Below are 54,599 nucleotides of genomic sequence, written 5' to 3' on the forward strand. Positions count from 1 at the left end.
ACCGGGTGGAAGCCGGGCCGGGCGGCGATGGTGGTGATCGGAAACGTCATCGCCCTGCTGATGATCGCCGCCGGCATCCTGGAGCAGTTCGCCGCCTACCTGGCGTACCTGGGCTCCATGACGCTCGGCATGTGCGGCGTGATGATCGCGGACTACTACCTGGTCCGGCGCGCACGGTACGACCGGGACACGCACCGGGTGGAGAAGTGGAACTGGGCCGGTGTCATCACGCTGGCGCTGTCCGCCGCGGTCGGCACGGTGCTGATGGCCACCGAAGTCTTCGCCCTCGGCTTCCTGGTGTCGTTCGTACTGGCCCTGGCCGCCTACCCGGTCCTGCGGTCCTGGCTGCCCGAAGGCACCGGCACCACGTTCGTCGCGGGTGAGGAAGCCGTCGAAGAGGCCGTCTGACCCCGCCGGCGGCCACGGCCCCACAGCCGTGGCCGCCGGCCCACCCCGGCCCGCACGGGCCGGACCCACGATTTCCAGGAGGTTCGGGATGACCGACATCATGTGGGACTCCGAGATCTACGAGAAAGCCGCCGACGCGAAGACCCTCGCGTCGAGCGTCGCGACCCCCTCGCTCGCCGATCCCCGCCTGCTTCGCAACACCCTGGGCAACTTCGCCACGGGCGTCGTCGTGCTCACCTACCGGTCCGGCGACAGCTACTACGGCGTCACCGTGAACTCCTTCACCTCGGTGTCCCTGGATCCACCGTTGCTGCTGGTCTCGATGCAGCGGACCTCGCGGGCCCTGACCTACCTGCTCGAGCGGCCCTTCGCGGTCAACGTGCTCGGCGACAACCAGCTCGGCACCGCCCTCCACTTCGCGGGCAAGCCGCAGGACGCCCACCTCATCGAGTGGGTCGACGACGGCATCGCTCCGCGGATCAACGGTTCGCTGGCGTACTTCCAGTGCACCCCGTGGGCGGGTTACGACGGCGGGGACCACGTCCTGGTCCTCGGGCGCGTGATGTCCTACGGCCAGCAGGACGACACCAATCCCCTGCTCTTCTACCGCGGTCAGTGGAGCGCCCTGGCCCAGGAGACCGAGGCCGAGAGCGCCGCCGCCGGCGGTGCGCAGTCGGAGAGGAGCCGGTCATGACGGTCCGGACCCAGGTGAACGAGGACTTCTCCGGGCTGCTGAAGCAGCTGGACGAGATCTACCCCCTGTTGCAGAGCGAGGCCGCGGACAGCGAGCGTCTGCGGCGTCCGACTCCGGCGGTGCAGGACGCGCTCCGCGACAGCGGAGTCTTCGGGTTGATGGTGCCGGCCGGACTCGGCGGTATGGAGGCGTCCCCCCTGCAGATCCTGCAGGTGATGGAGAAGCTGTCGCACGCCGACGCCTCGCTGGGGTGGCTGGTGCGCGCCGTGGTGAGCGAGACGGCGGCCGCGGCCACGTACCTGGGCGACGAGGCGGTGGCCGAACTCTTCACCCAGAACACGTTTCCCCTGGTGGCGGGGCAGTCCACCGCGTTCACCGGCCAGGCCGTACGGGAGGACGGCGGCTACCGGGTGAGCGGACTCTGGCAGTTCGCGGCCGGGGTGTCCATGGCCACGCACCTCAATCTCGCGGTCACCGTCCAGGAAACGGGTGAGCGGCTGGTCTGCCTGGTTCCCCGCGCCGCCCTGCGGATCAGCGACAACTGGGACATGCTCGGGCTGCGGGCGACGGCGAGCCTCGACTACCAGGCCGAGAACCTGCTGGTCAAGGACGCCTACGTCTTCCGCCCCGGCCCGCAGCACGCCCGGCGGAGCCGTTCCCTGCACGGCCTGAGTCCCGCTCTGCTGGCCGGTCTGCATCAGGCGGCCTGGTCCCAGGGGGTCGGACGCCGCATGCTCGACGAACTGCGCGAGCTGACGCAGCGCAAGGACCCCGCAGCGGGGTCCCCGGTCACCAGTGACGAGTTCTTCGCGGAGTACGCACGGCACTTCTCGCACGTCCGGGGCACCATGGCACTGCTGCGCGAGACCTGGCGCGACAACGAGTCGACGCTCGCGGCCGAGGCCCAGCTGGACGACGAGCAGGAGACGATGTCGCGGCTCGCCTGCAGCCTCGCCTCCCGGACCGCGGTGGAGATCAGCCAACTCGTGCACCGTTTCGCGGGCGCGCAGGTCATGCGGGACGGCACGTTGCAGCGCTTCTTCCGCGACAGTCACGCCGGAAGCCAGCACCGGGGCTCCTCGCACATCGTGACGCAGAAGTGCGGCCGGATGCTGTCGGGCACCCTGCCCGCCGGGTCGCACTGGGGCTTCTTCGACCTCGTGGTCCCCGAGCAGGCGACGGCGTGAGGGAGACGCGGGGAACCCGGAGGACGCGGGGGACGCACAGTACGAGGGAGGAGAAAACCCGGCCCTCATCCCGGCCGTGAACCCAGGTGCACCGACCAGTCCTGGGCCGCCTGCGGCTTGCCGTGCAGGTCGGGGACGCGCTTGAGCCAGTCCGGGCGGCCCTGCCGGGTCCGGGCCGCGCGGCGCGCGTTCTCCTCGGCCAGTTCCGCCGCGGCGGGGAAGTCGGTCGGCAGCCACGCCGCGGAGGCCCGCACGCGTGCGTGGAGGTACGCCACGTACGCCTCGCGGGCCGCGTCGGGCGTCGCGGAGTCCGGGTCGTCGGCCAGCCAGGCGTCGGGCACCTCGGCGGTGACGGCCCGCAGCAGTTCCCCGGTCACCCGGGGAGCCAGTTCGGCGTCGGCGGCGCGGACGTCGGGCGCGTGGCGGCCGAGGGCGTGGTGACGGAAGTCGTACGCCCTCGCCGGGTCGGAGGCGGCCCAGCGGTGGTGGAAGACGAGCGCGGCCCCGTGATCGATGAGCCACAGGCGCGGCGGGGCGACGCCGAGCGTGGGCCAGACCATCAGGTTGGAGCTGTGCGTGGTCCGGTCCACGTTCACCGTGAGCGCGTCGAGCCAGACGATCCGCCCGGCCTCCACCGGATCGACGGGGAAGACCTCGGCGACCTCGGGCGTGAAGTCCCGCGCGCCCGGCAGGTAGTCCATGCCGAGGTTGATCCCGGCGCTGCCGGAGTGCAGCTCCCGCACCTCCTGGTGGGGCTCGCCGTCGGCGATCGCCGGATCGAAGTGGACCAGGACCAGCTCCGGGAAACGCAGTCCCAGGGCGCGGGCCAGCTCCCCGACGATCACCTCGGCGACCAACGCCTTGCGCCCCTGCGCGGACCCCGTGAACTTGACTACGTACGTGCCGAGGTCGTCGGCCTCGACGATCCCGGGCACGGAGCCACCGGAGTGCAGGGGGGCGATGTAACGGGTGGCGGTGACCTCGGACAGCATCTCCCCAGGCTATACGGGGCCCATGCCCAGGGTTTCGAGCGCCGGTGGCGGTCGGTGTCAGGTGCGGGGTGCTCGGTCGAGGCCGGTGAGCGCGCGTCCCATGCGGGCGAGTGCCTGGCGCAGGATCACCGGTGAGGTGGCGAAGTTGAGGCGTACGTGTCCCGCGCCGCCGGTGCCGAAGACGTGTCCGGAGCTGAGGGCGACGCGGGCCTCGTCCAGGAACATCCTCGCCGGTCCGGCCAGGTCGGTGACGACGCCCGGGCCGTCGCCCGGGCCGCCGGCCGGACGGTCCTCGTGCAGTGCGAGCCCGGTGCAGTCCAGCCAGGCGAGGTAGGTGCCCTGGGGCGGGGTGTACCCCACGCCGGGGAGGTGTTCGTCGATCAGCCTGCCCAGCAGGCTCCGGTTGGCGTCGAGTCCGAGCAGGAGTTCGTCGAGCCAGTCGGTGCCGTCGCGGAACGCCGCGGTGTGGGCGAGGACGCCCAGGTGGCTGGGGCCGTGGCCGACCTCTTCGGGCATGCGCCGCAGGTCGTCCGCGGCTTCGGTGCCGGCGATGGCCACGGCGGCCTTGAGACCGGCCAGGTTCCACGCCTTGGAGGCGGAGGTCAGGGCGAACCCGTCCTCGGAGCCGGGGACGCCGAGGAACGGGGTGAAGACAGCTCCCGGCAGCACCAGCGGGGCGTGGATCTCGTCGGAGACCACCCGGACACCGTGCCTTCGGGCGAGTGCGGCGATCGCCTCGAGTTCCGCGCGGGTGTGGACGACACCGGTCGGGTTGTGCGGGTTGCTCATCAGGAAGGCCGCGCGGCGGCCGTGGCGCCGTGCGCGGGTGAACGCCTCCTCGAGTGCGGCGAGGTCGACCCGCAGGTCGGGGCCGAGGCGGGCCTCGACGACCTCCCGGCCGTCGTGCGCGAGGAACGCGTAGAACGGCGGGTAGACGGGTGAGCAGACGACGACCGCGTCGCCGGGGCCGGTGACGAGGCGGAGGATCTCGACGATGCCCAGCATGACGTCGGGCACGATCGCGGTGTTCTCCACCCGCAGGCCGTCCCACTTCCAGCGCTCGGCGGCGAAGCCGGCGAGGGCCTCGGCGTAGGCGGTGCCGTACGGGTATCCGGTGTCTCCCAGGTCGACGGCCCGGTGCAGCGCGTCGGCGACGGCGGGTGCCAGGGGGACGTCCATCTCCGCCACCCAGAGCGGGAGGACGTCCGCGGGGTGCGTGCGCCACTTCATGCTGGTGCGCTGCCGCAACTGCTCCAGGGACAGCCGGACCAGCGGATCGGTGCGGCCGCCTTCACCGGCCTCGGGCTCGGAGGGCGAGTGGTGCGTGGCCTCACTCATACGTGACTCCCCTCGCCCGGGAGAACCGGGCCTGCATGGTGCCGGTGTGATCATCCTGCTGGACGGTACCCCGTTTCCACCAGATACCGGCCAGAAGATCGAACGACCGCATCGGAATCGAGCCAGTGGGTCCGGGCTCGGTCACCACCGACAGGTGCCACCGACACAGCCGGACGGTGCCGCATGGGGGCGAGCCACATGGTGGCGTCCGGTTCGTCGTCGCCGACGTCGGCTGCCCCGGTCACCTCACCGCCACCGACCGTGCCGTCGACGGGCGCCACCGGTGGGCGCCACAGACATAGCCGGACGGCGCCACATGGGTGTGAGCCACATTGTGGCGTCCAGGTGGCGTGAAACACACTGCCCGGACGTCGCTCAGGAACCGAATCCGTGAGGGACCCCTGGGGCGTATCCGTCGTCGCATCGAGGAGCCGTACGGCCATGCGTAGATCCGTTTTCCTTCCCGCCACCGCGGCCGCGATCGCCGTCGCGTTCACCGCTTCCTGCTCCAGCCCGGGCAGCAACGCCGCCTCCGGGTCGAAGGAGGTGCAGGTAGCCCTCGTCACCTCCACCAGCGGGCCGCTGGCCTCCTACGGCGAGCAGTACCTGCAAGGCTTCGAAGCCGGCCTCGACCACGCCACCGAAGGCACCGGCGCCGTCGACGGCATCAAGATCACCGTGCTGAAGGACGACGACGCCGGTGATCCGGCCAAGGGCGTCTCCCTGGCCAAGAAGCGCATCGGCCAGGGAGTGCCGATCATCGCCGGCACCGCCGCCTCCGGGGTGGCCACCCAGATCGCCCCGGTGGCGGCACAGAACAAGACGCTGTACATCAGCGGGCCCGCGGCCACCGACGCGCTCACCGGCGTCAACCGCCACACCTTCCGCTCCGGACGCCAGACCTACCAGGACGTGACGACCGCCAAGAACATCCTGGGCGACTCCCCGGGCAAGAAGGTCGTCGTCCTGGCCCAGGACAGCGCCTTCGGGCAGGCCAACGCCGAGGCCGTCAAGGCCGTGCTGGGCACCGACGGCACCACGGTGACCTCGGTGCTGGCGCCGCCCAGCGCCACCGATCTGACCCCCGTGGCGAGCAAGGTCAAGGCGGCCCAGCCGGACATGGTCTTCGTCGCCTGGGCGGGAGACACCGCCCAGTCGATGTGGTCCACCCTGGACCAGCAGGGCGTGCTGGACGCCGCCACCGTCGTCACCGGCCTGGACATCCGGGCCAGTTACCCGGTCTTCGGCAAGGCCCGCGAGAAGGTCACCCTGCTGGCCCACTACGTGCCCGAGGCCACCAGCACGCCGGAGGCCGAGGCCATGCGGGCGTACTTCGCGAAGAAGAAGTGGGACGAGGACCTGTTCTCGCCGGACGGCTTCAACGCCGCCCAGATGGTCGTCGAGGCCGTCAAGGCCGGTGGAGCGGACGGGGACACCGACGCCATGATCAAGGCCCTGGAGGGCTTCACCTTCTCCGGCGTCAAGGGGGAGAACACCGTACGGGCGGGCGACCACGCACTGCTGCAGCCCACCTTCCAGGCGAAGTTCACCTCGGCCGACCACCCGGAGGTGTCGAAGACCTTCCCCGCCGAGCAGGTCGCGCCCGCCGAGAAGAAGATCGGCTGACGCATGACGCCCGTGCTGCAACTGGACCGGCTCAGCTGGTCGGTCGGCGGAGCCACCATCATCAACGAGGTGTCCCTCGACGTGGGCGAGGGGGAACTGCTGGCCGTCATCGGCCCCAACGGGGCCGGAAAGACCTCCCTGTTCAATCTGATCTCCGGCCTGACCTCCCCGACCGGCGGCACCATCCGCCTCGACGGTCACGCCGTCACCTCCCTGCCGCCGCACCGACGCTCCCGCCGGGGTGTCGGGCGGACCTTCCAGTCGTCCTCGGTCTTCTCGACCATGACGGTGGCCGAACACGTGGAGCTGGCCGCCCGGTCCGCCGGGGTGCGCCGCGTGAGCGAGGCCGACGTGAGGGGGGTGCTGGCCCGGGTGCGCCTGGCCGACCGCGGCGCCGGTCTCGCGGCCGGCCTGTCCCACGGCGACAAGCGCAAACTCGAGCTGGCGATGCTTCTCGCGCCCACCCTCGCCGGCGGATCGGCCGGAGCGCGGCTGATGCTGCTCGACGAGCCGATGGCGGGTGTGGCCGCGGAGGAGACCGGCGAACTCACCGACCTCATCCGCTCCCTGCACCGCGACGAGGGCCGGACCGTGCTGCTCGTCGAGCATCACATGGAAGTGGTGCTCGGCCTGGCCGACCGGGTCGCCGTCATGCACCACGGGCAGCTGCTCGCCGCCGCGGCACCGGCCGAGGTCATGGCGAACGCGACCGTCCAGCAGGCCTACCTGGGAGACGAGCTCTGATGTCCTCTCCACCGATACTCACCGTCAGCGGCCTCGAGGTGGACATCGCCGGGTCGCACATCCTCAAGGGCATCGGTTTCGACGTCCCGGCCTCCGGGGTGACCGCCCTGCTGGGGCGCAACGGCGTCGGCAAGACCACCACGATCCGCGCGGTCCTCGGACTGCTGCCCGACGGCGGACGGGTGACCGCGGGCCGCGTCACCTTCGACGGCCACGACATCACCGCCGAGCCCACCCACCGCACGATCCGCCGCGGCATCGGCTACGCCCCCGAGGACCGCGGGATCTTCGCCGGCCTGACCGTCGCCGAGAACCTCGCCCTGGCCGAACGCCCGGGCAGCGCCCACCACTACGACCTCGTGCACGACCTGTTCCCCGAACTCGCCACCCGCAGCGGCCAGCGCGCCGGCACCCTGTCCGGCGGCCAGCAGCAGATGGTCGCCCTCGCCCGGACCCTGCTCAACGACAACGCCCTGGTCGTCGTCGACGAGCCCACCAAGGGCCTGGCTCCCCGCGTGGTCACCGAGGCCACCGAGGTCCTGGAGCGCGCCGCGGAGCGGGTGCCGCTCCTGCTCGTCGAACAGAACCTCGCCGTCGTCCGCCGACTGGCCCGCAGCGCCGTCGTGCTGGACGCCGGACAGGTGGTGCACACCGGGGACGCGCGCGAACTGCTCGCCGACGCGGAGCGGACGACCGCGCTGCTGGGTGTCGGCAGTCACTCGAGCAACGGAGCCGCCTGATGGACACCCTCGTCCTGCTCACCCTGACCGGTCTCGGTCTGGGAGCCCTGTACTTCCTCATCGCCTCCGGTCTGGCCCTGATCTTCGGGCTGATGGACGTGCTGAACTTCGCGCACGGCGCGTTCCTCACCGTCGCCGGCTACACCGCCTGGCGCACCGCCGAGACGGTCGGCGGGGTCCCGGGGCTGCTGCTGGCGGCCGTGGTGGGCACGGTCACCGGCCTCGCCCTGGCGGTGGTGGTGGAGCTGGTCCTCATCCGGCGGCTGTACGGCCGGGTCAGGGAGCAGATCCTGGTCACCGTCGGGCTCTCACTGGCCATTCCCGCGGCGGTACAGACCGTCTGGGGCGCCGACGCCCGCACCTTCCCGGTGCCGGACGCGCTGAGCGGCACCGTCGGGGTGCTCGGCGCCCGGGTGCCCGTCAACCGCTTCCTGCTGATCGCGGTGGCGGTGCTCGTTCTCTTCGGCGTCCAGCTGTTCCTGACCCGTACCCGCTACGGGCTCATCGTCCGCGCCGGGGTCGAGGACCGGGCGATGGTGACGGCGCTGGGCATCGACGTCACCCGGGCCTTCACCCTCGTCTTCGCGCTCGGCGGTGCCCTGGCGGGGCTCGCCGGCGTGCTGGGCGGCATCTACTTCGGCTCGCTCTCCCCTCATCAGGGGACCTCACTGCTCATCTTCGCCTTCGTCGTCGTGATCATCGGCGGTCTCGGCTCGATCCCCGGCGTCGCGCTGTCCGCACTCAGCGTGGGCCTGGTGCAGCAGTACGCCAACTACTACGCGGGCGGTTACGGCGACCTCGCCGTCATCATCCTGCTCGCCGCCGTGGTGCTGGCCCGGCCGAAGGCCGGCACCGACTCGCCGCTGCTGCGGCTGCGGCGCGCGCTCACCGCACCCCGGGCACAGTCCGCAGGAGGCACGGCATGACCGACACCCGTACCCCGCGGGCGATGCCCGCCGCCGCACCGGTGAAGCAGTCCGCACCACCGCGGGCCGGGCGACTGCGGCGGGCCCGGTCGGTGACCGTCCCGGCCGCCGTGCTGCTGGTGCTCGCACTGCTGCCGTACTCGGCGGTGGAGATCCCCGTCCTCCTCGACGGCCCGGTCAACTCCCCGGGATCACTGCAGCTGTTCGCGCTCTGCCTGGTCTTCGGCGCGCTCGCGCTCGGCTACGACCTGATGTTCGGCCGCACCGGGCTGCTGTCCTTCGGCCACGCCCTGTACATCGCCGGCGGCGCCTACGGCACACAGCTGGCGATGGCCGAACTCGGCCTCGGTCTGCTGCCCGCAGCCCTGCTCACCCTGGTTCTCGGCACGGTGGCCGCCCTCGTCCTCGGCGCCATCTCGTTGCGCACGCTCGCCCTCGGCGGCGTCGGCTTCGCCATGGTCACCCTGGCCTTCGCCCAGGCGGGGGCGATCTGGGTGGAACGCAACCCCGGTGGTCTCACCGGCGGCGAGGAGGGCCTGCCGCTGTACACCGACGGGGTGCCGGCAGCGCTGGTCGGCGTGCAGAACACCGTCCACATCTACTGGCTCGCCCTCGCCTACCTGGCCCTGGTCGCCACCGTCGTGTGGATCGCCACCGCCCGCCCGGTCGGCCGCGTCTGGCAGGGGATCCGCGACAACGAACAGCGCGTCGCGGTCCTCGGCCGCAGCCCGTTCGCCTACAAGCTCGGTGCCTTCACCCTCGCTTCCGCGCTCGCCCTGCTCGGCGGCGTGCTGCACCTCCTGGTCACCGCGGGCGCCACTCCGCACACCTCCACCTCGGAGTTCACGCTCACCCTGCTGGTCATGGCGGTGCTGGGCGGCAGCGGCACCCGCTGGGGGCCGATCGTCGGCGGGGTGCTCTTCACCTACCTCGACCAGCGGCTCGGTGGCTGGAACCTCGGCGTGGAGCCCATGCTGATCCTGGGTGCGCTCTTCGTCATCGCCGTCTACGCGGCCCCCGGCGGCATCACCGCCCTGGGCCGGAGGAGGAGTTCATGACCGCGTCCGTCCGAGGCGTCGTGCAGAGTCTCACCGTCCCGGTGGACGGCGGCGAACTCGCCGTCACCCGGTGGCCGGGCGACGGCCCGCCGGTCATCGCGCTGCACGGCATCACCGCCAACTCCCTGGCCTTCACCGCCGTGGCCGAAGCGCTGCCCGACGCCGATTTCCACGCTCCCGACCTGCGGGGCCGGGCCGCCAGCGCGGCTCTGCCCGGCCCGTACGGCCTGACCGCCCACGTCCGCGACGTCCTCGCGCTGCTCGACCACCTCGGCCGGCGGCAGGCGGTGCTCCTCGGCCACTCCATGGGCGCTTTCGTCGCCGCCCTGGCCGCCGCCCGGCACCCGGAGCGCTTCCCGCGCGTGGTCCTGGTCGACGGCGGCCTGGGCTTCCCCGCTCCCCCGGGCACCGACATCGACACACTGCTGCAGGCCGTCATCGGCCCGGCGATGGACCGGCTGTCGATGACCTTCGAAGACCGGGAGGCCTACCTCGAGTTCTTCCGGGCCCACCCCGCGCTCGGCCCGCACTGGAGCCCGCAGCTGGCCGCCTACGTCGACCGCGACCTCACGGGCCGCTCACCCGAGCTGCGCAGCAGCTGCGTGCTCGACGCGGTACGCGCGGACGGCGCCGGTGTGCTCGGTGACCCCGAAGTCCTGGCCGCCGTCCATCAGCCGCAGGTGCACGGCACCCTGCTGTGGGCCGAACGCGGCCTGCTCGACGAACCGCAGGGCCTCTACGATCCGGCCCGTGTCGCCGCGGCCGCCCTCGACCCCGACCGGATGCCCACCCGGTGCATCGGCGACACCAACCACTACTCGATCCTGTACCCGCCGGCCGCCGGCGAAGTCGCGGACGCCGTGCGGGCCTCGACACCCGCTTCGGGCGGGTGGTGAGACGCGCCGGACGCGGGAGTCCGGCCGGCACCGGCCCGGTCCCGGTGTCGACGCCTTCGGTTCCGCCCCCGCGGCCCGGAGCGTGAACACGACGGTCACCGCCTCGGGTTCACGCTCCGGGCTCCGCTTCTTCAGAGCTTCTTCAGGCCCACCGCCCCGGCGACGTGGCCCTGCTCGCGGGTGACGGCCGCGGAGTCGGGGAAGTTCCGGGGGGATCGGTTCGCCGGCCCGGCCGTCCACCGGACAGTGGTTCTCGCCGCCGGGCAGGTGGTCCCGCACACGCGCCGAGTGGGCTCGATCGGCCTGCGGCCCGCTGTCCCGGGCTTCTCGGTCAGCCATGATCGAGGCATGGCACAAGGCGGCCCTTGGATCTCTCGACTCCCGCTTTCGATCTGGAGATCGGACCCACGGCGCCGATCGCCGGATCCGGCTCAGTGGCCGGGATTCCGGTTCCGGGCGAGGTGGTGCAGGCTCAGCGCGACCTGGATCTCCAGGGCCCTGCCGGGTGTGTTCCAGTCGGGGCCGAGGAGTTGGGCGACCCGGTCGAGGCGCTGGACCACGGTGTTGACGTGGACGTGCAGGGCGTCCTTGGCCTTGGCGAGGCTGGCGCCGTGGTCGTAGTAGGCGCCGAGGGTGCGGGCGAGTTCGGTGCCGCGCTGGGCGTCGTAGGCGAGGACGGGGCCCAGGACGCGGTCCACGTATCCGTGGATGTCCGCCCGGTCGCCGAGGAGCACCCCGAGGAAGCCGAGGTCGGCCAGACCGGCGCCGGTGCCGGTGCGGCCGAGTGCTTCGAGGGCTTCCAGGCAGCGGCGTGCCTCGTCGTAGGTGCCGGGGAGGTGTTCGGGGGCCGTGCCGGGGCCGGCTGCCCCGACGGTGACGGGGGTGCCCAGGCCCCGGGAGAGGCCTTGGGCGAGTTCCTGGGCGAGGGGACCCGGGGTCGGGGTGGGGGCGAGCAGGACGGTGTGCCCGTTGCGGGTGCCGGCCAGGCCGCCGAGCGTGCGGGCACGGCGTGCCGCCTCGGTCAGCAGGCGTGAGCGCAGGTCCGGGTCGCAGTTGAGGACGAGTACCGCGTGCGGCTGGGCGAGGTTGATGTCCAGCTTCCTGGCGCGCAGCGTCAGGCTGCCGGTGTTGCGGTGGCTTCCGGGGGGTTGGGCGGTGAGCAGGTCGTCGAGGAGTTCGCCGCGCACCCGGTCCTCGGCCTCGGCCACGGACCGGCGCAGGAGCAGCAGGAGGGCGGTGACCATGCCGGCCCGTTCGAACAGGCGCCGGTCGGCGTCGGTGAGGTCGGCCCGGCCGGTGAGCACCAGGCTGCCGAGGAGTTCCGGGCCGGCCAGGACGGCGCACACCCAGTTGCCGCCGACGGGGACGGCCCGGCCGCCTCGGCGGGAGGCTTCGATGCCCTGTTCGGGCGGGCGGACCGGGCCGGTGCCCAGGCGGGCGAGTTCGGTGCCGTCCGCGTCGTGCACGGCCAGGCCGCCGCCGAGGAGGGCGGCGATCTCGCGGGTGACGTCGTCGACGTCGCCGCCTCTGAGGACCAGGTCGGTGAGCCGGTCGTGGGCGTCGGCCGCGCGGTGCAGGTCTTCGCTGTGGGCCCGGGCCGTTTCGTTGGCGGCGTTCAGCTCGACCAGCGCGGAGCGGGTCTCCTCCAGCAGGCGGGCGCCGTCGATGGCCACGGCGGCGTGGTCGGCCAGGGAGGAGAGCAGGGCGATGGCCTCGGGGGTGAACTCGCGCGGGGCGCGGTCTCCGGCGAACAGGACGCCGATCACCCGCCGGCCGACGCGCAGGGGGACGCCGAGGATGCCGCGCAGGCCCTCCTCGTCGACGCCCTCGTCGATGGTTCCGGTGTGCTTGAAACGGCGGTCGGTGCGGTAGTCGGGGCTCGCGTAGGGGCGGGCGGTCTGTGCGACCAGACCACCGAGTCCTTCCCCCAGGGCGAGGCGCAGTTGCTGGAACTTGGCGGAGACCGAGCCGGCGGTCACCCGCATGAACGTGTCGCCGGCCGTGGGGTCGTTCAGCGTCATGTACGCGGTGTCGGTGCCCAGCAGGGTTCTGGCCCGGTGCACGATGGCCCGCAGTACGGCGTCCGGGTCGCGCAGTGCGGCCAGGTCGCTCGCGGTGTCGAAGAGGGCGGCGAGCTCGGCCTCCCGGCGCCGGCGCTGGGTCAGGGTCCGGTGGATGTCCAGCGCGGTCCGGGTGGCCTCGTCGAGGACGGCCTGCTCGCTCGGGTCGGCTCCGGCCGCGCGGGCCCGGACCGCGGGCTGGGCCAGGCGTTCGGCGGGTGCGTCGGCGGCGAGCAGGTCGAGCAGCTGCCGGAGTGCCGCCGTCGCCGTGTGGGAGGGGTCGCCGCCGACGGTCGCGGGGCTCACGGGGGGCATGGGGCGGTCCTCCCTCCAGCGTGTGCGGCTGGTGTGTGGATGGGCTGTGGCGGGCCCGCGCGGCGGGCGCGGTGTCTGCGGACGGGCATGCCGCGGTCCGCCCGTTCACTCTCGCACGGGGCGGACCGCGACACGGTGGCCTCTGGGCCTCTGGGCCTCTAGCCCCGGTCGGTGCCGGCGACCGATGCCCCCTGCCGCTGCCGGTCCGACGGCTCGTCCGCGATCGAGACGGTCAGGTCACGGCCGCGGGTCTCCTTGATGACGAGGACCGTGACGGCGGTGACCACCGAGGCGGCCGCGAGGTAGAGGGCGATGGGCGTCGAAGTGCCGAAGCGCCTGAGGAGCTCGACGGCGATGATCGGGGCGAGGGCGCCGGCGAGGATCGAGGCGAGCTGCGAGCCCACGGAGGCCCCGGAGTAGCGGACCTTGGTGTCGAACATCTCGGAGATGAAGGCGGCCTGCGGTCCGTACATGGCGCCGTGGAGCAGCATGCCCACGGTGACCGAGAGGGTGATCACGGTGAAGGACTCCGTGTCGACCAGGGAGAAGAAGGCGAACGCCCAGCCGGCCATGCCGACCGCGCCGATCAGCGTCACGGGCCTGCGGCCGATGCGGTCGGAGAGCGCTCCCCACAGCGGGATGGTGACGAAGTGGACCGCCGAGGCGATCAGGACGGCGTTCAGCGCGGTGCTCTTCGGCAGTTCCAGGTGGGTGGTGACGTAGACCAGCAGGAAGGAGGTCACGATGTAGTAGGAGATGTTCTCGCCGAACCGGACGCCGATGGCCCCGAGCACCTCGCGCCAGCTGCGGCGGAAGACCTCGACGACGGGCGGTTCCTCCTTGGCCCCCTGGACGGCGGACGCTTCGGCCTTGGCCTGGGCGGCGAGGAAGACCGGGGACTCGGACACCGAGACGCGGATCCACAGTCCGATCAGGACCAGGACGCCGGAGAGCAGGAAGGGGATGCGCCAGCCCCAGGACTGGAACGCCGCTTCGGACTGGACGGAGGCCAGCACCGCGAGAACGGCGGTGGCCAGCAGGTTGCCGGCGGGGACGCCGCACTGCGGCCAGGAGGCCCAGAAGCCGCGGTGCTTGTCGCCCCCGTGCTCGGAGACGATCAGCACGGCGCCGCCCCATTCGCCGCCCAGGGCGAAGCCCTGGATCAGGCGCAGGACGGTGAGCAGGATCGGGGCGCCGACGCCGATGCTGCCGTAGGTGGGCAGCAGACCCATGGCGAAGGTGGCGCCGCCCATCATCAGCAGGCTGAGCACGAGCAGCTTCTTACGGCCGATCTTGTCGCCGTAGTGCCCGAAGACCATGCCGCCGATCGGCCGGGCCAGGAAGCCGATCGCGTAGGTCATGAAGGCGAGCAGCGTGCCCACCAGCGGGTCGCTGCTGGGGAAGAAGAGGGTGTTGAACACCAGCGCGGCGGCGGAGCCGTAGAGGAAGAAGTCGTACCACTCGACGGTGGTGCCGATCAGACTCGCTCCGACGATGCGGGCGATGCCGCCGGAGCGGGGCTCGCCCGGCTTGGCGGTTGTGGTCTCGGACATGGGTTCACCGATTCTCGGGTGAGGCGTGGGTGCGGGGACGGGCGTGGGGGGCGGTCTTGGGGCGGGGCGGCGCAGGGGCGGCGCCCGGTGCGGCGGGTCAGCTGGCTCCCCAGCCGCCGTCGAGGGGCAGTGAGGTACCGGTGATGTAACTGCTGTGGTCGGCGCACAGCCACAGCGCGGCCGCGGCGACCTCCTCCGCCTCCAGCAGGCGTTTGATGGGGGAGCGGGTCAGCAGCACATCGGTCAGGACGTCGTCGGGGCTGATCCCGTGCGCGGCGGCCTGGTCGCGGATCTGGTTCTCGACCAGAGGGGTGCGGACGTAGCCGGGGTTGATGCAGTTGCTGGTCACACCGTGGGCGGCACCCTCGAGCGCGGCCACCTTGCTCAGGCCCTCCAGCGCGTGTTTGGCGGTCACGTAGGCGGACTTGTAGGCGCTGGCCCGCAGTCCGTGGACGCTGGAGATGTTGATCAGCCGGCCCCAGCCCTGCGCGTACATGTGCGGCAGGCTACGGCGCATCAGCAGGAACGGGGCGGTGACCATCACCTGCTGGATGAGGGCGAACCGCTCCGGCGGGAACTCGGTCAGGGGCGCCACGTGCTGCAGGCCGGCGTTGTTGACCAGGATGTCGACCTCGGTCGGCAGCGTCTCGATCGCGGCCGGGTCGGCCAGGTCGACCACGTGCGCCTCGCCCCCGATCCCGGCGGCGACCTCCTTGGCCGAATCGGCGTCCCGGTCGACCACGTGCACGGTGGCACCCGCGGCGGCCAGCGCCGTGGCGCACGCCTTGCCGATGCCGCTGCCGCCACCGGTGACCAGAGCGGTCCGGGACGTCAGGTCCACGCCGGCGCCGGACGGCGCCGAGTGGGCGGTGGGAGGAGGGAATTCGCTTGTCATGGCCGGAAACAGTACGGACGCCGCCCAGACACACCTATGTATGCGACCCACACAGTAAGGGCTGCTTCTGTAGCGACCCCATCCACAAGGCTAGGCGTGGCATGACGTGCTCCGTGGACCGGGCCCCGCGGCGGCCATCGCCGGCAGGGCAGGAGGGGCCGACGGCGCGGTCGGTGGCCGACCGACCGCGCCGGGGCCGACACGGCGGCGGCTTCCGGGCCGCCACCATGACGGGCACGGGACCGCGGGGGGTGCGGGGAGGCGTCCACGGTCATGACCGGCCCTGCGCCCTGCGTCAGTTGCAGGTTCCGTCCGCGACGGTGAAGTGGCCGACGGGCGACTCCCTCAGGGTGCGGGTGACGAACACGTTGTACAGACCCATGTTCTGTCCGGAGCCCTTGGCGTAGGTGTAGCCGCCGCTGGTGGTGGCGCGTCCCGCCTGGACGTGGGCGTAGTTGGTGGCGGTCCAGCAGGCGGTCTCACCCCCGGTGGTCCGCACGGTGACCGCGCCGGAGGACCGTCCCGGCCTGCCGTCCGCATCGCGGGCGGCGACCGCGTAGGTGTGGGAGGAGCCCGCGGTCAGGCCGGTGTCGGTGTAGGACGTGGCGCCTGCCGTGGCGAGCGGGTCCGGGGCACCGTCGCGGTAGACGACGTAGTCGCCGGCGCCGTCGACGGCGTTCCAGCTCAGGCGGACGGTGGTGTCGGTGGTGTCGGTCGCGGCCAGGCCGGTCGGGGCCGGCAGCCTGTCGTCCTCGAAGGGTTCCGTCAGGCCGAAGAACTGGGCGATCCAGTGGCTGGAGCAGATGGAGGCCTGGAAGTTGACGGTGCCGGTGCTGCCGCACTGCTGGGGCCCGCTGCCGGGATCGACCGGCGTGGCGTGCCCGATGTCCGGGACCCGGTTCACCTCGACGGCCACCGAGTCGTCCGCGGCGGCGTACTCCTCGTGCCGGGTGGAGTTCGGGCCGATCACGGACGTGCGGGTCGGCTTCTGGGACAGGCCGTGCAGTGCGGTCCACTGGTCGCGCAGCTCGTCGGCGTTGCGCGGGAGGACCGTGGGGTCGTTGTCACCGTGCCAGACGGCCACCCGGGGCCAGGGTCCGGACCACGAGGGGTTGGCGTCGCGGACCCGCTTCGCCCATTGGTCCGGCGTCAGGTCGACTCCGGGGTCCATGCACTTCAGGGCGGCCATGACGTCGCCGGCGCAACCGTAGGGCAGACCCGCCACGACCGCGCCGGCCTGGAAGACGTCCGGGTACATGGCGAGCATCACCGACGTCATGGCACCACCGGCGGACAGGCCGGTGACGTAGGTCCGCCCGGCGTCCGCGCCGTAGGCGGAGACCGCGTACGCGGCCATCTGCCGGATCGACGCGGCTTCGCCCTGGCCCCTGCGGATGTCGGTGCTCTGGTACCAGTTGAAGCACTTGTTCATGTGGTTCGAGAACGTGGTCTCGGCGAACACCACCAGGAACCCGTGCCGGTCGGCGAGTTCGGGCAGACCGGAGTTGTCGGCGTACATCTGGGCGTTCTGGCTGCAGCCGTGCAGCGCGAACACCACCGCCGGCTCGGCGGGCAGGGACGCGGGCCGGTAGACGTACATGTTCAGCTGGCCCGGGTTGGCGCCGAAGTCGGTGACCCGGGTCAGGCCGACCGCGGCCTGAGCGGTCGGCGCCGGACCGACCAGGGCGGCCACGAGGGCGAGGACCACGACGGCCACGAGACGGGACAGCGGTCCGCGCCACCCGCGCCCCGCCGGGCGCGGCAGCGGATCGGCGGGCGGCGCGGACGAAGCGCGGGACAGCGGGGCGACGGCGCCCCGGAAAGGCGACGGTTGCATGGCGGCTCCTCGGTGCAGTGGGGACACCGGGTCGCTCCATGGGCGTGGGTCGGCCGGAGCGGCCCGGTGTCCGGCACCGTAGGGTCCGTTGAACGTGCAACGATATGGCAGGGAGCACCACAGCCTGCCTGCCACGATGTGGACCCGAACCGGTTGTGCCGCCGGGAGGCATCTGCTACTCAGACACCGGCGACCGTCTCCAGCCGCTCGGGAACGCGCAGGTCGGCCCCGGTCGCGGCGCGTACCTCGTCGACGCCGACACCGGGAGCGAGTTCGGCCAGCGAGAAGCCCTCCGGCGTGATGTCGATGACGGCGAGATCGGTGATGACGCGCTGGACGACCCCGGTGCCGGTCAGCGGCAGCTCGCACCGCTCGACGAGCTTGGGGCTGCCGTCCTTGGCGGTGTGCTCCATCAGCACGATGACCCGGCGCGCCCCGTGCACCAGGTCCATGGCACCGCCCATGCCCTTGATCATCTTCCCCGGGATCATCCAGTTCGCCAGGTCTCCCGAGGACGACACCTGCATGGCGCCCAGCACCGCGGCGTCGATGTGCTCTCCGCGGATCATGCCGAAGGACAGCGCGGAGTCGAAGAACGACGCCCCGGGCAGGGTGGTCACCGTCTCCTTGCCCGCGTTGATCAGGTCCGCGTCGAGTTCCTCCTCGAGCGGGTAGGGGCCGACGCCGAGAATGCCGTTCTCGGACTGCAGCACCACCTCGACTCCCGGCGGAAGGTGGTTCGGGATCAGTGTCGGCAGGCCGATGCCGAGGTTGACGTACGTTCCGTCCACCAGTTCGCGGGCCGCCCGGGCCGCCATCTGCTCGCGCGTGAGCGCCATGTCAGGCACCGCCTTCCTGTTCGGTCCGCACACACCGTCGTTCGATCCGCCGGGTGGCGGTCGGGTCGTCGGGGAGGACCCGGACCACCCGCTGCACGAACACCCCCGGCAGGTGCACCTCGTCCGGGTCCAGTTCGCCCGGCTCCACCAGCTGCTCGACCTCGGCGACGGTGACGCGCCCGGCCATCGCGGCCAACGGGTTGAAGTTGCGGGCCGAGGAGCGGAACACCAGGTTGCCGTGCCGGTCCCCGACGGCCGCCCGCACCAGGGCGTAATCGGTTCTGATGCCCTCCTCCAGCAGGTACTCCCGCCCGTCGAAGACCCGGGTCTCCTTCGGCGGCGACGCCACCGCGACCTGCCCGTCCGCGCCGTACCGCCAGGGCAGTCCGCCCTGCCCGATCTGCGTCCCGACCCCGGCCGGTGTGTAGAACCCCGGGATGCCCGCCCCGCCGGCCCGCAGGCGTTCGGCCAGCGTGCCCTGCGGCACCAGCTCCACCTCCAGTTCCCCGCTGAGGTACTGGCGGGCGAACTCCTTGTTCTCGCCCACGTACGAACTGGTCATACGCGCGATCCGGCCGGCCCGCAGCAGGAGCCCCAGCCCCCAGTCGTCCACCCCGCAGTTGTTGGAGACCACCTTGAACCCGCCGGCCTCCCGCTGCAGCAGTGCGGCGATCAGCGCGCTCGGTATGCCACACAGGCCGAACCCGCCGACGGCCAGCGACGCCCCCTCGGGGATGTCCGCCACTGCCTCGTCCACGCTGCCGACCGTTTTGTCCAGCCCCATACGGCCCCTCTCCATCAAGGGGCGCGTACCGCCCCGAACAGCCGGAACACGCACAGGGTGTGGCCTTCGTGTGCCCCGGCATCCATCGACGTGACGACCCTAAGGACGCACCGAAGCCCACCGACATGGCCGCCACCACCACCTACCGCCCGGTCCATGTGTGGCTCACCCCCAGGCCCCCAGCACGGGAGCCCCCTCGCTCACACCCCCCATGCGGCCGATCACTATGGCGCCGCCCACCACACCCGTAACCGTCATCCACGCTTCCGCCGTGCTCGCTCGACAGACGCCCTCAGACCACCCGCAGAACACACTCCTTCTCCCTTCGAAAAGGCTGCTGATCACCTGCACCACGTAAAGGGGCACGACCGTGCTGCGGGGCGGGGGGCGGTCATGGCTGCACGTCCGCCAGTGGGTTGGGGATCGGGCGGTAGCGGGCGGCGGCGCCGTCGGCGTCGGTCCAGCGGAGGAGGAGGTTGGTTTTGGCGGGGAGGGTGGGGGCGGTGAGGAGGGCGGGGGTCTCGGGGAGGGGGTGGCGGGCCAGTTCGCGGCGTACGGCGGGCCAGGGGTCGAGGCCGGGATGGTGCTCGGTGAGGGCTGCGGCGATCTCGGTCAGGTGGTTGACGATCAGGCAGTACACCAGGCGTTCCCAGCCCGCCGCCCTGGGCACCTCCGGCAGGAGTTTCACACCCTCGGCGTCCCGGTACAGGGCCTGTACGGGCGTGCCGTCGGTGTCGACGGCGATCAGGGTGTTCTGCAGGTGTGCCTCCAGGACGACTCCGTGCCGGGCGAAGGCGGTCAGGGCCGGGGGGACGGCCTGGGCCAGGTAGGCCTCCCACCAGGTGGCGGGGGTCGCGGTGGCGGTGAGCGGGTTGCCGTCGTACTCCTCGGCCAGGGCGGCCGCGAGGTGGGGGGTCGCGCCGGGGAGCAGGTGGTCGCGCAGGCCGTCGCGGACGACCACGGCCAGTTCCTCGAAGGCGAAGTCCGCGGTGCGGTGACCGCGGTCGCTGAGCCAGGCCGCCGGGCTGTCGAAGGCGGCGAACGCCTCGCGTACCGCCGTGTCGGTCCTGCGGAGCTTCAGCAGGTCGTGGCGCCACAGGCGGCGGATGTCGTTGGTGATGCGGACGTCGAGGCTGAACTTCAGGAACAGGTCGCGTGCGGGTGCGTACACGGTGCGGATCGCGGCCGTGGGCCAGGTCGGGAACGGGGTCGTGCCCAGTCGGAGCAGACGGCCGTCGGCGAAGGCAGGGGCGAGGGCCCGGGCCGTCAGCTCCAGCTGCCAGGGGTGGGCGGGCAGCAGGCGGTAACCGGGCGGGGCGGTGCCGAGCCGGTCGAGGGCCGAGGTGTCGCCCTCCTCGACGACCGTGTCCTCGCGCAGTCCGAGCAGCGTCAGCGGGAAGCGGGCGTACGCCTCCGGCGCGTACGGCAGCCAGTTCGCCGTGGGGCCGCCGCCGCGCGCCTTGGGGGCGGGGTGGTGGGTGTGGCCGGTGAGCAGGGACTGTTCGGAGCGGAGGTAGGGGTCGACGGGCGGAGCCGTCCGGGTCCGTGCCGCGAGCAGCGCGGCCACCGCGTCCCTGCTGTCGGTCATCTCGGCGGGCAGCTCGTGGTTGGGCAGGCCGGTGTGCCGGCGCAGCTCCTCCGCGACGAGTTTCACCAGGTCGGTGTGGTCCACGCGGTGCCAGGCGTCGTCCACGCGGACCTCGGGTGCGGCGGGGCGGCGGGTGCCGCGGACCCGCAGCAGGCGGTCGACGCCGGGCAGGCGGTACGTCCGGACGTCCGGGCCTGCGTCCGCGTCCGGCACGGGGTGTGCCACCTCGCGCAGCAGGCAGTTCAGCAGCGGTACGGCCGCGTACGCGTCGGCGCGGGCGGCGAGCCCGGCGGCGTGGTGGGCGCCGGTCGCCGCGTCGTCGTCTGCGGGCGGGGGCATGAGGTCCACGCGTTCCACTGTTTCCCAACGGTCTGTCCGGACGGGGACGATCAGTATGTCCGTCGCGGACCGCCTGTTCGTCCCGCAACGCTGTGCGTACCCGAGGAGCCCGCCCGTGCACCGTCCCCCCACCGCCGAGGCCGAGATCGCCGACGGGCTGGCCGCCGTACGGCCTGCTCTGCTGCCCCGGTACGCGGCCGCGCTGCCAGGGGCCCGCGCTGCCGTGCTGACCCGGCTGTGGCGCGGCCTCGCGCACGATCCGCTGCCGTGGATCACCGGCCGGGAGCCGCACCGGGACGGGCTCACCCTGCGGCTGGCGGACGGACGGCGGCTGCACGGCCCGCGACCGGATCCGTATGCGACCGCCGCGTACGTCACCGTCGTCCACCTGGACGAGGTGGCGTACGAGGATCCGGCGCTGTTGATGACGCGGCTCGCCGTACCGCGCTCGGCGGCCTTCGCCGTCGAACTCGCTCACAGTGCCGCCTCGTTGGCGCTGTCCCGGGCGGGCGAGCCGGCGGGTGGCCCGGACGGGTGGCCCCGGTGGGACTGGGAGTGGGAGCAGCGGGTGGTCGACGGGCATCCGTTCCATCCCAACTGCCGTTCCCGGCCCGGTTTCTCGGTCGCCGAGCAGTTGGCGTACGGGCCCGAGCACCGGCCGGTCGTGGAGTTGGGGCTGGTACCGGTACCGGCCGACGGCTGTCTGGTGACGGGGGTCTGGCCGGAGTGGCTGCGGGACGGGGGGCGGGTGGTGATCCCCGTGCATCCCTGGCAAGCGGCGCATGTGCTCAAGCGGGGAGAGCCCGGAGAACCCGGAAAAGAGGAGCGGGAAGGCCCCGCCCGGCGGGTCGCCGCGCATCCGCTGATGGCGCTGCGCACCCTCGCCCTGCCCGAAGGCCCGCACGTCAAGACGGCGTTGAGTACGCGGCTGACGTCCTCGGTGCGGGACATCTCGCTCGGTTCGGTCGCCGCGTCCGCGGTGCTGTCCGCCTTCGGGGAGTCGGTGGCCGCGCGGACCGGCGGGCTGCTGCACATCACCCGCACCCTGGGTGCCGCGGCGGCCGGCTCCCCCGATCTGGCGGCCGTGGTGCGCGAGTCGCCGCAGGAGTACGTGTCGGCCGGGGAGCGGGTGGTCCCGGTGGCGGCGCTGGCGGCCACCGGGGTGTCCCGCTCCCCCGCCTGGAGGGCCCGGTTCGCGCGGCTCGCCCTCACGGTCGGGCTGCGGCTGCTCGATCTGGGCGTGGCGCTGGAGGCGCACGGTCAGAACCTCCTGGTGGTGCTGGAGCCGGACGGGGAGCCGGTGCGGCTGGTCTACCGCGATCTGGCCGATCTGCGGGTCAGTCCCGAGCGGCTGACACGACACGGCGTCCCGGTGCCCGAGCTGCCCGCCCGTATGGTCACGGACGACGAACGCGCCCTGCGGCGGAAGCTGTTCGGGTCGCTGGTCGCGGGTGCGCTGGCCGGTACGACGGGTTCGGGCCCGGCACTCCGGGCCGCGCTGGAGACGGCCGTACGGGATCTGCCGCGCACCCCGGACCTTGCCGCCCTGCTCGGCGAACCGCTGCCCGCCAAGGCCCTGACGCTGATGCGGCTGTCCCCCCGCGCAGCCGGGGACGAATGGGCCGAACTTCCCAATCCCCTCCAGGTATAGGGGCCTTGCGGGCCCCGCTTCGGGACGGGCCGCCTCCGATCAATAGGATCCCTCGATGATCAGAAGAAAATGGCCGGCAGCGGGCGTCGGTGTCCTGCTCGCCGCTCTGACGGCCGGGCTCACCTTCCCGACCGCGGCGGCCGCCGGCGAACCCACGGGCCAGGACGCGCCCCAGGTCGACCTCGTCCTCGATGTGAGCGGTTCGATGCGGACCAAGGACATCGACGGCCAGTCCCGGATGGCGGCGGCGAAGCAGGCGTTCAACGAGGTGCTGGACGCGACGCCGGAGGGGGTCGAGCTGGGGATCCGGACCCTCGGCGCCGACTACCCCGGCGACGACCGCAAGGAGGGCTGCAAGGACACCGCACAGCTCTACCCGGTCGGTCCGCTGGACCGTACGGAGGCCAAGACGGCGGTGGCCACGCTCACCCCGACCGGCTGGACCCCGATCGGCCCCGCCCTGTTGCAGGCGGCGGACGACTTCAAGGACGGCAACGGCTCCAAGCGCATCGTGCTGATCAGCGACGGTGAGGACACCTGTGCCCCGCTCGACCCGTGCGAGGTGGCCCGGGAGATCGCGGCCAAGGGCATCGGCCTGACCATCGACACCCTGGGCCTGGTGCCGAACGCCAAGCTGAGCCGGCAGCTCAGCTGCATCGCCGAGGCGACCGGCGGCACCTACACCTCGGTCCAGCACCAGGACGAACTCGCCGACCGGGTCAACGAGCTGGTGGACCGTGCGGCCGAGCCGGTGGTGACGCCGGTCGCGACCGAGGGTGCCGCGTCCTGCGCCAAGGCGCCGACGCTGAAGTCCGGTCTCTACACGGACCGCGAGGAGTTCGGGCAGCAGCGCTGGTACCGCGTGGACGTACCGGCCGGCCAGGAACTGCGCGCGTCGGTGAGTGTGGCGGCCGACCGGGCGGTGAACCCGGACTACGGCGTGCTGCTGCGGGCCGTCACGGTGCACGACCGGGAGATCGTCCGCGGCGAGGCCACGGGCAACGGCCGTACGGACGTCCTGTCCACCGGCCTGCGCTACCCGAAGCCCGCATCGGACGCCGACGACGACAACGGTGACGACGGCGGCAAGCCGGCCACCGAGACGGTGTGCCTGGCGGTGACCAACTCGTTCTCGCCGGGCTCCGGTGTGAAGACCACGCCCGGTCTGCCGCTGGAACTGACCATCGACGTCGTCGAGGGTCCGGGCGAGTCGAGCGACGTGGCCTCCTTCGGCCTGGGCCGGGGCTGGTGGCTGCTCGGCGCGCTGGTCCTCACCGGCTTCCTCGCCGGTCTCGTCTGGGGCTGGCTGTCCCGCTGGCGGCTCGCGGTCTGGAGGACCCACTGATGCGTATCACCCGCTTGTTGGGCGCCGCCCTGCTCACGTTCGGTCTGGCCGCGGCCGCCGTGGCCCCCGCGGCGGCCGACTCCACCCCCTCCCCCGGTGCGTCCGAGGACGCGGCCGGGCCGACCCGCGCGGGCACCTCGTTCCGTACCGCGACGGAGTTCGAGCAGGGGCAGACCGCCACGGCACGTGCCTCCGTCGGCGACTACCTGTACTGGTCGTTCCCGGCGGACGCGGGGCAACGCCCCACCGTGCGGGCGACGGTGAAGCTGCCCGAGACGCACGCCGCCGAGACCTGGCGGGTCGACGTGTACGACGGTCTGCGCCGCCGCCAGGCCTGCCAGTACGGCGCCCAGACCCGCACGGCACCGGCGGACGCGGCCTCCGTGGAGCTCGCCTGTGTGCTGCGCACGGTCCGCGCCTGGTCGGAGCCGTGGGCCGACGACCCGCTGCCGGGCACGTATTACGTCCGGCTCACCGCGGTGAACCTCTCGGCGTCCGACCTGGGCCAGTCGGTGGACGTCGAGGTCCGGGCCGAGTCCAAGGACATGGGCGGCGCCGCGGCGGTGGACGGTTCACTCGCCGAGCCGCTGGTGCCGGGCATCGCGCTGCGGGCGGAGGCGGACGGCGAGGGCGACGAGGAGAAGTCGCCCTCGGCCGTACTCGCCGCTCTCGAGCCCGAGGACGGCTGGACCTCCGGCTGGTGGTCCGACCGCTGGGTGTGGACCGCGGTGGGCGGTGCGCTGGCCTCGCTGGCGGGTGTCGCCGGCTACCGGCTGACCCGTGGGTCGGGACGGCCGTCCCGGGTACCGCCGGGTGCGTGACGGTCGGCGGGTGACCAGTCGACAGGTGACCATCGGCAGCGCGTGACGCCTGCCCGGGAGGCCCGCCTCGTGCGGGCCTCCTTGCGTTGCCGGTGCCGTCGCCTTTCCGTCACGCCTCGCGGAGTGCCTTGGCGAGCGGGCCGTCGCCGCCCACCTCGATCCGCCCGTCCCGCACCGCGTCGGCCACGGCCGCCTCGCCGCGGCTGATCGCCGTACAGGTGTCGGCGTCGAGGGCCAGTGTGGCGTCGGGCTCCCCGGGAGCGGGCCCGTCGCCGTAGACGGCCCCGCTCCCGGCTCCGACGTGCAGGTGGAACCTTCCCTCGTCCAGCCGGACTTCGACCAGTCCCCCGCCCGTCTCCTCGTCCAGCCCTTCACCCTCCAGGGCCCGCAGCAGCGGCAGCGCGAACCAGTGCGCCCGGACCGCGTCGGTGGGCCGCCGCTCCCCCAGCACGCCCTGCCCCCATGCGCCGAGCGCCTGGAGCACCGGCGTCAACTCACGCCCCCGATCGGTGAGTTCGTACACGAAGGCCGCGCCGGGCGGGGGCAGCCGCCGGCGGCTGGTCAGCCCGTCGCGCTCCATGTCCTTCAGCCGCGAGGCCAGCACGTCCGTGCTGACGCCGGGCAGGTCCGCGTGCAGGTCGGTGTAGCGCCTCGGGCCGGCGAGCAGTTCCCGGACGATCAGCAGGGTCCAGCGGTCACCGACGGCGTCGAGCGCACGGGCGGCGGAACAGTACTGGTCGTAGCTTCGGCGAGGTGACATGCGACGCAGTGTAGACAAGTTGTTGGACTTTCCAAGCTCTCACTTGGTAAAACCAAGCAATCAGCACCGGACACTTGAGGGGAAGCGGCGCATGGAGTTCCGGCAGTCGAGCAAGCTCAGCGAGGTCTGTTACGAAATCCGCGGCCCGGTCATCGAGCACGCGAACGCGCTGGAGGAGGCGGGGCACAGCGTGCTGCGCCTGAACACCGGCAACCCGGCCCTGTTCGGCTTCGAGGCGCCGGAGGAGATCGTCCAGGACATGATCAGGATGCTGCCGCAGGCGCACGGCTACACCGACTCGCGGGGCGTCCTCTCCGCCCGCCGCGCGGTGGCCCAGCGCTACCAGACCCTGGGCCTGGAGGTCGACGTCGACGACGTCTTCCTCGGCAACGGCGTCTCCGAGCTGATCTCGATGGCCGTCCAGGCGCTCCTGGAGGACGGCGACGAAGTCCTGATCCCCGCGCCCGACTTCCCCCTCTGGACGGCGGTGACCACCCTCTCGGGCGGCAAGGCCGTGCACTACCTGTGCGACGAGCAGGCCGACTGGTACCCGGACCTGGACGACATGGCCTCGAAGATCACGGACCGTACGAAGGCCGTGGTCATCATCAACCCCAACAACCCCACCGGCGCGGTCTACCCGAAGGAGGTCGTCGAGGGCATCCTCGACCTGGCCCGCCGGCACGGCCTGATGGTCCTCGCCGACGAGATCTACGACCAGATCCTCTACGACGACGCCGTGCACCACTCGGCCGCCGCGCTCGCCCCCGACCTGGTGGTGCTCACCTTCTGCGGACTGTCGAAGACCTACCGCGTGGCGGGCTTCCGCTCCGGCTGGCTGGTGGTGACCGGACCCAAGCAGCACGCGAAGGACTACCTCGAGGGCTTGACCATGCTGGCCTCCATGCGCCTGTGCGCCAACGCGCCCGCCCAGTACGCCATCCAGGCCGCGCTCGGCGGCCGCCAGTCCATCCGCGAACTGACCGCGCCCGGCGGGCGGCTGCACGAACAGCGGGACGTGGCCTGGGAGAAGTTGAACGAGATCCCCGGCGTGAGCTGCGTGAAACCGAAGGGCGCCCTGTACGCGTTCCCCCGCCTGGACCCCAAGGTCCACAAGATCCACGACGACGAGAGGTTCGTCCTGGACCTGCTGCTCCGGGAGAAGATCCAGGTCGTCCAGGGCACCGGCTTCAACTGGCCCTCCCCCGACCACTTCCGCATCCTCACCCTCCCCCACGCGGAGGACCTGGAGGCGGCGATCGGCCGCATCGGCCGGTTCCTGAGCGGATACCGGCAGTAGGGACCGGAGGAACCGCCGGCGGGAAGATCACGTCCGATCAAGGTATGAGGGAACACAGAACGGGCTGCGCCGGCATGCTCCTGGCGGCCGCGGGCGCCATCACGGCCGTACTCGCCTGGGCCCCGAAGGCGCGGGTCAGCGTCGACGGCGGGTTCGCAGGCATGCACCGGGACCTGAGCGTCCTCTACGTCGACCTCCCGCTCATCGCCGTCGGCGGCGCGCTCGTCCCGCTCACCGCCTGGCTGCTCACCCTGCGCGCACTGCGCCGCCCCTGGCTCGCGGCCGTGATCGCGGCAGGTGCGCTCGCGCTCGGCGTCTGGGGCCTGCTCAGCTGGTGGACTCCCTACCAGCAACCCGAGTTCATGGGTCAGCCTCGCCGTTGAAGCTTCCCCTTGATGTCGGACAGTTGGAGACCGGGACGTGAGAGCCCAGAGGAAGCAGTGCCGGGTGGGAAGCACATGCACGAAGCGGTACTCGGACGAGTACCCAGCGGGATGCCATCGAACTCGTGCGGTCGTCGGGCCGGACGGTGACCGAGGTCGCCCGGGAGCTCGGGGTCGGCTCGGAGTCCCTGCCGGGCTGGGTGAAGAAGGACCATGCCGCTCAGGGCGCCGGATCCGGCCCGTCGCAGGGCGGACCGGGCAGAGCGCCGGCGACCGGGACGATGAGCTGAAGCGGCTGCGTAAGCTGACCGCCGAGCAGGCGAAGACGATCGAGATCCTGAAAAAAGCGACGGCCTTCTTCGCGAAGGAGAGCGACCGGTGAGCAAGACATGCCGGTTCATCCAGGCGGAGAAGGTGAACCACCCGGTCACGCTGCTGTGCAGGGGGATGAAGACCGCCCGCTCCACCTCCTACGCGTGGGTGGGTCGATCCGGCCGGCCTGTCGGCGCTGCGGGGCAGAAAGGTGCACGTCAGCCTGGACATCGACGTACTCGACCCGGTGCACGTGCCCGACACCGGCAGCCGGGAGCCCTTCGGGGCCTCTCCCAGCAGGCCGGGGACGTGCTGACCTGGCTCGCGGGCAACTGCGCCGTCGTCAGCGCTGATGTGCCGGAGGTCCTGCCCGCCCCCGCACACCGTACGACCGCCGAGAGCGCGATGCACTGTGCCCATGAACTCGTCAAGGAGCGAAAGACCCGATGAACGACAGCCCGACGTCCCCGGTGAGCGACGCCGTCGTCGAGTTGAGACCCCACACCCCGGCAAGTCTCGAACCGCTGCTGCGCTGGAAGAACGACCTCGAGATCCAGCGTCTGAGCGACCACGAGATACGCACTTACAGCCGCGAACAGGTCGCCGCGACGCTGGAGCGGTGGATGCGGCCGAGTGAGGACATCGTCCATCTCGCGATCGGCCTCGCCGGCCGCGCGGAGCCCATCGGATTCCTCCACCTGGCGCTCATCGAGCAGGCGCATCAGCGGTGCCGACTGGGCATCGTCATCGGCGAGAAGGAACTGTGGGGGCTCGGCTACGGATATCAGGCGGTGGTACAGGCGGTCGGTCATGCCTTCGATGTGCTCGGACTCGAGCGGATCACCGCGGAGGTCTTCGCCGACAACCCGCGTTCCGTGCGCCTGCTCGAAGGTGCCGGTTTCGTTCGGGAGGGCGTGATGCGCGAGAGCATCCACCGCGACGGGCGGCGCGTCGACGAACTGGTGTACGGGCTGCTGCGGCGCGAGTGGAGCAAGGGGCACAAATGACGAGAACAGAGGCGGTGCGCACCTAGTCGGTGCGCGCGGAGTCGGAGCCAGAGTGGCGCCCTCGGAAAGAGGTGTGAGGCGACCTCACACCACACCGTCGGGTGCACGACGCCACCGTCCGCCCACTGTCCGGCTCTGTCCGGGCCCTGAGGCGTGACGCCCCGCACCGGCGGCGAGTTGAGCACGGGCGACCCATGGAGGTGTGGGGCATAAGCGTGGAACCGTACGGCGCGGACGAGGAGTCGGCGGCCGTTCTGCGGACCGTCGGGCGGGTCATCAAGATGTGCCGGGAGCGGGAGGGCATGACCCAGGCCGGTCTCGGGACGGCCATCAGGTACAGCGAGGAGCAGGTGTCGTCCGTCGAGCGCGGACGACGGGCGCCGACGGAGTCCTTCCTCGATGCGGCGGACCGGGTGCTGGACGCGGGCGACCTGATCTCGGGGCTGAAGAATGATGTGGAGAAGGCCCGGTTCCCGAAGAAAGTACGGGACTTGGCCGAGCTGGAGGCGGAGGCCGTGGAGATCTGCGCCTACGACAACTCCGTGGTGAATGGGCTGTTGCAGACCGAGGAGTACCTGCGGGCAGTGTTCGGGTCCCGGCGGCCGGCCTTCTCCGAGGACGAGGTGGACCGACTCGTCACCGCCAGACCTTCGCCCCCCCAGCAGTGGGCCGCCTTCCTGCCGTACGCCTCCGGACGCCGATGACCCGACCACCTCCGCATCCTCACGCCCCCACGCGGAGGACCTGGGGGCGGCGATCGGTCGCATCGGCGGCCTTCCCGTACGGTCCGGCCGGGTCGGTGGCGGTGAGACCCCTCCCCCCTGACGAGGACGCCCCGCCTCCTGCTGGAGACGGGGCGTCGCGCTCGGCGGCGGGGGCGTCAGGCCCGGCGGTGGGGGATGGCGAGGAGGGCCGCGGCGCTCAGGGCGGCGGCTGCGGCGAAGACGTAGAAGACCGTGGTCGGGCCGAGAGAGGCCGTCAGGATCCAGCCGCCGAGCAGGGGGGCCACGATCGCGCCGGCGCGCCCGAAGCCCGAGACGTAGCCGAGTGCCGTGGCCCGGATCGAGGCCGGGTAGCTGGACGCCACCCAGTCGTTGAGCACGGTCAGGGACGAATGGGCACCGACACCGGCGAGCGCGGTCAGGCAGAGGACGACGGCGGTGTTGCCGCCCAGCGACAGGCCGACGACGGCGACCGAGGAGAGCGCCGCGCTGCCGATGGTGACGAAGCGCGGGCCGATCCGGTCGGCGACGGCGGCGATGGCGAACGAGCCGATCACGGCACCCAGATTGAGCACGAGCGTGAACTGCAGCGCCGAGCCGAGCGGGTAGTCCATCTCGCGCATCAGCTGGGTCAGCCAGGTGTTCAGGCCGTACCAGGCCAGGAGCACCGCGAAGTTGGCGACGACGAACAGCACGGTGGTGCGGGCGCGGCCGTCCGACAGCACGGAGCGGGCCGGGGAGAGGGGCTTCGCCTCGGCCGTCGGAGCGCCGGGCTCAAGGCCGTCGGCGGACGCCGTCGAGGACGTGGCCCGGGGGGCGGGGGCGTCGGCCGCTCCGGGCCGCGAGTCCGGCAGCAGGGCGTACACGCCGACGAACACCAGCGTCGACAGCGCCGCACCGACACCGAACAGACCGCGCCAGCCGAGGGACTCGCCCCACGCGGCGGCGGTGAGCGCGGCGAGCACGCCGCCGACCGGAACGCCCGCGAGGACGATGGTCGCCACCAGCGCGGAGCGGCCGCGCGGCGCGTACTCCTTCGCGAGGGCCACGCAGGACGGCATCACACCGCCCATGCCGATACCGGCGAGCAGCCGGAAGAGACCGAACTGCCAGGGCGTGGCGGCCATGGCACAGCCGACGGTGAACAGGGTGAAGATCACTCCCGACGCCAGCACGAGCCGACGCCTGCCGAGACGGTCGGCGAGCGGCCCGCAGACGACGGCGCCGATGAGCATGCCCAGATAGACGAGGCTGCCGAGAGTTCCGGCGAGGGACTTGCTGAGACCCAGATTCGCGTCGGCGAGCATCGACGGCATCGCCACGCCGTAGACGATGAGGTCGAACCCCTCGACCGTGATCGCCGCCGCACACAGGGCGACGACCGCACGGGTCAGGGCGCGGGTGCGCCGGTCCGTCGGGTCCGGAGCGGAGGGCCGGGCGGAAGCGCGGGCGGGAGCGGGGGCTTGAACATCAGTGGTCATGCGGCCACGTCCTGTCGCGGAGAGGTGGGGGGGCAGGGAGCCGGGCGGGCCGCGAGGCGGAGCACCGACACGGTGGGCGGCTCCGCAGACCCCGGCGTCTTCCCGGCGACAAGCAGATGACCCATCGGTGACCAGCATGGAAGCAGCTCTGTTGCGCAGAGAGCAATGAAAATGTCCAGCAGTTCCGCTCTGCGGTACAGGGGGGAGCATTTCTTTGCGCTACGGGCCTGCCGTCGTACCATGCGCTCCCCCGCATCGGCCGTGTGCGGCCACCGGGCACCGGCCACCGGCTCAGAGTGCCGCCTCCATGCGGCGCACCGCCTCCCCGAGCACAGCGGCCGCCTCGCCGAGGCGGGCGCGGGTGAAGCGCAGCGAAGGGGCCGAGACGATCATCGCCGCCACGGCGCGGCCGCCCGGCTCCCGCACGGCGGCGCCCACCGCGGAGATGCCGCGCTCGGTACCCCCGATATTGACGGCGTAGCCCCGCCTGCGGACGGTCGCGAGGGTGCGGTGCAGTGTCTCGGGGTCGGTGTCCGCCTGCGCCGCGTGGCGGGTGCCGTAGATGTCGGCGAGCTCGGAGACGCCCAGGTCGGCGAGGAGCGCCTTGCCGCCGGCGGAGAGGTGCGCGGGCAGACTCACGCCCGCGCGGCTGCCGACGCGCAGTGCGTGCGTTCCCTCGATGCTGTGCAGGATGCGCGCCTCGGCCCCGGCCCGGACCGCCAGGTGCACCGTCTCGCCGAGCCGGCTGTTGAGCCACAGCAGGTGTGGCCTGGCGGTCTCCACCAGGTCGTACTCGGAGCGCTGGGACATCCCCAGGCGGTAGAGGGTGGGGCCGGGCCGGTACACCTTGTCGGCACCCTGCACCGCGAAGCCGCGTCCGCGCAGGGTGGAGAGCAGACGGTGGGCCGTGGACCGGGCCACACCCAGCTCGTCGGCGGCCTCGCTCAGCCGCACGCGCCCCTGCGCGCGGAGCAGGAGCAGCAGGGAGAGGGCGTTCTCCACGGATTCCAGGCCCTGCGCGGGTTTGCCGCCCGCGCTCCGCGGTTCCGCTCCGGGCTGCGACGTACGATCTGAGTTCTCCACAGCGGAATTCTACGGCCTGCTCATGGAGCGGCACGCATCGCGCCGACGCTCCGGACGCCGGGGGTGTCAGTGCCCGGTCGTAGTCTTCGAGAGATCGAGAAGGGCCGGTCGGCCGGACGGGGATCGGGGGGCTGTGGTGGTGAGAGCGTTGAGTGCGGGGCTGCGGCGGGTCGTCGAGGGCGCCGATCCCGTGACCGGGCGCCTGAAGGGGACGGAGGCGCAGCTTGCCGCGCTGGTGAGGCGTGGGCTCGCCTTCCGGCATCCGCGGTCGCCGCACCACCACTTCCTGACGCCCGCGGGGCATCGGGCACGGGACACGGAAGCGGAGCCCGGGCCCGCACCCGCACCCGCACCCGAGCCCGCCGCCACCGGGGTGTTCGCCGCGCGGACCGGTGGTGAGGCCACGGTTCCCGGGACCGGGCCGGCCCGCCTCCGGGAGGTGCGCGGCGCCTGGCAGGGCCTGCTGGAGCTGCGCAGGATGACCAACCCCGACGGTGCCGTCGACCGGCCGTGCGGCTGGGAGCGCGCGCATCTGGTGCAGGCCGCCGCGCTCGCCCTGGAGGCCGCCGGACACGATCCGGCCGTCGGGGACGCCGAGGGCGGCTACCGGGTGCGGGAGACCCCGCAGCCGGAGGCGGTCGCCGTGCACGAACCGGACGGTGCGGCGCTGCGGGCCTGCGCCGGCACGCTCGAGCGGGCCGGCTGGCAGGTCGGGGAGTACACGGAGCCGAGGACGCGGGCACGGTATCTGCTGGCCTCCCCGCGCCGGGTGTGAGGGGCGTGCCAGGATCGGTGGTCAGGGCAACGAACCGAGCAGGCTGAAGGGGAAGCAGTGAGCGAGCCGTTTTCCGTCCGGGTGACCGTGCGCGGATACGAGACCGATGTGCAGGGCCACCTCAACCAGGCCGTGTACCTCAACTACGCGGAGCACGCGCGCTGGTCGCTGCTCCAGGAGGCCGGGATCACGCAGTCCGGTCTCCTCGGGCAGGGGGTGGGACCGGTCGCCCTGGAGACCACCATCCGCTACCGGCGGGAGCTGCTCGCGGGTGACGAGGTCGACGTGAGCTGCGCCTTCACCTGGGGCACCGGCAAGACGTTCCGCATCGAGCAGATCATCACCAAGGCGGACGGCACGGTCGCCGCCGAGATCACGGCGGTCGGCGGCGTCCTGGACCTCAAGGAACGCACACTGGTGCCGAGCCCGCAGGACGTCTTCCGGGAACTGGCCGAGGACCCGGGCATGTTCGGGCTGTAGGACGGCGCCGGCGCACGGGGCGGGATCCCGCTCGCCCCGAGCATCCGGCCGCCGCGCTCGGGCCGCTTTCGCCCTCACCGCGTTTTCACGGCGTGAAAGTTTCCGTCATCAGGACGGCGATTCCCCAGGCCGTCCGAACCTCCAGAGGACCAGACCTCCAGAGGAGGCCGCGAGGGCTTTACACGCGTAGACCCCCATACCTAACTGATGACGCGCGCACGTCAAAGTACGGAACAGCACGGCTCTGCCCAGGTGGCACCGGCCGAGGTCACCTCCTGCTCTCATCCCCACATGCGTACCGGAGGCAGTCATGTTCTCGTTCCCCAGCCGTTCGACCGGCACCCGCAGACGGGCGGCCACGGCGCTCGGCGTCCTCGTCTCGACTCTCGCACTGACGGCGACCACCGCGGCCGGCGCCGCCGCCGCGCCCCAGCCCGGCAAGGACCGCGTCAAGGTCGAGCCGGGCCAGGCGTACATGGGCGTGGGCGCCCAGGTCCACGGCGACGCCCCGGCGGAACCGCCGTCGATGGGCGTCATGGCCCCGACCGACGGCGTCCAGGGCATCGACGTCTCGCACTGGCAGGGCGCCATCAACTGGACCTCGGTGCGGGGCTCCGGCATCCAGTTCGCCTGGATCAAGGCGACCGAGGGCACCAGCTACAAGGACGCGCGGTTCAACACCAACTACCCGGCCGCACACGGCGCCGGCGTGATCCGCGGCGCGTACCACTTCGCGCTCCCGAACGTCTCCAACGGCGCGACCCAGGCGAACTACTTCGCCTCCAGCGGCGGCGGCTGGTCACGCGACAACCTGACCCTGCCGGGCGTCCTGGACATCGAGCACAACCCGTACGGGGCCATGTGCTACGGCCTGTCCACCACGCAGATGCGCACCTGGATCAACGACTTCTACACCACCTACAAGTCCCGCACCGGCCGGGACGCGGTGATCTACACGACGTCCGGCTGGTGGAACACCTGCACCGGCAACTGGACCGGCATGTACAGCAAGAGCCCGCTGTGGGTGGCGCACTGGACCTCGGCGTCCTCCCCGACCATCCCGAGCGGTTTCCCGACCTGGACGGTGTGGCAGTACACCAGCACCGGCTCGGTCGGCGGCGTCGCCGGCACCGTGGACCGCAACCAGTTCAACGGATCCCGCGACCGGCTCCTGGCCCTCGCCAACAACACGTAACCGGCACCCGCTCCGGCACCGGCAGGACCCCCTCCTCGCCGCTCCCCCGGCACGCGCTCACGCGGTGGAGCCGACGGCCTACCCCGTCGGCTCCACCGTCTCCCCCCACCGTCTCTCCCCCCACCGTCTCCCCCGAGGAGCGATCGTGAACGCCGAGAACGCGCTCCGGCGCCGTCTCCTGCTCGCCGGTGCGGCCGGCCTGACCGCCGCCACCGCCACTGCCGCCGCCCTCCCGCGCACCGCTCAGGCACAGAGCTCCGCCCACGCGAAGGCCGCCGACCCCGTCGAGCCGGACATCGACAACACCCGTACCTGGGGCGCCCGTTCACCGCGCGGAAGCATCAGCCGGCTGTCGTACCGGCCGAACCGGATCATCGTCCACCACACGGTGAGCGCCAACACCTCCGACTTCTCCCGCACCCAGGCCCACTCCCACGCCCACTGGGTCCAGGACCTGCACATGGACAAGAACGGCTGGGTCGACACCGGCTACCACTTCCTGGTCAGCCGGGGCGGCTGGATCACCGAGGGGCGGCACGGCAGCCTCCAGGCCCTCACCACAGGGAGCGGTTTCGTCCTCGGCGCCCACACCTCCGGGCAGAACGACCAGGCCGTCGGGATCGCCAACGAGGGCTCCTACCACGCGGGGGCCACGCCTCCGCGGGCGCAGTGGGAGGTGCTGGTCGCCCTGTGCGCGTACACCTGCGCGCGCTACGGCGTCCCCGCCACACGGCTCTACGGCCACAAGGACTACGGCGACACCCTCTGCCCCGGGGTGTTCCACGACATGCTGCCCCGGCTGCGCGACGAGGTCGGGGCGGCTCTGGCGTAGCCGCCCCGAAGGCGGTCAGGCCCGGTCGGTGATCCGGGCCAGTCGCCGGGCCTGTGCGCGGGTGGAGCGGGCGATCTCGTCCTCGTCGGCCGTGCGGAGCCGACCGTCCTCCACGATCTGACGGCCGTTCACGAACGACGCGGTGACCGGGGCCGCCGCGCCGAGGACCAGCGCGGCCACCGGGTCGGCGATGGAGGAGTGGGCGAGGGTGTCCATCCGCCACAGCACCAGGTCGGCGAGCTTGCCCGGCTCCAGCGAGCCGATCTCGGCGGTACGGCCCAGCACTCGGGCGCCTCCGTAGGTGCCCAGGCGCAGCGCCTGGCGGGTCGTCAGGGCCGTTTCGCGGTGCGGGCCGAGGCGGCCCACGAGCAGTGCGTTGCGCAGTTCGGTGTGCAGTTCCCCGGCCTCGTTGGACGCCGTGCCGTCCACGCCGAGGCCGACCGGGACGCCGGCCGCCAGCAGGTCGGGGACGCGTGCGATGCCCGCGGCGAGGCGGGCGTTGGAGGAGGGGCAGTGGGCGACGCCCGTGCCCGTACGGGCGAAGGCGGCGATGTCGGAGTCGTTCATGTGGACGCAGTGCGCCATCCACACGTCCTCGCCGAGCCAGCCGGTGGACTCGAAGTAGTCGGTCGGGCCCATGCCGAACTGCTCGTGGCAGAACTTCTCCTCCTCCACCGTCTCCGAGCCGTGGGTGTGCAGGCGTACGCCGAGTTCGCGGGCCGACTCGGCTGACCGCCGCATCAGTTCGGTGGAGACGGAGAACGGTGAGCAGGGTGCGACGGCGACCTGGGTCATGGCGCCGAAGGAGGTGTCGTGGTGCCGGCGGACGGTGTCCTCGGTCGCGGCGAGGGCGCCCTCCAGGGTCTCCACGGCGAAGTCCGGGGGCAGTCCGCCGTCCTTCTCGCCGAGGTCCATGGAGCCGCGGGCGAGGGTGAAGCGCACCCCCAGGTCACGGGCGGCGCGGACGAGGGTGCCGGACAGGTCGCCGGTGCCCCGCGGGAAGACGTAGTGGTGGTCCGCGGCGGTGGTGACGCCGCCGCGGGCCATCATCGCGAGGGACCCCCGGGCCGCCGCGTCCACCATCGGCTCGTCGATGCGCGCCCAGGTCGGGTAGAGCGCGACGAGCCAGTCGAACAGGTTGTGGTCGGTGGCCAGGCCCCGGGTGAGCCACTGGTAGAAGTGGTGGTGGGTGTTGACCAGGCCGGGGGTCGCCAGGTGCCCGGTGGCGTCGATACAGCGGACGACATTCTCCAGTCCCTCGGGCGCCCGGCCCGCGCCGAGGGACTCGATGCGGTGGCCGGCGAGGACGAGGTGCCCACAGGCGTACTCGGTGTCCTGCGCGTCGACGGTCGCGATCGCGCAGTTCTCGATGACGACGCGTTCGGTGACCGCGCGTTCGGTGGTGCTGCGCTGGGCTGTTGCCATGGTTCGTCCCTTCTGCCCTCAGAGGTTGGTGAGGTCCGCCGGTATCAGCGCCTCACAGCCGTTCCGCAGGATCGTGGCCTCTATCAGACCGTAGGGGCGGTCGGCGGCGAGGTAGACGGCGCCGTCCTCGCCGTCGTTCTCGAGGCCGAAGGGTTCCAGGTCCACCTGGAAGTGGTGGCGGTTGGGGAGGGAGAGGCGGACCTCGGCTATCTCGTCGCGGTGGTCGATGATCCGCGCGCCCATCCGGTACATCGTCTGCTGCAGGGACAGGGAGTAGGTCTCGGCGAAGGCCTGGAGCAGGTGCTGCTTCGTCCGCTCGTAGGAGGTCTCCCAGTCGGGCATCGGCTGCCGGTCGTCGGTCCAGTGGAACCGCCAGCGGGCGGCGACCGAGGTGGCGAGGACACGGTCGCGGGTCTCCTGCAGCGTCGTGTACCTGTCCTTGACGTAGCCCCGGAACTCGGAGTCGGTGGAGTTCAGCACCGTCAGGTCCTTCAGGCCCGAGACGACCTCCCACCGCTCGCCGTCGTAGGTGACCTGCGCCAGCCGGGTCTCCTGGCCCCTGCGGACGAAGGAGTGCTCGCCCTCGTGGGCGTCGGAGGTGGCGATCCGCTCCCAGGCGTACTCCTCGACGCGGATGCGGGCCCGGTGGACGGGCTCCTGGGAGGTGACGAAGTGCCGGGCGAGGTGGATGCCGAACTGCTCGGCGGACTCGATGCCGTGCTCCTTGGCGAAGGCGAACACGGTGTTCTTGGTGGTGTCGGTCGGCAGGACGTTGGCGTTGGAGCCGGAGTAGTGGACCTCCTCCATGTCGCCGGACAGGGCGACGGAGACGTTCAGGTCCTTGATGTGGTGGGTGGCGCCGTTCCGCGTGATCCTGACGACCCGGTTCTCGGCCTTGCCGTACTGGTTCTGGCCCAGGACCGCGGGGCGGGAGGGGCGGGAGGTGTCGGTCATCTCGTCAGCTCCCTCGGTATACGGAGTAGCCGAACGGGTTGAGCAGCAGCGGTACGTGGTGGTGCTCGCCCGGTACGACGGCGAACGTGACCGCCACCTCCGGGAAGAACGCCCCGGCGCCGCCGTCCCGGTGCGCGGGGGCGTCCTGCCGCGCCTCGGCCCGTCGGTCGGTGAAGTACGGCTCCACGGCGAAGTCGAGCCGTACGTGGGTGGTTCCCTCCGGTGGCGCCGGGAGGTCCTCGCACCGCCCGTCCGCGTCGGTCGTGGAGCCGCCCAGCGCCTGCCAGGGGGCCTGGCGGCCCGAGCGGGCGGAGAGGTGGACGGCGACGCCGCGGGCGGGGCGGCCGACGCTGGTGTCCAGGATGTGCGTGGAGACGGAGGCGGTGGTGGCGGTGACGGTGGTGTCGGTGCTCATCTCTGCGTCAGTCCTCGTCGACGAGTCGGGCCAGCCGGATGCGGTTGATCCTCCCCAGTTCGGTGCGGACGGTCTCGCGCTCCCGCTCCGGCGTGTTGCCCATGCGCTCGGTCAGCGCGTCGCGCAGCTGCTCGCCGGTCCGGCCGGTGGCGCAGACGAGGAACACGTGGCCGAACCTCTCCTGGTAGGCCAGGTTCAGTTCGAGCATCTCCGCCTTGAGCCGGTCCGGCGCGGCGGTCATGCCGCTCTGCTCCCGCGCCGAGGCCGGGTCGCCGGGCCGGGGCCTGCCGATCGGCGGGTGCCCGGCCATCGCCTCCCGGAGGTCCGCCGCGCCCAGCCCGCCCATGGCGGTGTCGGAGGCGGCGTACAGGTCGTCGGCGGTGGCGTAGGGGCGGCCGGCGAGCAGGCGGCGGGCCCACGCCGTGGAGGCACACGTCTCGTGGAGGACGGCGAGGGCCGCCGGCTCCTCCAGCGCGTTGAAGCGGGCCAGGCCCGGTGGCGTGGCAGCGGACGTCACGGTGGCCTCCCCGGCCGCGAGCGGCCTCGGTGCTGAACGGGCGTGCCGACAGCTAACGCCGCCACGGACCGTCACGTCAACAGTTTGTTGAAAACTGGCGGACGGCCATCACGCCACGCGGCACCGGAGGCGGTTCGTACGCCCTGGTCGGGGCTCAGGAGCCCTTCTCGCGGTTGAGGTAGTTGTAGACGGTGAACCGGCTGACGCCGAGCGCGCTCGCCACGGTCTCCACGCCGTGCCGTACGGCGAAGGCGCCGCGCACCTCCAGGCTCCGTACGATCTCCTGCTTGGCCCTGCGGTCCAGCTCGGCGAGGGGCCTGCCCTGCCGGCGTTCGAGGGCGGCGAGGATGTGGTCGAGGGAGTCGGCGAACTGGGGCAGGCGCACGGCGACGGCGTCGGCCCCCTCCCAGACGAGGACGACGTCGTCGGGACCGGCCTCGTCGGGCGGGAGCAGCTGCCCGCCCATGGCGTCGACGAGTGGTGTGACGGCCGCGATGAACGGCTCGTCCGCCGCGCCGCTCATCGCCCGCCCTCCGCGATCACGTTGACCTGGAGCGAGATCCGGGTGGCGCCCGCCTCCAGGGACCGGCGCAGCAGGGCGTCGACGGCGGTGAGCACCGCGTCCGCGCCGCCCTCCGCGGTGTTCCCGAACGGCCCGACGTCCACCGAGTCCAGTTCGGCCGCCTCCACGACCTCCCGGGCCACCACCGCGTGCGCGGGCGCCTCGTCCAGGTCGAAGGGCTCGGTCGTGAACTCCACTCTCAGTCGCACTGCGCCCCCATGACATCGGCTCCGACCAGCGTGCTCTCCCCGCCTCCGACCGAGAGGGCCCGCGCGGGGCACATTCTTCCGTCAGGACACCGAACTCCCGGTCCACCACTGCCCCAGGCGCTCCGACACGACCTTAACGGACTTCCCTGCGGCGATCGGCGGGAAGCCGCGCCGAGCTTCCCGGCCCGGGAGCATCAGGCCGCCGGGCAGGCCGAGGAAGCCCGCGGGCCGGACCGCGGCCCAGCGGGGAAAGCGGTCACGGTCCGCCGTGCCCGGCCGCGGGGCCGGCTCCGTGCGGGCCGGTCGGCACGGATCCGCTCAACCGTCCACCATGGACCAGGTGAAAGTTCGGCGCCTTTGGTGAAAGTTCGGTGGCCTTGTGCACGCTCCATCGCGGTCCCCGCCGAATCCCGCCGACACCGCGAAAGACGGCCGTCCCCCTTCGCCGCGCCCCCGGACCGAAGCGGGAAAGGACCCGATCGGCACCTCTCGCCCACGTCGGACGATGACAGCACCACGACGTTCCGAGGACGCGAAGCGCAATCGCGGAGAGGGCCCCGGGGAGGGGCCCGGCCCGGATCGCGGGAAGAACGGAAATGCCACTCGCGAGTTCACGCGACGGAACTCCGCACGATGATTCAAATTTCAACGGAAATCGCGCCGGGAGATTCGAGGGACGAACTCGGCCGACGGACCCCTTTTCCTCCCGCGCGCCGAAGGCCCCTCCACCGGGACGGACTCAGTCCCCCGCGTGCGGACGCAGGCGGACGGGCCCGCCCGTCCCGGCGGGGAGGGCCACGGAGGCCGCCCAGGCCGCCGGTACTGGCAGGTCGGTGACAGACCACGGGTCGGGCGTGCCGGGCACCCCGGCGGCGACCGTGACCGTGCCGACGGTGGCCGGATGCGTCTCCACCCGGTCCAGGGGAACCGTGACGCCGACACCGACCGCCTTGAGCACGGCCTCCTTGCGGGTCCAGCAGCGCAGGAACGCCCGGTGCAACGCGTCCCCGGCGAGGGAGTCGTCCAGCCACCGCGCCTCGGAGGGGGTGAGGACGGTGGGCGCGAGATCCCCGACCCGGACGTCCCGGACCCGTTCGACGTCCACTCCGACGGGCACCGCGGCCACGGCGAGCATGCCGCAGCCCGAGGTGTGGGAGATGCTGATCCAGCACTCGGCCTGCGGTTCCAGCACCGTCGGCGGCCCGTGCTCCCCGTCCCCGCAGCCCGGACACGGCCTACGGCCCAGGCGGATCCGCTCCGGCGCCGTGTCCAGCAGACCGGCCAGGACGCGGCGCACCGCCGCCCGGTTGCCGGCGAACTCCGCGGCCCCGGCCGGGGTGCGCATGCGCTCCAGGCGTCGCCTCTCGGAGTCGTCCAGGAGGGCGAGGTCCGCGGCCAGGACCGTCGTCGCACCCCGCCACCACCACACGGTCACCCCGTCCGGCGAGGTCCGGGCGCCCGGATGTCCACTGGCTGATTCGGCACTGATCTGGGGTGCGGTCATGCACCGAGACGCTAGGTCCGCCACTCGGCAGGCGGCCGAAGGATGGCAGCAAGCGGACAGGGACACGCCGCGACGATGACTGGCTGTCACCTCCCGGATGTGGTCCGTGTCCGGCCCGGGACCCGGCCTCCGACTCCCGCCGGAAGCGCTGCAACTTGCTGACAACCCGGCCGGGCGCCCGGGGCGCGACGGCCCGCGAGGTCCGCCGGAGAGTAGGACTTTACCTGGACTATTCCTGCGACCCGACGTTGACTGGCTCGCAGCCAGCCCATAATGTCTGAGCCCTGGAGTCGAGCAGACTCGGCCCGCCCTGAGCCCCACCCGCCGCATCGTGGATCACTTTTCCTCGATAAGTAAATTCATGGTGAATGGATGACTGTTCAGGCAAAGTTAACACTCAGGAGCCTCTGCGCATTTTTCGACAGGAATACAATTCCTGACATCGAATTCGCCAACTTCGCCATCCGTCAGGGCGAGGATTCTGTCACTGAGCATCACGGGGAACGATCAGTGCAATGAAGCATTCCACATTGAAAAACCACGGTGAAGACCTGATGTCCGTCGTGATCAGGAAACCTTCACCGGGCGGGTCGGCCCCGGGTCCGGCCGACGGCGCCCTCGATACGGCCGAGGACATCAGCAGGATGGAAAGCGCGCTGCTTCAGGCACGTGCGCTGATCGAATCGACGGTGTCGCTGCACCGGACCAGGCCGGTACGCGAATCCCTCGTCCTGCGCATGGACGATGCCGACATCGGTGGCACAGTCACCCGGCTCGTCGGACTGGCACGTCACTCGGTCTCCGTCTCGTTGACCGCCGGCGAGAGCGCGTCCACCGTGTTCGACGCGCTCGCCGCCCACGCGTCACCCTCCAAGGAGCGGGCGGCGGGCGGCGGGGCGAACGGTCCGGTCATCCGACTGCTGTGCACGCCGCAGGCGGTGAACAGCTGCAGGCCGAGCGCCGAGCACTTCCGGGACACCCGGTGCGAGATCCGGGTCGACGAAGGGGAGTTGCGCGGCATGCTGATCGTCGACAGCCGAGTCGCCCTCATGCCGGACCCTCCCGGCAAGGGCTACGAAGCCGCGATCATCAAGGACACGGCGTCGGCCCGCGCCCTGGATCTGATGTTCGCCGGATCGTGGGCCAACGCCCGGTCGCTCGCCGAGCACCAGCGCACGAGCGCGCGCATGCGCACGGAGTCGGTACGACGCATCCTGGAACAGCTGTGCGAGGGCCGGACCGACGAGGTGGCGGCGCGCGAACTCCGGGTGTCCCTGCGCACGTACCGACGTCACGTCGCGGAGATCATGCAGGAGCTGGGGGCCAACTCCCGCTTCCAGGCCGGGGCCAGGGCCGTGGAGATGGCCCTGCTGCCGCAGCGCACCGATGCCCCCGGCCGGGAATCACGGCGCCATGGTTGATCCCCATCCTGGCGAACGGCCGGAGTACACCACCGCGAAGGCCCCCCGCGGCCACACCGGGCAACACGGCGTACAGCCCGCGGACGACGTGGAGCAGACGCTCATGGAGGTCCGTCGACTGATCGAGGCCACCGTCGCCAAGCACCGCGACCGTGTCGTGCGGGACTCGCTGATCACCAACGTCGCCCCCTGTGGCAGTGAGGTGGCGGCAGCCGCCCTCGGGCTCGTCGCCGAGGGCGAACGGACCATCGACATCGTGCTGGCCGACTCGGAGCACGTCGAGGCGATCAACTCCGTGTACCGGGAGTTGGAGACCCGCCGGAAGAACATCGGACTGCGGCTCCTGTGCACCCAGGCGATGCTCGACAACGGAGTGGTCCAGCTCCCCATGCTGGAGAGCCTCCGGTACGAGGTGCGGGTGGGCAGGGTGCCCATGCTCCAGGTGATGATCGTCGACGGGGCGGCCGCCCTGGTGACCTCGCAAGCGGTCATCGGGCGACAGGCCTCGGTGATCCGCGCCACCACCGTGATCGGCACGCTGGGCACCCTCTTCGAGGGGCTCTGGCGCCACGCGGTCCCGGTCGAGAAACAGATCGACTTCGGCAACCTCAACCGGGCCGACGTGGCCCGGCAGATCCTGAACCTCCTTCAGATCGGCATCACCGACGAGGTCGCCGCACGCGAACTCTCCATCTCGGTGCGCACCTACCGCCGCTACGTCGCGGAGATCATGGCGCTCCTCGGAGCGAGTTCACGCTTCCAGGCCGGGGTCCGGGCAGCCGAGCTGGGGCTTTTGCCCAAGGGCCGGAAGAGCTCCGGTCGCCCGTCGGCCGGACCGGCCCAGGGTGCGTCCGGGGCATCGGCCCGGCGGGGTGCGCCACGACAGGACGTGCCGGCCCAGGGAGCGGCGCGGGACGTACGCGACACGAACGGCACGCCTCCTCGCGACGGCCGGTCCGGCACTGGCAACTTCCTGTAGCCGTCGTTGCCCCCGTCCGGCGGAGCCGGTTAGACAGGGACGACACGAACGGCGTCCGCCCCGGGCGGACGGCCGGACACCCCTGACCCGAGAACTCCGGCGACACGCGCGTTCCCTGTGCCGCCGGCGATCCGGTGCGCCGCGGGACCTCGGGGACCCTCACTCCTCGGCCCGCGGCGCACCGGGGCGGGGGCCCGTCACCCGAGACCAACGGCCGGACGCGGGCCCCCGTCTCTGTCCATGTGCCGCCTGGAAGGTGTGGAAAGTTGACCCCGACGCCGATCGGTCTGGTATTCCCCGGACAGGGGACGCAACGTCAAGGCATGGGTGAACCCTGGCGGGACACCCCCGCCTGGAGCCTGGCCGGTGAGGTTTCCCGGCACTGCGGCCAGGACGTCGAGGAACTGCTGTTGCGGACCCCGACCGACGTACTGCGCCGTACCGACCTGGCTCAGCTCTCGGTCTTCACGGTGGCCCTGATGGCCCACGCGGAGGCGGCACGGTGCGGGGCACTGGACGGCGCCGTGGCGTGCGCCGGGCACAGCCTGGGAGAGTACGCGGCGCTGACGGCGGCCGGAGTGCTGACACTGCGGGACGCCGTCTCCCTGGTGACGATCCGGGGGCAGGCCATGCGAGACGCCGAGCAGCTCCGTCCGGGCACCATGGGTGTGCTCATCGGGGCCGGGCTCCGGGAAGCCGGGGAACTGGCCGCCGAGGTGCGGGCCGAGGGGCTCGACGTATGGGTGGCCAATGTCAACGCCCCTGGTCAGACAGGGCTCTCCGGCTCCGCGGACGGCGTCGGGAGGGCGGCGGAACTGGCTCCGGGTGTCGGGGCCAAACTCATCCGCCTCTCCGTGGGCGGCGCCTTCCACAGCCCCTTCATGGCGCCCGCCGCCGAGCGGCTGGCCCAGGCTCTGCGGGACGTGCGGTTCGCCCCGGGGCACCTCCAGGTGGTCGCCAACGTGGACGCGCAGCCGTACACGGGCGACGGCGACTGGCCGGAGCTGGCCGTGCGTCAGCTGGTCTCCCCGGTGCGCTGGGAGGAGAGCGTGCGGACCCTGACCGGACGGCTCGGCTGCCGACGGCTCGTCGAGCTGGGCCCGGGGCGTGTGCTGACGAACCTGATCCACCGGATCGATCCCGGCATCGAGGTGACCCCTGTGGACGGCCCCGGCGCCCTGGAGGGCCTCGCCGCCGTGTGACACCCCCGCCGCTCCGGACCGAACTCCCCTACACGAGAAGCCCGATGCCATGAACACCCTGAAGCACACCCCCCGGAGCGACGCGACGTGGTTCCGGCGCTACGCCCCGTCCGCCCCGGCCCGTATGCGACTGCTCTGCCTGCCGCACGCCGGTGGTTCGGCGAGTTCCTACCACTCCTGGGGGAACGCCTTCGGCGACGACGTCGAGGTGCTGGCGACCCGGTACCCGGGGCGCCAGGAGCGGATCGCCGAACCCTGCCTCGAGAGCATGGAGGAGCTGGCCGACGCGGTGACCGCCGCCGTTCTGCCCCTCCTCGACAAGCCGTTGGCACTCTTCGGCCACAGCATGGGGGCCTCGCTCGCCTACGAGGTGGCGGTCCGCCTGGAGCACAGACACGGCTTCTGCCCGAGCGTTCTCCTCGTCTCCGGCCAGCGGCCCCCCCACGGGCAGCGGCCGCGCACCGCGCACCTGGACGGTACCGAGTCCGTTCTCGCCGAGGTCCGCAAGCTGGGCGGTACCGACGCCGCGCTGCTGGAGGACCCCGACCTGCGGGAACTCGTGTTGCCGGCGCTCCTGGCCGACTTCACCGTCGTCGGGAGGTATGCCGAGAAGGGCCCCCGGCCCGCCGTGCCCGTGCGCTGCCCGGTCATCGGTTACGTGGGAAACCACGATCCCAACGTCACCGTGGAAGAGGTGGCCGCCTGGGCCGGCGTCGCCCCGAAGGGCTTCGAACTCAAGGTGCTGGAAGGCGACCACTTCTACCTGGCGTCACGCAGGGACGAGCTCGTCGCCGACCTGACGTCCCGGCTGCGCTGACACCGGCCCCGGCCACGGCCGGACCCTGCCGAAACCCGCCCGTGCCCGCCGCCCGCGGGAGAACCCCCGGCACTGCTTGGCAGCTTTGTGCAATGCGGCTTGCCGGAGCGGTCGGCCGTGGCCTAGAAATCGTCAGGAAGTCACTGGAATTGCCCGTCCGGCAATTCATGAGAGAGGTGCCGATATGGCCACTGCAACGCGTGAAGAGCGTCTCGTCGTCATCAAGGAAATCGTCTGCGACATTCTTGAGATCGAGGAGGACGAGGTTTCGGAAACCAGCCTCTTCAAGGAGGACCACAACGCCGACTCGCTGCGCGCGATCGAGATCCTCGCGGCGCTGGAAAAGGAGTTCGGCGTGGTCATCAACCAGTCCGAACTGCCGCGCATGGTCAACCTCACGGGCGTGTACGAGGTCGTAGGGGAACCGGCCGGCTGGTAACCCGTCCCGCGACCCCTCCGGGTGGCGCGCAGAGGTCGGACGTGGACAAGGAGGAAGGCATGTCGGCAGTACACGACGCCGGTCCGGAGGCAGCGGAGCGGCACCGGGTGGTCCTGACCGGACTCGGAGTGGTCTCCAGCATCGGGCTGGGGGTGAAGGAGTTCCTCGGAGGGCTGCGGGAGGGCCGCAGTGGGGCCCGGCCCATCACGGTGTTCGACACCGAGGGGTTCGCCCACGCCAACGGCTGCGAGATCGTCGAGTTCGAGCCGCTGGACTGGATCCGCACTCTGGAGACGGAACAGCTCGGCAGGGCGGCGCAGTTCTCGGCCGCCGCGGCCCGGATGGCCCTGGAGGACGCCGGCCTGGACGCTGCCGACCTTCGCGGCCGGCGGGGTCTGATCTCCATCGGCACCACCGACGGAGAGTCCTACGACCTCGATCAGCTGGTCGAGGCCGAACTCAAGGGCGGACCGGAGACGTTCGACCCGATGGCGGCCGGGAGGATTCCCGCCGGACGGCTCTCGATCGCCATCGCCCAGGAGCTCGAGCTGGCCGACGTCGAAGCCGTCACGGTTCCGACCGCCTGCGCCGCCGGCAACTACGCCATCGGCTACGGCTTCGACGCGGTGCGCTCCGGCGAGGCGGACTACGCGTTCTGCGGCGGCGCGGACGCCATGTGCCGCAAGACGTTCACCGGCTTCTACCGGCTGGGAACCATCGCGCCGGAGCACTGCCGGCCGTTCGACGCCGACCGCAAGGGAATTCTGACCGGCGAGGGTGCCGGAGTGCTCGTCCTGGAGCGGCTGGAGTCCGCTCTGGAACGCGGTGCCACCATCTACGCCGAGGTGCTCGGCTACGGCCTCAACTGCGACGCCCACCACCAGGTGGCGCCCAACCGGGCGAGCGTCGCGCGCTGCATGGAACTCGCCCTGGACAACGCGGGCGTGAAACCGGCCGAGGTGGACCTGATCTCCGCCCACGGGACGGGGACCAAGGCCAACGACATCACCGAGGCGGGCGCCATCCGCGAGGTGTTCGGCACCCCGCCGCGCACCGTCTCCATGAAGTCGATGCTCGGCCACAGCATGGGCGCGGCCAGCGCCCTGGGCGCCATCGGCTGCGCGCTGGCCATCGCCCACCGATTCATCCCGCCGACGATCAACCACGTCACCACGGATCCCGAGTGCGACGTCGACTGCGTGCCGAACCAGGCCGTCGAGGCCGACCTCAAGGTCGTCCAGAACAACGGGCTGGCGTTCGGCGGCAACAACGCGGTGGTTCTCCTCGGCCGGTACGACCGACCCGAGGAGGAAGCATGCTGAGCCGTCCGATCACCGGCATGGGCGCCGTGGCCAGCACCGGAAGAGGGGTGGGAACACTCTTCGAGAACCTGTGCCGGGGAATCACCGGTCGCGCCGAGTTGCGCGGGTTCGACCGCACCCGCTTCCGGGCGCAGCACGCCTACGAGGTGGACGACCGCCCCGAGGCGGGCACGGACGTGCCCGCCCGCGCCACCGCGCTGCTCATCGACGCGATCGCCCAGGCGGCGGCCGACGCGGGCCTGGGCGAAGACCTCTCCGGCATACCGATACTCATCGGGACGGGGCTGCGCGAGCTGCGCTCCCTGGAGCTCTGGTGGCGCGAGGGCACCGACCTGGACGACACCGGCCTGCACTTCGGCACCGCGCTGCGTGAGCGGTTCAACGCCGATGTGACGCACACCTTCTCCAACGCCTGCTCCGCCTCCCTGTACGCGCTGGCGCTCGGCTCGGACCTCCTGGCACAGGAGGGCGACCAGGCCCCCGGCACGGTGATCGTCGCGGGTGTGGACGTGCTCACCGAGAGCATGTACGGCCTGCTGGAGCGGGTCCACCCGACCCCGCCGGACCGGGTGCGGCCCTTCGACCGTGACCGCACCGGAGTCCTCATGGGCGACGGCGCCGCCGCCGTCGTGCTCAGCCGGGAAACCGGCGGCAGGCGGGCACACGCCCTGCTCCGCGGCGTCGCCGTCAACTGTGACGCCTTCCATGTCACCGCGCCCTCCCCGGAGGGCATCGCGAAGGCGATGCGCACCGCGTACGACATGGCGGGCGTCAAGCCGAAGGACATCGACCTGGTGATGCTGCACGGCACCGGGACCCTGCTCAACGACGAGGCCGAGGCGACGGCGATGGCCGACGCGCTGGGCGACGCGGCGAGCGGTCCGCTGATGACGGCGATCAAGTCGATGACCGGTCACACCTCCGGCGCGTCCGGGCTGATGGGCCTGGTCATGGGCGTCACCGCCCTCAACGAGGGACGCGTCCCGCCCACCGTCGGTCTGGAGCGGCCGGTCGAGGAGGCCTCGCAGTTCCGTTTCGTGACCGGTGAGGCCGCGTCCGCGTCGATGAACGTGGTGCAGCTCAACGCGTTCGGATTCGGCGGCATCAACGCCGTCGCCCTTGTGGAGGCCACCCCGTGAGTGTCGTCGTCAGCGGAGTCTCCGTCCTGATCCCCGGGGCCGACAGCGCCAAGGCACTGGCCGCCGGCCCCGAGCCCGGCGCCGGTCCCGTCGAACCGGCGGCCCTGGTGGGCAGGAAGGGCCTGCGCTACAAGGACCGGGCCACGCAGCTCGGCTACTGCCTGACCGCCGCGGCCCTGGCCGACGCCGGGCTCCTCGGCGAGGACGGCACGGTGTCCGGCGGCGACGTCGGCGTGGTCGTCAGCTCCAACTACGGGAACCTGGACACCGTCGTCCGGGCCCTGGACACGCTGCGGGAGGGCACCGTCTCGGCGACCAGCCCGATGGACCTGCCGAACGCGTCCAGCAACGTCATCGCCTCCTCGGCGGCCATCCGCTACGGCCTGCGCGGCCCGAACCTGATGGTGTGCAACGGCGCGACCTCCGGTCTGGACGCGGTCCACTGGGCCACGACCATGATCACGGCGGGCCGCGTGGACCGGGTCCTCGTCATCGGCGTCGAGCCGGACAACGACGTCGTGCGGCGGCTGCTCGGCGGTGGGCACGCCGTCGACGGAGGCGCGGCCGTCGTCCTGGAGAACGCGGAGGCGGCCCGTGCCCGGGGCGCGAGGGTCCGCGCCGTTCTCGGCCGGTACGTCCGTACGGCCGGTGCCGGGGCGGTCCTGGAGCAGCTGGCCGCCTCCGGTGTGCCGGCCCCGGCGTGGTGGCACCTTCCTGACACGGCTCCCGAGGAGGTCGACGCCGGCCTGCTGCCCGGGGTCGAGCGGACCACCCTGCCCGGGCACTCCGGTCGCGCCTCCGGTGCCCTCGGTGTGCTGCAGTGCGCGACGGTCGTCGGCATGTTCGACGAATGCGGCGAGGGGCCGGTGTTCGTGGTCTGCGGCACCGACGCCGACGACGCCTCGGCCGGACTCGTGCTGCTGGAGCCCCCGGCCCCGGAGACCGTCTGATGTCCACGCCCGAAGAGCTCGGCACCGGGACGGTCCGCCGGCGCGCCGCCGGAACCGGCGGGCCCCGGCTGCTGCTGGTCCACGGACTGGCGGAGAACGACAGCGTCTGGGACCTCGGCATCGGGCTGCTGCCCCCCGAGTACGAGGTGTGGTCGGCCCGGCTGCCCTGGAGCACCGAGGGGGTGCAGGACTGGGGCACCGACGGTGATCTCGTCGGTCCCCTGGCCCGGGTGCTGGCCGCGGTGCCCGGCGGCCCCGAGATCGTGGTGGCGCACTCCATGTCGGCGGACGTCCTGCTGGACCTCGTCGACCGGGAGAGCCGCCGGGGCGGGGACGCCCTCACCCGGTTCGGGATCCGCGGCCTGGTGCTGGTCTCGCCGTTCTACCGGCGCACCGCCGAGGAGTTCGACTGGGACACCATCAGCCACTACCTCAACGACTTCCACCTGATCATGGAGGAGGGCCTGCGGGTCCACTCCGGTGACCGGCTTCCCGCCTCCCTGCGGACGGCCATGGGGGAGCGGGTGCGGGACCGGGTGGGTCCGTACGGCTGGCTGCGCTTCTTCGAGCTCTACCTGCGTACTCCGCAGCTCCAGACGGGCCGGGTCACCGTGCCCTGTCTGGTGCTGGGGGGCGAGAAGGACTTCGCGGCGCCGCCCGGCGAGAGCGTGGCGCTGGCCGCGGCGCTGCCGGACGCGCGAGTGCTCGTCCTCCCCGGCTGCGGGCACTTCCCGATGATCGAGGAAGCGGAACGGTTCGCCTCCGAGACCGTCACTTTCGTCAACTCCCTTGGGACCGGCGCTCCGCAGCGTGGGCCCGTCCCCGACACAGCTCTGGAGCACCATCGATGACCATCGTCACGGAGCCCGCCGTCAAGGCGCTCCTCGCCGAGACGACCTCCGTCCAGGTCCGCCCCCGCTACGAGGGCTCCAACATCTGCACCTGGATCGGTTTCAAGCACGTGAACTACATGGTCGAGGAAGCGGTCCTCGACCACTTCCGGCAGACCGCTCTTCCGGCCCGCGGCCTGTACGAGGAGCACGGCCTCGGCCTCGACATCGTCGGGATCGACACCCGTATCCTGCACGCCTTCCACATGGACGACGTCGCCACCGCTGAGGTCGTCCCGTTCACCAAGGACGCGGACGGCACGCTGGGCTTCAAGGTGACCGTGCACGTGGAGCGCGGCGGGGAGATCCTCAAGGCTGTCACCTCCAAGGTGCGCGTGTCCCTGCGGATCGACACCTACCTCGACTCCGCCGGCGCGGTGCCCGAGGAGCTCGCCCGTTTCGCCGTGGACCGGCTCGGAGCCGACCTGGAGCCGGCGCCGCTCACCCCGTTCACCTCCGAGGAGACGATCCTGGAGGAGCTGCTGGAGGGCAAGAACGCCTACGGCTGGAAGTGGAACATCCCGTACCCGTACTGCCACTTCACCGAGCGCCTCCAGATGTCCGGCTACCTGCGGCTGATGGAGGAGGGCAAGGACCGGTTCGTCGCGGACCGGGGCATCTCCATCAAGACGCTGCTGGACGACCGCCGGTGGATCCCCGTCGTGCCGCGGTCCGAGATCCGGATCCTCGACGAGGCGATGATGGAGGAGGACCTCTACACCACCTACGAGGTGGAGGACGTCTTCAAGGACTTCACCTACACCACCCGGATGAACTGGTACGTCGTCCGCGACGGCGGCCTCCTCAAGACCGCCACGGGCACCATCGTGCACGGCTACGCGGTCATCAGGAACCGCCGTGACTGGAGCCTGGAGAACTTCGACCAGCATGTGCTGGACGCGCTCAACGGCACGACACGGCAGCCGTGAGCGACGCCTGGGGAGGGAGCCGCGGGAAGACGCCGCGGATCCTGCTGATCGAGAGTCACGGGCCGTGCGCCCCGGTGGACGCCGGCCTGCGGCGGGACGCCACGGCGCAGGCCCGGGCCGGGTACCCGGTGCTGATGTACCTGGTGGAGGACGGTTGCCTCCTGGCCCGGCCCGGGACCGACGAGGACCTGGACCGCTTCGAGGCGGCGGGCGGCCGACTGGCCGTCGACCACTTCTCCCTCGTGCAGCGGGGGATCGGGCATCTCCCGCTGCGCCCCCGGGCGACGGTCTCCGACATGGACGAACTGGCCGGCTGGATCACCGGCCCCGATGTACAGGCGGTGTGGCACTGACATGGCGCGCAGCATTCCGCCCACCGACGTACTGATCACCCTCATGGGCTCACCGCACGAGTCGGAGCGCGTCACCAGCGCGTTGCGCCTGGTGCAGGCGCTGCTGGAACAGGACCGTGCCGTGCAGGTGTGGGCGTGCGGGTACGCCACCCTGCTCACCCAGACCCCGCTGGGTGAGGACAAGCCGCGCAACCTGGCGAACTGGAACGGGGTGTATCCGTCCACGGCCGCCCTGGTGAAGGACATGCTGGGAACGTTTCCGGGCCGGCTGTACTGGTACGGCTGCCGGTTCTGCAGCGACGACCGGGGGGCGGCGGACCACCTGCCGCAGGTCGTCATGCGGCCCCCCTCCGGCTACGGCGCCCACGTGGCCGCGGCCGGCCGCACCCTTCAGGTGGGGGTCCTGTGATGGCCGGCGGACGGACCACCGGGGAGGCCGGCACGCAGCGGCGGCGCACCCTGGCCATCGTGGAGAAGGCCTACCGCGGGGCGCTGGAGAAGCAGTTCTTCGACGCCCTGTACCTGGCGGTGGAGCTGAACCGTCAGCTCGGCGGGCTCGATGTGCTGCTGCGCGGACGCGCCGTCACCTACGGCGTGCGCGCCGAGCCGGTACCCGCGCTGCGGATCGGCAGCCGCACCCTGGACACCCTCACCGACCCCCGGCGGGACCTGCGCACCCTCATGGACACCGGGGTCCGGGTCCACGCCGAGGAGTCCGCTCTGGCCGCACACGGTCTGACTCCGGACCGGCTGCTGGACGGGGTGCTGCCCGTCTCCGACGGGAGCGTGGCCCTGCGCTGGCCGGAGTACCGAATGGTCTGTTACCTGTGAACCGAAGGGAAGCGTGGCGGACATGACCACCACCGCAACGGGCGCCGGGCGCCCTGTCATCACCGCGTGGTCCGCGGTGTCGCCGTTCGGCATCGGCCGGACCGCGTTCGCCGAGGGAGTGCGCGAGCGGCGCTCCACCGTCTCCGTGCTCGACGAGGCCGAGCCCGCCGGGCCCCGGGGCGACGCCTGCGTGGTCCCCGGCTTCGAGGTCCGTACGGTACTCGGCAAGAAGGGCACCCGGTCCATGGACCGGGTCACCGGACTGGCGGTCACCGCCGTCGGGGCACTGCTCGACGACACCGAACGGAGCCGGGCCGTCAGCACCGGCGAGGGCGCCGCACTGGCTCTGGGCACCACCACCGGCAGCGCCCAGAGCATGATGGACTTCACGCGGGATTCGCTCACCGGCGAGCAGCCGTTCTTCGTCGACCCGGCACGCTTCCCCAACACCGTGATGAACTGCGCGGCCGGCCAGAGTGCCATCTGGTACCAGCTGAAGGGTCCCAACACGACCATCGCGGGCGGCCGGGTGGCGGGGCTGCACGCCCTGAACTACTCCCGCCGGCTGCTGGCCGCGGGTCGCGCACAGACCGTGCTGTGCGGCGCCGCCGAGGAGTACTCCACGGCCCGCGCCTGGCTCGAGCACCACTGCGGTGACGGCGCGCCGAGTGCGCCGCTCGGCGAGGGCTGTGCCGTACTCCTCGTCGAACCCGCGGCCGGCGAGGACGCCGGGCAGCCGGTGCTGGCCGAGATCCTGGCCGTCGAACTGGGCGTCGTGCTCCGTGGCGACGTGGCCGGCAGCCTCACGGCCTGCCTGCGCGGCGCACTGCGCCGGTCCGGCGTCGACCTCACGGAGATCGCCGTCCTCGCCCGCTCCGGGGCCCCCGGGGCGGAGGGCGACGCCGAGGCCGCCGCCGTCGGCGAGGTGCTGGCCGGCGTGGACGCGGCCGACCTCACCCAGGTCGCGCTGATCGGCGACACCGGCGCCGCCTCCGCCGCCTTCCAGACCGCCGCCCTGCTGGCGCACGCGGAGGACGACCGGGCCGTGGCCGGGAAGGTGGGTCTCGTCACCTCCGTCGACCGGACCGGGACCGTCGGCTGCGCCCTGTTCCGACTGCGCTGACCGCCGTTTGCCCCGCCGCCGAAACCGAAGAACGAAACGCTGAGAGAGGTACCGCCGTGCTGGACAAGGAAGAACTGCGCTCGATCGTCGCGCAGGTGCTGGACGTCGACGCCGCCGAGATCACCGACGACGCCAAGTTCGTCGACGACCTGGAGGTCGACTCCCTCCTGGCCCTGGAGATCGTGGTCGTCCTGGAGAAGAAGTACGGGGTGAAGCTGCCGGAGTCCGACCTTCGGCAGATCATCACCCTGCAGAGCGCCTACGACCTGCTGGCCGGAAAGCTGCAGGCCGTCTGATGGACGTCCTCGCCGAGACGCGTCCGGGCGCCCCGGCCCCCGCCGTCACCCGGTCCGGACCGCGGGCCGCCGGTGTGCTCTCCGGCGCCGTCGAGGCCCTGCCGGCGGAGAAGGCGGGGCGCACCTCCACCAGGTTCACGGTGTCCGTGGACGAGACGGTGCTCCCCGGCCACTACCCGGGCTTCCCGATCTTCCCCGGTGTGTGTCTTGTCGAGTACGTGCACCGGAGCGTGCTCGCCACGGCACCCGCCGAGGAGCCCGCTCCCGAGCTCGTGGCCGTGGAGAGCACCCGGTTCACCGGGCCCGTGTACCCGGGCGACGAACTGACCGCGGACATCGACTGGAAGCCGGTGGACGGGGCGTGGCAGTGCCGGGCGAAGATCCGCTCCGGCCGGGGCGACGCCGCGTCGGTGCGTCTGCGCTACCGCCGTGGCACGGACGGGGCCTCGACGTGAGCGGACAGGTGGAGATCCGCGGCAGGCTGCCGCACCGCTACCCCATGCTGCTGGTGGACCGGGTCACCCATGTCGATCCCGGCCGCGCGCTGACCGCCCTCAAGGCGGTCACCTGCAACGAACCCTGGTACGCGGGCCTGGGCCCGGACACCCCCGAGGAGGGTTTCGGTTACCCGAAGCCGCTGCTCGTGGAGTCCTGGTGCCAGTCCGCGGGCGTCCTCGCCACGTGGGACGACCCCAACCCCGACGTGCTGGCCGGGCAGGTCATGCTCTTCGGCGGCATGACCGGGGTCGAGTTCCACCGCACCGTGCTGCCCGGCGACGTCCTGGAGCACCGCGTGCGGGTCGAACGCAGGGTGGACGACACCGTGATGTTCGAGGGCGAGAGCCTGGTGGCCGGCGAGACGGTGATGACCGTCGGCCGGATCGTCATGGCCTTCCGCCCGGCCGAAGTCCTGAGACCCGAAGCGAGCTGAGTGAGGACCATGCAGGACAACACTTCCCGGGTGGCACTCGTCACCGGCGGATCACGCGGGATCGGACGGGCGTGCGTACTGGCCCTCGCCCTCGACGGGTTCGACGTCGCCTTCTGCTACCGCGCCGACGACGAGGCGGCCCGGCAGCTGGAGAAGGAGGCCGGAGAACTCGGCGTTCGCGTCATGTCCCGGCGGACGGACGTCACCGACGGCCCGGCCGTGCGCTCCTTCGTCGAGGAGGTCGAGGACACGCTGGGCCCCGTCGACGCGGCGGTCACCGCTGCCGGGATCACCCGCGACAACCCCCTGGTGCTGATGGACGACGACCAGTGGCACCAGGTCATCGGCACCAATCTCGACGGCGTCTACCACCTGTGCCGCGCGGTCGTCTTCTCCATGATGAAGCGCCGTACCGGGGCGATCGT

At 72.0% G+C, this 54,599-nt stretch carries 59 protein-coding genes and 1 pseudogene (2 of these 60 only partly in view); 41 read left to right on the forward strand and 19 right to left on the reverse strand.

Annotated elements, in window-relative coordinates:
• The 3 genes from ACTWJ9_RS04615 to ACTWJ9_RS04625 form a co-directional block, all read left to right on the forward strand.
• Positions 1-408, forward strand: partial view of a purine-cytosine permease family protein gene (locus tag ACTWJ9_RS04615; RefSeq protein WP_443295233.1) — the 3' portion only. Its footprint begins 972 nt before the window's first position; 408 of the gene's 1,380 nt are visible here — the last part of the coding sequence; its start codon lies beyond the left edge, outside the window; the stop codon is at positions 406-408.
• 88 nt (positions 409-496) lie between these two features.
• Positions 497-1,102 (forward strand): flavin reductase family protein, encoded by a 606-nt coding sequence (locus ACTWJ9_RS04620; protein WP_279332878.1) that lies wholly within the window; start codon positions 497-499, stop codon positions 1,100-1,102.
• Positions 1,099-2,289, forward strand: coding sequence for an acyl-CoA dehydrogenase family protein (locus ACTWJ9_RS04625; RefSeq protein ID WP_443295234.1), 1,191 nt, complete (start codon positions 1,099-1,101; stop codon positions 2,287-2,289). Before ACTWJ9_RS04620 ends, ACTWJ9_RS04625 begins: the two co-directional genes overlap by 4 nt.
• A 65-nt stretch (positions 2,290-2,354) precedes the next feature.
• On the opposite strand, the gene ACTWJ9_RS04630 is transcribed toward ACTWJ9_RS04625, so the two are convergent.
• Both ACTWJ9_RS04630 and ACTWJ9_RS04635 read right to left on the reverse strand, forming a co-directional pair.
• The gene (locus ACTWJ9_RS04630; protein ID WP_443295235.1) at positions 2,355-3,281 is read right to left on the reverse strand and encodes a HipA family kinase; all 927 of its coding nucleotides are present in this window, start codon (positions 3,279-3,281) and stop codon (positions 2,355-2,357) included.
• Positions 3,282-3,338: 57 nt separating this feature from the next.
• Positions 3,339-4,619, reverse strand: coding sequence for a MalY/PatB family protein (locus tag ACTWJ9_RS04635; RefSeq protein WP_443295236.1), 1,281 nt, complete (start codon positions 4,617-4,619; stop codon positions 3,339-3,341).
• A gap of 441 nt (positions 4,620-5,060) precedes the next feature.
• Here ACTWJ9_RS04635 and ACTWJ9_RS04640 point away from each other — a divergent pair, with 441 nt between their 5' ends.
• From ACTWJ9_RS04640 to ACTWJ9_RS04665, 6 genes are read left to right on the forward strand one after another with little or no spacing between them, the layout of a single operon-like run.
• Positions 5,061-6,245: a substrate-binding domain-containing protein gene (locus tag ACTWJ9_RS04640; protein ID WP_279332887.1), complete on the forward strand. Its 1,185-nt coding sequence runs from the start codon at positions 5,061-5,063 to the stop codon at positions 6,243-6,245.
• A 3-nt stretch (positions 6,246-6,248) separates the two neighbouring features.
• On the forward strand, positions 6,249-6,989 hold the full coding sequence (locus ACTWJ9_RS04645) for an ABC transporter ATP-binding protein (RefSeq protein WP_279332888.1): 741 nt from the start codon (positions 6,249-6,251) through the stop codon (positions 6,987-6,989).
• Positions 6,989-7,729: an ABC transporter ATP-binding protein gene (locus tag ACTWJ9_RS04650; RefSeq protein ID WP_387036629.1), complete on the forward strand. Its 741-nt coding sequence runs from the start codon at positions 6,989-6,991 to the stop codon at positions 7,727-7,729. The genes ACTWJ9_RS04645 and ACTWJ9_RS04650 overlap by 1 nt, the downstream gene beginning before the upstream one ends.
• A complete protein-coding gene (locus tag ACTWJ9_RS04655; RefSeq protein ID WP_279332890.1) occupies positions 7,729-8,655 on the forward strand; it encodes a branched-chain amino acid ABC transporter permease in 927 nt (308 codons plus the stop codon). The genes ACTWJ9_RS04650 and ACTWJ9_RS04655 overlap by 1 nt, the downstream gene beginning before the upstream one ends.
• Complete coding sequence (locus ACTWJ9_RS04660) at positions 8,652-9,713, forward strand: branched-chain amino acid ABC transporter permease (protein ID WP_279332891.1); 1,062 nt, start codon at positions 8,652-8,654, stop codon at positions 9,711-9,713. The genes ACTWJ9_RS04655 and ACTWJ9_RS04660 overlap by 4 nt, the downstream gene beginning before the upstream one ends.
• The gene (locus ACTWJ9_RS04665; protein ID WP_279332893.1) at positions 9,710-10,609 is read left to right on the forward strand and encodes an alpha/beta fold hydrolase; all 900 of its coding nucleotides are present in this window, start codon (positions 9,710-9,712) and stop codon (positions 10,607-10,609) included. Before ACTWJ9_RS04660 ends, ACTWJ9_RS04665 begins: the two co-directional genes overlap by 4 nt.
• A gap of 431 nt (positions 10,610-11,040) precedes the next feature.
• On the opposite strand, the gene ACTWJ9_RS04670 is transcribed toward ACTWJ9_RS04665, so the two are convergent.
• The 7 genes from ACTWJ9_RS04670 to ACTWJ9_RS04700 form a co-directional block, all read right to left on the reverse strand.
• Positions 11,041-12,984, reverse strand: a complete 1,944-nt coding sequence (locus tag ACTWJ9_RS04670) for a GAF domain-containing protein (protein WP_387036626.1) — start codon at positions 12,982-12,984, stop codon at positions 11,041-11,043.
• A 158-nt stretch (positions 12,985-13,142) separates the two neighbouring features.
• Entirely contained in the window at positions 13,143-14,537 is a 1,395-nt protein-coding gene (locus ACTWJ9_RS04675; protein ID WP_387036623.1) for an MFS transporter, read from the reverse strand.
• Positions 14,538-14,634: 97 nt separating this feature from the next.
• Positions 14,635-15,432, reverse strand: coding sequence for a 3-hydroxybutyrate dehydrogenase (locus ACTWJ9_RS04680; protein WP_387036621.1), 798 nt, complete (start codon positions 15,430-15,432; stop codon positions 14,635-14,637).
• 295 nt (positions 15,433-15,727) lie between these two features.
• Positions 15,728-17,269, reverse strand: a complete 1,542-nt coding sequence (locus tag ACTWJ9_RS04685) for an extracellular catalytic domain type 1 short-chain-length polyhydroxyalkanoate depolymerase (RefSeq protein WP_387036619.1) — start codon at positions 17,267-17,269, stop codon at positions 15,728-15,730.
• A gap of 179 nt (positions 17,270-17,448) precedes the next feature.
• On the reverse strand, positions 17,449-18,108 hold the full coding sequence (locus ACTWJ9_RS04690; protein ID WP_387036617.1) for a CoA transferase subunit B: 660 nt from the start codon (positions 18,106-18,108) through the stop codon (positions 17,449-17,451).
• 1 nt (position 18,109) lies between these two features.
• A complete protein-coding gene (locus ACTWJ9_RS04695; RefSeq protein ID WP_279332899.1) occupies positions 18,110-18,892 on the reverse strand; it encodes a CoA transferase subunit A in 783 nt (260 codons plus the stop codon).
• A 391-nt stretch (positions 18,893-19,283) separates the two neighbouring features.
• Positions 19,284-20,837 carry an IucA/IucC family protein gene (locus ACTWJ9_RS04700; RefSeq protein WP_387036615.1) on the reverse strand — a complete coding sequence of 518 codons (1,554 nt, stop codon included), beginning with the start codon at positions 20,835-20,837 and terminating at the stop codon, positions 19,284-19,286.
• 97 nt (positions 20,838-20,934) lie between these two features.
• Here ACTWJ9_RS04700 and ACTWJ9_RS04705 point away from each other — a divergent pair, with 97 nt between their 5' ends.
• The 3 genes from ACTWJ9_RS04705 to ACTWJ9_RS04715 are packed head-to-tail and all read left to right on the forward strand — an operon-like array spanning position 20,935 to position 24,636.
• Positions 20,935-22,470: an IucA/IucC family protein gene (locus tag ACTWJ9_RS04705; protein ID WP_443295237.1), complete on the forward strand. Its 1,536-nt coding sequence runs from the start codon at positions 20,935-20,937 to the stop codon at positions 22,468-22,470.
• Between the two features lie 55 nt (positions 22,471-22,525).
• The gene (locus tag ACTWJ9_RS04710; RefSeq protein ID WP_279332901.1) at positions 22,526-23,815 is read left to right on the forward strand and encodes a VWA domain-containing protein; all 1,290 of its coding nucleotides are present in this window, start codon (positions 22,526-22,528) and stop codon (positions 23,813-23,815) included.
• On the forward strand, positions 23,815-24,636 hold the full coding sequence (locus ACTWJ9_RS04715; RefSeq protein ID WP_387036612.1) for a hypothetical protein: 822 nt from the start codon (positions 23,815-23,817) through the stop codon (positions 24,634-24,636). The genes ACTWJ9_RS04710 and ACTWJ9_RS04715 overlap by 1 nt, the downstream gene beginning before the upstream one ends.
• A 109-nt stretch (positions 24,637-24,745) precedes the next feature.
• Here the strand turns inward: ACTWJ9_RS04715 and ACTWJ9_RS04720 are convergent, their stop codons facing one another.
• The gene (locus ACTWJ9_RS04720) at positions 24,746-25,396 is read right to left on the reverse strand and encodes a winged helix-turn-helix transcriptional regulator (protein WP_443295238.1); all 651 of its coding nucleotides are present in this window, start codon (positions 25,394-25,396) and stop codon (positions 24,746-24,748) included.
• A 91-nt stretch (positions 25,397-25,487) separates the two neighbouring features.
• Between ACTWJ9_RS04720 and ACTWJ9_RS04725 the strand changes: the two genes are divergently transcribed.
• From ACTWJ9_RS04725 to ACTWJ9_RS04755, 7 genes and pseudogenes are all read left to right on the forward strand, one after another.
• On the forward strand, positions 25,488-26,696 hold the full coding sequence (locus ACTWJ9_RS04725; protein WP_279332905.1) for a pyridoxal phosphate-dependent aminotransferase: 1,209 nt from the start codon (positions 25,488-25,490) through the stop codon (positions 26,694-26,696).
• A gap of 44 nt (positions 26,697-26,740) precedes the next feature.
• A complete protein-coding gene (locus ACTWJ9_RS04730) occupies positions 26,741-27,079 on the forward strand; it encodes a hypothetical protein (RefSeq protein WP_279332906.1) in 339 nt (112 codons plus the stop codon).
• A gap of 116 nt (positions 27,080-27,195) precedes the next feature.
• Entirely contained in the window at positions 27,196-27,369 is a 174-nt protein-coding gene (locus tag ACTWJ9_RS04735; protein ID WP_384208566.1) for a transposase, read from the forward strand.
• Between the two features lie 233 nt (positions 27,370-27,602).
• Positions 27,603-27,707 carry an arginase family protein gene (locus ACTWJ9_RS04740; protein ID WP_384208550.1) on the forward strand — a complete coding sequence of 35 codons (105 nt, stop codon included), beginning with the start codon at positions 27,603-27,605 and terminating at the stop codon, positions 27,705-27,707.
• On the forward strand, positions 27,701-27,841 hold the full coding sequence (locus ACTWJ9_RS04745) for a hypothetical protein (protein ID WP_279332907.1): 141 nt from the start codon (positions 27,701-27,703) through the stop codon (positions 27,839-27,841). Before ACTWJ9_RS04740 ends, ACTWJ9_RS04745 begins: the two co-directional genes overlap by 7 nt.
• The gene (locus ACTWJ9_RS04750) at positions 27,838-28,398 is read left to right on the forward strand and encodes a GNAT family N-acetyltransferase (protein WP_279332908.1); all 561 of its coding nucleotides are present in this window, start codon (positions 27,838-27,840) and stop codon (positions 28,396-28,398) included. The genes ACTWJ9_RS04745 and ACTWJ9_RS04750 overlap by 4 nt, the downstream gene beginning before the upstream one ends.
• A 209-nt stretch (positions 28,399-28,607) precedes the next feature.
• Positions 28,608-29,045: pseudogene (locus ACTWJ9_RS04755) on the forward strand (Scr1 family TA system antitoxin-like transcriptional regulator); the annotation flags it as partial.
• A gap of 233 nt (positions 29,046-29,278) precedes the next feature.
• Here ACTWJ9_RS04755 and ACTWJ9_RS04760 read toward each other — a convergent pair.
• On the reverse strand, positions 29,279-30,601 hold the full coding sequence (locus ACTWJ9_RS04760; RefSeq protein WP_279332909.1) for an MFS transporter: 1,323 nt from the start codon (positions 30,599-30,601) through the stop codon (positions 29,279-29,281).
• A 291-nt stretch (positions 30,602-30,892) separates the two neighbouring features.
• A complete protein-coding gene (locus ACTWJ9_RS04765) occupies positions 30,893-31,684 on the reverse strand; it encodes an IclR family transcriptional regulator (protein ID WP_443295239.1) in 792 nt (263 codons plus the stop codon).
• A 136-nt stretch (positions 31,685-31,820) separates the two neighbouring features.
• On the opposite strand from ACTWJ9_RS04765, the gene ACTWJ9_RS04770 reads away from it, so the two are divergent.
• The 4 genes from ACTWJ9_RS04770 to ACTWJ9_RS04785 all read left to right on the forward strand — a co-directional run bounded on the left by ACTWJ9_RS04770 (position 31,821) and on the right by ACTWJ9_RS04785 (position 34,966).
• Entirely contained in the window at positions 31,821-32,459 is a 639-nt protein-coding gene (locus ACTWJ9_RS04770) for a hypothetical protein (protein WP_387036637.1), read from the forward strand.
• A 57-nt stretch (positions 32,460-32,516) separates the two neighbouring features.
• Complete coding sequence (locus ACTWJ9_RS04775; protein WP_387036606.1) at positions 32,517-32,939, forward strand: acyl-CoA thioesterase; 423 nt, start codon at positions 32,517-32,519, stop codon at positions 32,937-32,939.
• Positions 32,940-33,249: 310 nt separating this feature from the next.
• On the forward strand, positions 33,250-34,134 hold the full coding sequence (locus tag ACTWJ9_RS04780) for a lysozyme (protein WP_279332913.1): 885 nt from the start codon (positions 33,250-33,252) through the stop codon (positions 34,132-34,134).
• Positions 34,135-34,279: 145 nt separating this feature from the next.
• Positions 34,280-34,966 carry a peptidoglycan recognition protein family protein gene (locus tag ACTWJ9_RS04785; protein WP_443295240.1) on the forward strand — a complete coding sequence of 229 codons (687 nt, stop codon included), beginning with the start codon at positions 34,280-34,282 and terminating at the stop codon, positions 34,964-34,966.
• Positions 34,967-34,981: 15 nt separating this feature from the next.
• Here the strand turns inward: ACTWJ9_RS04785 and ACTWJ9_RS04790 are convergent, their stop codons facing one another.
• The 7 genes from ACTWJ9_RS04790 to ACTWJ9_RS04820 all read right to left on the reverse strand — a co-directional run bounded on the left by ACTWJ9_RS04790 (position 34,982) and on the right by ACTWJ9_RS04820 (position 40,552).
• A complete protein-coding gene (locus ACTWJ9_RS04790) occupies positions 34,982-36,391 on the reverse strand; it encodes an 8-oxoguanine deaminase (protein WP_443295241.1) in 1,410 nt (469 codons plus the stop codon).
• A gap of 18 nt (positions 36,392-36,409) precedes the next feature.
• A complete protein-coding gene (gene pucL / locus ACTWJ9_RS04795) occupies positions 36,410-37,345 on the reverse strand; it encodes a factor-independent urate hydroxylase (protein ID WP_443295242.1) in 936 nt (311 codons plus the stop codon).
• Between the two features lie 4 nt (positions 37,346-37,349).
• Positions 37,350-37,760 (reverse strand): hydroxyisourate hydrolase, encoded by a 411-nt coding sequence (gene uraH / locus ACTWJ9_RS04800; RefSeq protein ID WP_387036602.1) that lies wholly within the window; start codon positions 37,758-37,760, stop codon positions 37,350-37,352.
• A gap of 7 nt (positions 37,761-37,767) precedes the next feature.
• On the reverse strand, positions 37,768-38,277 hold the full coding sequence (gene uraD / locus ACTWJ9_RS04805; protein WP_279332918.1) for a 2-oxo-4-hydroxy-4-carboxy-5-ureidoimidazoline decarboxylase: 510 nt from the start codon (positions 38,275-38,277) through the stop codon (positions 37,768-37,770).
• A 154-nt stretch (positions 38,278-38,431) separates the two neighbouring features.
• Positions 38,432-38,800: a helix-turn-helix domain-containing protein gene (locus ACTWJ9_RS04810; protein ID WP_279332919.1), complete on the reverse strand. Its 369-nt coding sequence runs from the start codon at positions 38,798-38,800 to the stop codon at positions 38,432-38,434.
• Positions 38,797-39,048 (reverse strand): hypothetical protein, encoded by a 252-nt coding sequence (locus tag ACTWJ9_RS04815; RefSeq protein WP_279332920.1) that lies wholly within the window; start codon positions 39,046-39,048, stop codon positions 38,797-38,799. The genes ACTWJ9_RS04810 and ACTWJ9_RS04815 overlap by 4 nt, the downstream gene beginning before the upstream one ends.
• A gap of 739 nt (positions 39,049-39,787) precedes the next feature.
• Positions 39,788-40,552, reverse strand: a complete 765-nt coding sequence (locus ACTWJ9_RS04820; RefSeq protein WP_279332921.1) for a 4'-phosphopantetheinyl transferase family protein — start codon at positions 40,550-40,552, stop codon at positions 39,788-39,790.
• Between the two features lie 644 nt (positions 40,553-41,196).
• Here ACTWJ9_RS04820 and ACTWJ9_RS04825 point away from each other — a divergent pair.
• The 18 genes from ACTWJ9_RS04825 to fabG form a co-directional block, all read left to right on the forward strand.
• On the forward strand, positions 41,197-41,973 hold the full coding sequence (locus tag ACTWJ9_RS04825; RefSeq protein ID WP_279332922.1) for a helix-turn-helix transcriptional regulator: 777 nt from the start codon (positions 41,197-41,199) through the stop codon (positions 41,971-41,973).
• Positions 41,966-42,952 carry a response regulator transcription factor gene (locus tag ACTWJ9_RS04830; protein ID WP_279332923.1) on the forward strand — a complete coding sequence of 329 codons (987 nt, stop codon included), beginning with the start codon at positions 41,966-41,968 and terminating at the stop codon, positions 42,950-42,952. The genes ACTWJ9_RS04825 and ACTWJ9_RS04830 overlap by 8 nt, the downstream gene beginning before the upstream one ends.
• Positions 42,953-43,275: 323 nt before the next feature.
• A complete protein-coding gene (locus ACTWJ9_RS04835; protein WP_387040809.1) occupies positions 43,276-44,154 on the forward strand; it encodes an ACP S-malonyltransferase in 879 nt (292 codons plus the stop codon).
• Positions 44,155-44,203: 49 nt separating this feature from the next.
• Complete coding sequence (locus ACTWJ9_RS04840; protein ID WP_279332925.1) at positions 44,204-44,971, forward strand: thioesterase II family protein; 768 nt, start codon at positions 44,204-44,206, stop codon at positions 44,969-44,971.
• A 184-nt stretch (positions 44,972-45,155) separates the two neighbouring features.
• The gene (locus ACTWJ9_RS04845; protein ID WP_279332926.1) at positions 45,156-45,410 is read left to right on the forward strand and encodes an acyl carrier protein; all 255 of its coding nucleotides are present in this window, start codon (positions 45,156-45,158) and stop codon (positions 45,408-45,410) included.
• 59 nt (positions 45,411-45,469) lie between these two features.
• Entirely contained in the window at positions 45,470-46,732 is a 1,263-nt protein-coding gene (locus ACTWJ9_RS04850; RefSeq protein WP_279332927.1) for a beta-ketoacyl-[acyl-carrier-protein] synthase family protein, read from the forward strand.
• Positions 46,726-47,871, forward strand: coding sequence for a beta-ketoacyl synthase N-terminal-like domain-containing protein (locus tag ACTWJ9_RS04855; protein ID WP_279332928.1), 1,146 nt, complete (start codon positions 46,726-46,728; stop codon positions 47,869-47,871). Before ACTWJ9_RS04850 ends, ACTWJ9_RS04855 begins: the two co-directional genes overlap by 7 nt.
• Positions 47,868-48,821 (forward strand): beta-ketoacyl synthase N-terminal-like domain-containing protein, encoded by a 954-nt coding sequence (locus ACTWJ9_RS04860; protein ID WP_279332929.1) that lies wholly within the window; start codon positions 47,868-47,870, stop codon positions 48,819-48,821. Before ACTWJ9_RS04855 ends, ACTWJ9_RS04860 begins: the two co-directional genes overlap by 4 nt.
• Complete coding sequence (locus ACTWJ9_RS04865; RefSeq protein ID WP_279332930.1) at positions 48,821-49,672, forward strand: alpha/beta fold hydrolase; 852 nt, start codon at positions 48,821-48,823, stop codon at positions 49,670-49,672. The genes ACTWJ9_RS04860 and ACTWJ9_RS04865 overlap by 1 nt, the downstream gene beginning before the upstream one ends.
• Positions 49,669-50,640: a hypothetical protein gene (locus ACTWJ9_RS04870; RefSeq protein WP_279332931.1), complete on the forward strand. Its 972-nt coding sequence runs from the start codon at positions 49,669-49,671 to the stop codon at positions 50,638-50,640. Before ACTWJ9_RS04865 ends, ACTWJ9_RS04870 begins: the two co-directional genes overlap by 4 nt.
• On the forward strand, positions 50,637-50,993 hold the full coding sequence (locus tag ACTWJ9_RS04875) for a hypothetical protein (RefSeq protein WP_279332932.1): 357 nt from the start codon (positions 50,637-50,639) through the stop codon (positions 50,991-50,993). Before ACTWJ9_RS04870 ends, ACTWJ9_RS04875 begins: the two co-directional genes overlap by 4 nt.
• Before the next feature lies 1 nt (position 50,994).
• A complete protein-coding gene (locus ACTWJ9_RS04880) occupies positions 50,995-51,402 on the forward strand; it encodes a hypothetical protein (RefSeq protein WP_279332933.1) in 408 nt (135 codons plus the stop codon).
• The gene (locus ACTWJ9_RS04885; RefSeq protein WP_279332934.1) at positions 51,402-51,824 is read left to right on the forward strand and encodes a hypothetical protein; all 423 of its coding nucleotides are present in this window, start codon (positions 51,402-51,404) and stop codon (positions 51,822-51,824) included. Before ACTWJ9_RS04880 ends, ACTWJ9_RS04885 begins: the two co-directional genes overlap by 1 nt.
• 22 nt (positions 51,825-51,846) lie before the next feature.
• Positions 51,847-52,947 carry a beta-ketoacyl synthase N-terminal-like domain-containing protein gene (locus ACTWJ9_RS04890; RefSeq protein WP_279332935.1) on the forward strand — a complete coding sequence of 367 codons (1,101 nt, stop codon included), beginning with the start codon at positions 51,847-51,849 and terminating at the stop codon, positions 52,945-52,947.
• Positions 52,948-53,003: 56 nt separating this feature from the next.
• Positions 53,004-53,243 (forward strand): acyl carrier protein, encoded by a 240-nt coding sequence (locus tag ACTWJ9_RS04895; RefSeq protein WP_279332936.1) that lies wholly within the window; start codon positions 53,004-53,006, stop codon positions 53,241-53,243.
• Positions 53,243-53,698 carry a 3-hydroxyacyl-ACP dehydratase FabZ family protein gene (locus ACTWJ9_RS04900; protein WP_279332937.1) on the forward strand — a complete coding sequence of 152 codons (456 nt, stop codon included), beginning with the start codon at positions 53,243-53,245 and terminating at the stop codon, positions 53,696-53,698. The genes ACTWJ9_RS04895 and ACTWJ9_RS04900 overlap by 1 nt, the downstream gene beginning before the upstream one ends.
• Entirely contained in the window at positions 53,695-54,174 is a 480-nt protein-coding gene (locus ACTWJ9_RS04905; protein ID WP_279332938.1) for a 3-hydroxyacyl-ACP dehydratase FabZ family protein, read from the forward strand. Before ACTWJ9_RS04900 ends, ACTWJ9_RS04905 begins: the two co-directional genes overlap by 4 nt.
• A gap of 9 nt (positions 54,175-54,183) precedes the next feature.
• Positions 54,184-54,599 carry the 5' portion of a 3-oxoacyl-[acyl-carrier-protein] reductase gene (gene fabG / locus ACTWJ9_RS04910; RefSeq protein ID WP_279332939.1) on the forward strand. The gene runs 331 nt beyond the window's last position, so 416 of the gene's 747 nt are visible here — the first part of the coding sequence; its start codon is at positions 54,184-54,186; its stop codon lies off the right edge, out of view.

Source organism: Streptomyces sp. GDS52, from assembly GCF_052246875.1.
GTDB lineage: Bacteria > Actinomycetota > Actinomycetes > Streptomycetales > Streptomycetaceae > Streptomyces > Streptomyces cathayae.

Coding starts and splice junctions, on each gene's coding strand:
- ACTWJ9_RS04790 (WP_443295241.1), bottom strand. CDS start 36,391: ATGGCAACAGCCCAGCGCAGCACCACCGAACGCGCGGTCACCGAACGC.
- ACTWJ9_RS04710 (WP_279332901.1), top strand. CDS start 22,526: ATGATCAGAAGAAAATGGCCGGCAGCGGGCGTCGGTGTCCTGCTCGCC.
- ACTWJ9_RS04730 (WP_279332906.1), top strand. CDS start 26,741: ATGAGGGAACACAGAACGGGCTGCGCCGGCATGCTCCTGGCGGCCGCG.
- ACTWJ9_RS04855 (WP_279332928.1), top strand. CDS start 46,726: ATGCTGAGCCGTCCGATCACCGGCATGGGCGCCGTGGCCAGCACCGGA.
- ACTWJ9_RS04830 (WP_279332923.1), top strand. CDS start 41,966: ATGGTTGATCCCCATCCTGGCGAACGGCCGGAGTACACCACCGCGAAG.
- ACTWJ9_RS04880 (WP_279332933.1), top strand. CDS start 50,995: ATGGCGCGCAGCATTCCGCCCACCGACGTACTGATCACCCTCATGGGC.
- ACTWJ9_RS04780 (WP_279332913.1), top strand. CDS start 33,250: ATGTTCTCGTTCCCCAGCCGTTCGACCGGCACCCGCAGACGGGCGGCC.
- ACTWJ9_RS04695 (WP_279332899.1), bottom strand. CDS start 18,892: ATGGGGCTGGACAAAACGGTCGGCAGCGTGGACGAGGCAGTGGCGGAC.
- ACTWJ9_RS04625 (WP_443295234.1), top strand. CDS start 1,099: ATGACGGTCCGGACCCAGGTGAACGAGGACTTCTCCGGGCTGCTGAAG.
- ACTWJ9_RS04620 (WP_279332878.1), top strand. CDS start 497: ATGACCGACATCATGTGGGACTCCGAGATCTACGAGAAAGCCGCCGAC.
- ACTWJ9_RS04760 (WP_279332909.1), bottom strand. CDS start 30,601: ATGACCACTGATGTTCAAGCCCCCGCTCCCGCCCGCGCTTCCGCCCGG.
- ACTWJ9_RS04715 (WP_387036612.1), top strand. CDS start 23,815: ATGCGTATCACCCGCTTGTTGGGCGCCGCCCTGCTCACGTTCGGTCTG.
- ACTWJ9_RS04840 (WP_279332925.1), top strand. CDS start 44,204: ATGAACACCCTGAAGCACACCCCCCGGAGCGACGCGACGTGGTTCCGG.
- ACTWJ9_RS04675 (WP_387036623.1), bottom strand. CDS start 14,537: ATGTCCGAGACCACAACCGCCAAGCCGGGCGAGCCCCGCTCCGGCGGC.
- ACTWJ9_RS04690 (WP_387036617.1), bottom strand. CDS start 18,108: ATGGCGCTCACGCGCGAGCAGATGGCGGCCCGGGCGGCCCGCGAACTG.
- ACTWJ9_RS04650 (WP_387036629.1), top strand. CDS start 6,989: ATGTCCTCTCCACCGATACTCACCGTCAGCGGCCTCGAGGTGGACATC.
- ACTWJ9_RS04845 (WP_279332926.1), top strand. CDS start 45,156: ATGGCCACTGCAACGCGTGAAGAGCGTCTCGTCGTCATCAAGGAAATC.
- ACTWJ9_RS04750 (WP_279332908.1), top strand. CDS start 27,838: ATGAACGACAGCCCGACGTCCCCGGTGAGCGACGCCGTCGTCGAGTTG.
- ACTWJ9_RS04890 (WP_279332935.1), top strand. CDS start 51,847: ATGACCACCACCGCAACGGGCGCCGGGCGCCCTGTCATCACCGCGTGG.
- ACTWJ9_RS04810 (WP_279332919.1), bottom strand. CDS start 38,800: ATGAGCGGCGCGGCGGACGAGCCGTTCATCGCGGCCGTCACACCACTC.
- ACTWJ9_RS04635 (WP_443295236.1), bottom strand. CDS start 4,619: ATGAGTGAGGCCACGCACCACTCGCCCTCCGAGCCCGAGGCCGGTGAA.
- ACTWJ9_RS04645 (WP_279332888.1), top strand. CDS start 6,249: ATGACGCCCGTGCTGCAACTGGACCGGCTCAGCTGGTCGGTCGGCGGA.
- ACTWJ9_RS04680 (WP_387036621.1), bottom strand. CDS start 15,432: ATGACAAGCGAATTCCCTCCTCCCACCGCCCACTCGGCGCCGTCCGGC.
- uraH (WP_387036602.1), bottom strand. CDS start 37,760: ATGAGCACCGACACCACCGTCACCGCCACCACCGCCTCCGTCTCCACG.
- ACTWJ9_RS04640 (WP_279332887.1), top strand. CDS start 5,061: ATGCGTAGATCCGTTTTCCTTCCCGCCACCGCGGCCGCGATCGCCGTC.
- ACTWJ9_RS04685 (WP_387036619.1), bottom strand. CDS start 17,269: ATGCAACCGTCGCCTTTCCGGGGCGCCGTCGCCCCGCTGTCCCGCGCT.
- ACTWJ9_RS04720 (WP_443295238.1), bottom strand. CDS start 25,396: ATGTCACCTCGCCGAAGCTACGACCAGTACTGTTCCGCCGCCCGTGCG.
- ACTWJ9_RS04820 (WP_279332921.1), bottom strand. CDS start 40,552: ATGACCGCACCCCAGATCAGTGCCGAATCAGCCAGTGGACATCCGGGC.
- ACTWJ9_RS04865 (WP_279332930.1), top strand. CDS start 48,821: ATGTCCACGCCCGAAGAGCTCGGCACCGGGACGGTCCGCCGGCGCGCC.
- ACTWJ9_RS04900 (WP_279332937.1), top strand. CDS start 53,243: ATGGACGTCCTCGCCGAGACGCGTCCGGGCGCCCCGGCCCCCGCCGTC.
- ACTWJ9_RS04630 (WP_443295235.1), bottom strand. CDS start 3,281: ATGCTGTCCGAGGTCACCGCCACCCGTTACATCGCCCCCCTGCACTCC.
- ACTWJ9_RS04850 (WP_279332927.1), top strand. CDS start 45,470: ATGTCGGCAGTACACGACGCCGGTCCGGAGGCAGCGGAGCGGCACCGG.
- ACTWJ9_RS04885 (WP_279332934.1), top strand. CDS start 51,402: ATGGCCGGCGGACGGACCACCGGGGAGGCCGGCACGCAGCGGCGGCGC.
- ACTWJ9_RS04655 (WP_279332890.1), top strand. CDS start 7,729: ATGGACACCCTCGTCCTGCTCACCCTGACCGGTCTCGGTCTGGGAGCC.
- ACTWJ9_RS04665 (WP_279332893.1), top strand. CDS start 9,710: ATGACCGCGTCCGTCCGAGGCGTCGTGCAGAGTCTCACCGTCCCGGTG.
- ACTWJ9_RS04825 (WP_279332922.1), top strand. CDS start 41,197: ATGGAAAGCGCGCTGCTTCAGGCACGTGCGCTGATCGAATCGACGGTG.
- ACTWJ9_RS04670 (WP_387036626.1), bottom strand. CDS start 12,984: ATGCCCCCCGTGAGCCCCGCGACCGTCGGCGGCGACCCCTCCCACACG.
- ACTWJ9_RS04660 (WP_279332891.1), top strand. CDS start 8,652: ATGACCGACACCCGTACCCCGCGGGCGATGCCCGCCGCCGCACCGGTG.
- ACTWJ9_RS04835 (WP_387040809.1), top strand. CDS start 43,276: ATGGGTGAACCCTGGCGGGACACCCCCGCCTGGAGCCTGGCCGGTGAG.
- ACTWJ9_RS04870 (WP_279332931.1), top strand. CDS start 49,669: ATGACCATCGTCACGGAGCCCGCCGTCAAGGCGCTCCTCGCCGAGACG.
- ACTWJ9_RS04725 (WP_279332905.1), top strand. CDS start 25,488: ATGGAGTTCCGGCAGTCGAGCAAGCTCAGCGAGGTCTGTTACGAAATC.
- pucL (WP_443295242.1), bottom strand. CDS start 37,345: ATGACCGACACCTCCCGCCCCTCCCGCCCCGCGGTCCTGGGCCAGAAC.